Origin of the sequence: Azohydromonas aeria (assembly GCF_009760915.1) — a bacterium.
In the GTDB taxonomy this organism is placed as follows: Bacteria; Pseudomonadota; Gammaproteobacteria; order Burkholderiales; family Burkholderiaceae_C; genus Azohydromonas; species Azohydromonas aeria.
The window spans coordinates 1-42,379 of the sequence record NZ_VIDQ01000066.1 but is presented as its reverse complement, the minus strand read 5'-3'; the positions used below and the strand labels follow the sequence as shown (position 1 = coordinate 42,379).

The window sequence follows — 42,379 nt, the reverse complement described above, 5'->3', positions numbered from 1 at the left end:
CGGACGAGGCGCTGTACCTGAGCAGCGCCGACTGGATGAGCCGCAACATGCTGCGCCGCGTGGAGGTGGCCTGGCCGGTGGACGAGCCGGCGCAGCGCCAGCGCGTCATCGACGAGTGCCTGGTGCCCTACCTGCACGACGCGCGCGATGCCTGGGCGCTGCAGGGCGACGGCAGCTGGCGCAGCCTGGCCGTGGCCGGCGGCGCGGGCGCGCAGCCGGCGCTGATGAATCTGTACCAGGAGTGAAACGACACATGGACCTGATCTTGTGGCGCCACGCCGAGGCGCACGACCTGCGCGAGGGCGAGACCGACGACCTGGCGCGCACGCTCACGCCCAAGGGCGAGCGCAACGCCGCGCGCGTGGCGCAGTGGCTCAACCACGTGCTGCCCGCAGGCACGCGCGTGCTGGTAAGCCCGGCGGTGCGCACGCAACAGACCGCGGCGGCGCTGGAGCGCAAGTTCAAGACCGTGGCGGCGCTGGCGCCCGACGGCAGCGTGGAGGCGCTGCTGGACGTGGCGCGCTGGCCCGAGGCGCGCGAGCCGGTATTGATCGTCGGCCACCAGCCCACGCTGGGGCTGGCTGCGGCGTACCTTCTGTCGGGCACCGCACAGTCCTGGAGCATCCGCAAGGGCGCGGCGTGGTGGCTGCGCTGCCGCGAGAAGGAAGGCCGGCAACAGGTTTCGCTGCTGGCGGTCAGGTCGCCGTCGCTGCTCTGAATCCGTGCCGGTGGCAGGTCGCACACGGATGCGAACGCAACCAGATGGTCAGTGCCATGCGGTTTGCAGTGCCGGCATGGACCTTGCACATGCACGATGATCAACCACCAGGCCAAGGCCATGCTGTACACACACGCCCCGGCTCGCGCTCCCCGATCCTGCACCTATGCCGAACTGTGCCGCCGCCTCGACGGCTTGCGGCACGAGCAGCTGCCGCAGTCATCGGCGGCTGAAGCCATCTGCATCGGACTCGCGGACGCGCGTGGCGAAATCGTGCACAGGGTGCGCACGCTGCGGCTGGTGGAGGCGCTGAAGGTGGTGGAACTGCTGGTCAATGCCGGCTGGGTGCCGGTGCAGGACCGCAGCGCCGTGGGCGACGAGGACGGCCTCATGCGTGTGTACCGGCGGCCGGCGCGGGATACGGTGTGAAGGCTTGGCGGCGTGACCGATTGATGGCTTGAACCTGAAAGACGCAGGCCCCGCGGCTGGAAGCCGCGGGGCCTTTCGTGAGGCCTCTTGCGCTGCCTAGGCCTGCGCGGCGCTTGCAGCGTGTCGGGAAGCGTCCGTCAGTACGCGCTGGTCCTGCTGCCCGGTGAGGACTGCTTGGCGGCCGGCATTGCGGGCGGCCAGCTGCTGGGGCTCGGGCTGCGGCCGAAGAGTCCCAGGCGCTGCGCCTCCAGCGCGGCCTCGGCGCGGGAGCTCACGTTGAGCTTGCGGTAGATCTGCTTGACGTAGTCGGCGATGGTGTGGCGCGACAGGTGCAGCTGCACGCCGATCTCGGGCAACGTGAAACCCTTGGCCACGCGCAGCAGCACTTCGCGCTCGCGCTCGGTGAGCTTGACTTCGGGCATCAGGTGCGTGTCTGGCTTGGGCAGCGCGGTGAAGTAGGCCATGACGCGCCGCGCGATCGAGGGCGACAGCGGCGGCTCGCCCTGGCTGATGCGCTGCAGCTGCTCGCTGATGAGCTCGCGTGGCTGTTCCTTGAGGATGTAGCCGTAGGCGCCGGCCTGCAGCGCGGGGAAGAGGTGCTCGTCGTCGTCGTGGATCGTCACCACCACCGACTGCGCCTCGGGCTGCTGTTCGCGCAGCGCCGTCACCACGTCCACGCCCGAGCCGTCGGGCAGGCCCAGGTCGATGAGCGCCAGGTCGAAGCGGATGACGGATACCAGGCCCAGTGCGTCGTGCACGCGGGCGCTCTCGGAGATGCTGGCCTGGGGAAACAGCTCCGACACGAGGCACTTGAGCCAGTTGCGGATTTGCGGCAAGTCTTCCAGGATCAGGATGTTCTGCATGCGACCTCCCAGTGAGTGATGTGGCGCGCGTGTCCTGCGGACCGGCACGCGTGCGGGAGCCAAAGCAAGAAAGCGGCCAGTCGGCCGCCAGGGCACCAGGCCGCTGCACCACGACGGCCGAAGGTTGCAGGAGAAACCATCCCCGTCGAGCGGGCTGCAGGGTTGTTTCGCGTTGTGGGCCTGCCAGCCTGCGGTGAGTGCGGAAGTCAGCCTTGCTTCGGCGCCACGCCCGCCGGCGCGGCTTGCAGCATCCGGCAGCACGGTGCCGTGCCGCCAACGCGTGCAGCCCGGCGCGCGCAACTCATGCTTCCCGGTCGCATGCCTGAAGCCCGGCATCCGCTCCTTGAGAGCGGTTTGAAGTCGGCATGCGGTAAGGCGAAACGATCGTGCACGGTTTGGCCCTTGGCCGACGACTTGCCGTCCTTGCCCTTGTCGGCCAATGCTGCATCGACAGGCCAGGGCCGGGTGGGGTGCAGGCCCAGCGCGGCGCGAATGTATCTGAATGCAAGTGAAAGTACGGCTGTGACGGCTCCCCCACGGGCTCATGATTTGCAATGCCGTCACCGTCGTGACAGGAGAGGGCGACACCATGGTTTCGTATCGGTGCAAACCCTTGCCGTTGCAGTGCCGATACGGCCGCGGTGTACTGGCTTGATGTACAGCCTGTACGCGCATACAGTATCGGACAGGAGGTTATCTATGAGCACGCCCGTTCCCAGCAACAGCCTCAGCCACCTGCGCCAGCACTACCGTCCGAGCCGCAACCGTGTACCGGCCTGGCTACGCCGCGTGTGGCTCTGGTTCTGACGAAAATCGCAGCTCTTCCGACTTGGACTGCCCCTGCGTCATGAGTACACCGCTGCGTGAAGAAGTCCTGAAGCTGCGCGAACCCACCCCGCAAGCCAGCCTGCCGCTGGCTGCCGAGGGCGTGCAGCGCTATGTCTGGGAACACCGCTACGGCTCGATGCTGATCGAGGTCATCGGCGACGAGGTACGGGTGGACGGGCAGGTGGTACGGCCGCTGCAGTCCAAGGGCCCGGAGCAGCCGCCCGGCTGAAATTTGCGTCCGGTAGGCCACGCCACATGCTCCCGGCGTGCGGGTGCCGGTGCCGGTGCCGGTGTAAGGCCCCTGCGGCTGCTGTGGGTTCGAGGACGGGATGCCGCGCCAGCTCTGCATCGGCGCGGGCATCGGCATCACGCGCTGTTCCGGATGCGCTGACGCCCGGTGCTGAGCCGGCGCCCGTGCCAGGGCGAGCGCGGCACGTAGACTTCGCCGCTTCTGCATTTCCCGCGAGGCTGCGCGCGCCGGCCTTTGGTGTCGTTCCGATGAATCTGCTGCAAGCCGGCCGGGCCTGGGCCCGACGCATCAAGCGCGACGTGATGACGCTGTGGTTTGCCCGGAAGCATCCGCGCACGCCCTGGCATGCCAAGGCGCTGGGCGTGCTGGTGGTGGCCTATGCGCTTAGCCCGATCGACCTGATCCCGGACTTCATCCCGGTGCTGGGCTACCTGGACGACGTGATCCTGCTGCCCGCGCTGATCTGGCTGGCCGTGCGCCTGCTGCCCACCGACGTGCTGGCGCAATGCCGCGCACAGGCCGAACAGTGGCTGCTGGAAGCCCGCGCCCGCCCTCGCAGCCGCGCCGGCGCCGTGGCGATCGTGGCGCTGTGGATCGTGCTGGGCCTGCTGCTTGGCGCGTGGCTGTACGGCCGCGGCTGGACGGCGCGCCACGGCTGAGCGGCGCGGCGCGTCACGGGGCCTGGAACGTCACCGTCACCGAGGCTGCGCTGCGCTCGGCCGCGCCGTGGAACACGGCTTCGATGTTGTTGCCGTCCGGATCCAGCACGAACGCCGCGTAGTAGCCCGGGTGGTAGGGGCGTTCCCCGGGCGCGCCATGGTCCCGGCCGCCGTGCGCCAGCGCGGCGGCATGGAAGGCATCGACCATCGCCCGGTCCGCGGCCTGGAAGGCCAGGTGATGACGCCCCGTGAGCTGACCCTGCGCCGCCGGGCTGTCGGCCGTGGACACGAAAAGCTCGTCGGCCCAGAAGTAACCTTCGCCGCTGCCGCCCATCGGTATCCCGAGCACCTCGAACACCGCCGCATAGAAATCGCGGCTCGCGTCCAGGTCGCGCACGACGAGCTGCAGGTGATCGATCAGGCGGCCGCGGTGCAGTTGCTGCGCTTGCATCGCTCACGCTTTCCGTGCGCGGATCAGGACTGGCGCTGCCGCGCCGCGCTCCCGGGCGGCTGTTCCTGTTTGCCCGGTTGCGCCTGCTGCCAGCCCTCCTGCTGGTTGCCGACACGGGCCGGATCGGCCTGATCCGCACTGGCACTGCCGCCCACCGTGCCCTGCATCTGCTGCCCGTGGCGGCCCACGTTGCTGCCGTCGAGCTTGTCCTGCCCCTGGCGCGAGCCGGACTGGGTGTTGAGCTCACCCGTTTCACGTGCGGCCGGCTGGCCCAGGTCCTGGTTGCCGCGATCGCGGTCGGGATGGTTCATGTCGGTGCCTTTCGCAAAGCCTCGGCCGGCGGGATGCCGGTTCGCCCGCATGCCGTCGGGCAACCGGGATGCCGCGAACAGAGCTCCGATCCACCATTCAACAACATACCTGTTGTATGGCCGATGGTTGCCAGCCCTTCCTGACGCTTTGGCACCGGCCCGCGCCGCTGGCTTGGTCTGCCATCTTCGCAGGGCGATCAAGGACGGCGCTGCAGGCCGGAAAGGTCAACGCCAGTCACGGCATAGTCAAGCGGATTTCTAAGCAACTGGTATGTTGTAACTGGGTTCGGGTCCGGTACAGCTCGCGCTTCGCGCGAGCTGGCGCGGCACCTTGCCGGGCCTGCCCGACATCGCCGCACCGATCAAGCCGGCGTGGTTGCAGGCACACAGCCGGCGCAGGACGCCGGGGCGCTGTGGAAAAATTTCCGCGCACGACCAGGGGAGGACATTCGTGAAGGGCATCGTGGCGTTTCTGCTGTTCACGCAACTGATGGCAGCGCTGGCGGTGCTGGCCGCCGCGAAGCTGCGCAAGCTCTTGAACGCGCCCGGCGTGGCGCCGGTGCGCTGCCTGGTGATCGCGCTGCAACTGTGGCTACCCACCGCGGGCGCCTTCGTGCTGATCATGAACGTGGCGCTGGAACGCTGGACGCTGCACCCGCTGCTGGCCGTGCCCCTGCTGGTGCTGGCGCTGCTGCTGCCCGGCGTTGCGCTGGCCTGGCTGCTGCTGCACCGGGCCAGCCGGCGCGCCGACCGGTCCTTACCCATGCCGGTTTGAACCTGGATCAAGAATCATCGTTTCATTTTTGCCCCACGCATCAGGCAGGCACCGAAACTGGGCCACAATTGCTGCGCCGCAACAAACCGTCAGGAGATTGCAATGAACACTTTCATCGCCCAAGCCCAGGAAGCTGCCAAGCAGTGGAGCGAGCTGAGCACCGCCTTCTTCCAGGAGCAGGCCAAGCTGTTCCAGGCGCCGTTCTCGGGCGCGGCCACGACGCCGGATGCCAGCGCCGCCATGGCCGGCATGGTCAAGGCCGCAGAACAGGCCGACGAGTTCATGGTCAAGGCCGTGAAGCTGCTCGACGCCCAGAGCGCCCAGCTGATGGACGCGGCGCTGCAGGACAACGCCGCCAAGGACCAGCTCGCCCCGGTCGTGGCCGGCTACAAGCAGGCTTCCCAGGCCGTGGTGGCCGCGGTGGAGCAGCTGGCCCAGGCCCGCAAGGCGCTGCTCGACAAGACCCGCGCCGGCGCCTGAACACGGCCGCCGCCGTCCGCTTTGCGCAGGGGCCCCAATCGGGGCCCCTTTTCTTTGCCCTGAGCGCAGCCCCGCCCGGGAGGCAGCCGGGCCAGCCTGTCAGGATCTTCCCGGCCGTCGCGGCACGGGGCGACGGCGCCCCGCGCCGCCAGGGACGGACCCGGCCCGGCCCATGACGCCTTTCCCGGCCTGGCCAGTGCCAGGCATGGAGAATCCGCCGCGTAGATGGCGCAGGCCCGGGCTGCCAGCCCCGCGGCGCCCGCAGTGACCCCCACGCCGGCCGGCCTGCTCGGCGCGCGGCTGCCGCGGCTCCGGGAGCGGGACAATCACTTCGGCCTCAGCGCGCGCCGCGGCCGTCGGCGGGCAGGCCGGTCCGTAACGCGGCTCGGGCCCCGCGCGCGACGCCCGCGCGTCTACCTCTGAATGAATTTCCAAATCCCGATCCGGGTTTGCATCGCCATGAAAAACTTATTCATTGGCGACGCCAGCCCAATCTCGTCGCCAAGTTTCAAAACGGAATGGATTGGGATTTACATCAGAGAGCCGCCATGAATGCGCAACAACTGAGCGACCGTTTCCAGGAACTTTCCCAAACCCCGAGCACCCGCCACAATTCTCCCCACCAGGAACTGCTGAACTTCACCGTCCGGGTCGTGGACAATGAATATGACCTCGCGCGCGTGCGCCAGCTTCGTTCACTGGCCTACGGGCATCATTTGCCACTGCTGGCCGCCCAGTTCGGCGCGGCCGACGCCCTGGACCGTGACCCGGACGTCGTCATTTTCTGCGCGGAGGACAAATCCAGCGGCGACCTCGTCGGCTCATGCCGGATCCAGGTCAACCGCCGCCGCGCGCTGCAAATTCACGCCAGCATTGAGGAGCCGCCACACCTGCGCGGCCGGCTGGTTTCTGAAATTACCCGCCTGGTGGTCCGCCCCGGCTATGGCGACCGCCTGGTGCGCATGGCGCTGGTCAAGGCCTGTCACCTGCACAACATCGCCCTGCAGGTTTCCGGCATTTACGCCGGCTCGCGGCCTGCGCTCATGCGCCAATATCGCGCGCTGGGCTTCTCGGACCTGTACGCCGACCAGCGCGAAGTGCCCCTGAAACATGCCGGCGGCATACCGCACCGCATTCTCTGGCTGGATTCCGTCAGCGCCGAAGCCGAATGGTCCGCCATGAAACATCCCTACCACGCCTTCGTCTTCCGGACCTGGCATCCCGATATCATGATATTCAGCAAATGCTTTGCGGGGCTGCTGGCCGAGCCGCCCCGCCAGGATGTGGAGACGGCATCCGCCTGATTCCCTTCAGGGCCGTGGGCCTGGCGGCCACGGCCTTGCAGCGGCTGCTCAGGAAAACCGCCCACGCCTGGCGCCGTCGCCGGATTGCAATTGCGCCAGCACCACGCGGACCAGGTCGGTGCCGGTATAGGGCTTGCACAAGTGCGCATCCGCGCCCGCCTGGTGCGCCAGTTCGACGTCGTCGGTGCCGCACCGTCCCGAAACCACGACGACGGGCAGGCGCGGCAAATTCATGCGTGCCTCGAATTCCCGGATCTTGCGAACGGCCGTGGTGCCGTCGAGTCCCGGCATGTCGCTGTCCATCAGCACGATGTCCGGCCGTTGCCGTTGCAGCGTCGCTTGGTAGAGGGCCATGTCGCCCTGTCCCACCACGCTGACCGCCATGCCGTGCATTTCCAGCGTCGAGCGGGTCAATTCGGCCGTCATGGGGTCGTCCTCGGCCACCAGGGCATGGCCCTGCAGCAATACCGGCAACGCCGCCTTCTGCTCGCCGCCTTTCGGGTGCAGCGATACGACCACCTTTTCCAGCCGGACCTTCAGGGTGAAAGTGGAGCCCACCCCGATTTCACTGGCCACTTCCAGCGAGCCCTTCATGGCCGAGGCCAAGCGCCGGCTGATGCTCAGCCCCAGGCCGGTGCTGCCCAATCCCGCGCCATCCGGATGCCGGGCATGCCTTGAAAACGGCTCGAATATCGTCGCCAGGTTCTCAGCGGCAATGCCCTCGCCGGTATCCGTGACCTGCAGCACCATGTGGCCCTTGCCGTCGTCGTCTTCGACGCGCAGGGTGACGCGGCCGCCCCGCGGCGTGAACTTGATGCCGTTGCTGATCAGATTGAGCGCCACCTGCCGCAGCCGCCCCGGATCGGCATGCACGTGGCAAGGCGCTGGAAGCGCATTCTTCACGTCGAATCCCACGCCCTTTTCGCGCCCGATCATGGACCCGATGCTGCCCAGTTCTTCCACCAGGTCGTGCAAATCGAACACCTCCGGGCGCAATTCCACGCCGGCCGCCTCCAGCCGGCCGAAATCCAGCACGTCATTGACCAGCCCCACCAGATGCTCGCCGGATTTGACGATCATCGCCGCCGCCTTGGCATTGGAAGGGTTGCTCGGGTCCTTGGCGATCTGGTGGCTCATGGCCAGGATGCCGTGGATCGGCGTGCGCAATTCATGCGTGATGCTCGACATCAGGTCGGCACGCATGCGCGACTCGTTCCTGGCCATTTCCAGCGCAATTTCATTCTGATTCTGATACTTGCGGATGGCGCGGCTCTGGATGATGCGCTGCTCTTCGTCCTTGGCCGCCTGCCGGGCATTGAGCAGCAGCACCGAGCCGAAAATGGCCACGCCGAGCGCCGTGCTGTGGCCAAAACCCGAGCCCAGCAGCATCAGGTACAGGCCGGTTTGCGCAACGATCGGTCCGCCATAGAGCAGGCCCGCGATCCAGTCCGATTCCAGGGTATGCATGGCCACCGCCGTGATGCCGCACAGCACGGCGGCCGTCCACAGCAGGGTTTCTTCCGGCGCGCCGGCATGCAATGCAAGCAAAACGATGCTGCCCAGTACCAGCCCGTCCAGGAAAAGCGTCAGCCGAACCCAGGCCACCCATTTTTCAGGCGCGGGCCGGCGTGCCTTGCGGTTTTTCCATTGAAATACCAGGGCCAGCCGCCACAGCGTGACCAGCGCCTTCACACCCAGCCAGGCCAGCACGGCCACACCCAGTTGCCGGTGCAAATATGCAGCCATGACGATGGAGAAAAACAGCGCGCCAATGGCGCCGCTGCGCACCCTGACGGCAATACTCTCGATCTGGTCATGATGGACCAGCGCCATCAATTCATGATCCTGGCGTGAAAGGCGCAGGATTTCGGCGTTGCGGTCCTGGCGGTTGTCCTGCGTCATCGAAGCGGTCTCCATGCTGCGGCCGAGACGGCGCCCTGCCGCGCGTCGCCAGGAGCCTGACCCATGCCGGCCCCGCGGGCCCGGCCGCCGCGGGGGTGCGACGGCGCGATTGTCCTCCTTCACCCGGGATGTGGAAGAACGTCACGCCGTGCCGGCGTGGGCGGATCCGCGGCACGGCGCGGCACCACGGGCGACGAGGCCGTCGCGCAAGCCCGGGCATCGGCGCTACAGTGCCCATGCGCATCACGCGGCGGCGCGGGAAGCGTACCCCCGGAAAAGCGGTCGGAGCCGGGGGACGATTTCAGGCGCCTTTTTATTGAAACTGTTTATTGACGGCGGAGTTTTCTCCTTGCATGCCAAACCGTTTTGACCTGAACATGTCAACGCCCACCAACACACCTTATCCCCTGGGCGCGCAACTGGCCGTTTCGCTGCTCAAGCGGCATGGCATTCCACAGCACAAGCATTCCACGACCATCCGGGACGTCCTGGGACTTTCCTACAGCCAGGCGCATCGCAAGATCAACGGTGATTCACCCTGGAATCCGGAAGAACTGGAATTGCTGGGACGCCATTTCGGTGATTCCTTCACCGCCGTGGTGCTGGCTGCCGCCGAGGCGGAGCAGCGCGTCACGGCCCAATTGGTGCTGGGAAAAACCATGGTCAACGCCTACCTCTGGCCCGGGAAGCGGGTTGCCAACGTGCCCGACGGCACCCTGGTGGCCGTACCGGTGAATTCGGAATGGCTGATTTGCCCCGTCAATGATGCCGTGCGCGACAACTGCCACCTGATCAAGCGCATCCTGATCGAGCAACCGCCCGCGCAAACGACCCGGGTGGCCGTGCTCGACGACACCGAGGAACTGGCCACGACGCTGTCCACCTCGTTTTCGGAAACCGGCGTTCAATCCCAGCCGTTTTTCACGGTCGAATCCCTGCGGCCGAAAATCCTAGACTATGACGCCTTCGTGCTCGACTGGCTCGTGGGCGAGGTCACCGCCAAGGACCTGATCGCCGACATCCGCCGCGCCAAGCCCGATGCGCCCATTGCCGTGCTGACCGGCCAGATCGGTTCGGGCGTCGCCAGCGAAGCGGAGGTCGCGGCGCTGATGGCCACGCACAAGATATTGTTCTTCGAGAAGCCGGTGCGTTTTTCCATCATCAATGCGGCGATTTCGCAGGCAGTGGCGAGGAAATAGCGGCCAGCAGCTCCCGGCGCGACGGCACACCGGCCATCACCGCATCGAACGGCCACGGCTGGCCGGGTTTTTCATCGTCGGTGCGGGCATTGAAGGCCAGTATTCGAAGACTGTTTCCCGGCCCATGGCCACCCTTGAGCGCCGCGGCCAGGCGCAGCGCGCCGCGCCGGGGCAGATTCATGTCGATCAGCAGCAGGGCAAAAGTCCGCGCCGCCAGGCGGTTGGCGGCCACCGGCCAGGAGGCGACATGCTCCACGCCGTCCGGAAAATACGTCGCCAGTGCCGAGAGCAGGTTTTGAGAGGGCGGCTGCGGTGCCAGCACCAGGGCGCGAAGCCCGGCGTCCCGGGCGGCCTGCCCACTCTCCTCGGTGGCAATTTCGCAGGGCAGGCTGACGTGGAATTCCTGCGACAAGGCGGGCTGGCTGCTGGTTTCCAGGCGCCCGCCCATGAGTTCCACCAGGGTGCGGATCAGCGTGAGGCCGAGATGGTCGTTGAGATCGCGCTGCTTCGCGCTGCCTGACAATTTCGAGGCGTGAAGCGCCGCTGCCGCGACAGCGTCGCCCTGCGGGGTTTCGCGCTCGCCCCTGACCAGGAAGGAAACCATGCCCGACTCGTCTTTGCGGGCCTTCATGACCAGGGTCAGCGCGTCCGGCCGCAGCGTGGCGAGCACGTGCCGGGAGATGCTGGTCAGTATCTGCACGATCTTGTCCGAATCCGCGATGAGAAAGGCGGGTTCCTGCGGCACGATCTTGATGATTTGCTGTCCCCGGTAATCCGGGTGCGCCATGATTTCCGAAGCCACCGAATCGAGCAGCATGCCGGCCTCGAAAGCCGAGGGTTCGAGTTGCAGTTGCCAGGCCTCGGCCTGGGCCAGCGTCAGCAGGTCGCGCAATTCCTGTGACAGCTTGGCCGCGGAGGCCGATATGTTTTCGATGAGCCTTTGCCGCATGGCCTGGTCTGCCTGCGAATCCATCAGTTCCAGCGCCGAGACGATGGCCTGCAGGGGAGAGCGCAATTGGTGGCTGGCCCGTGCCAGAAATGCGCTCCTGGCCACCATGGCCGTTTCCAGCGCCTGCGCCTTGGCGGCCACGACGTCCTGCCGGCGCCGGTGCTCCAGCCCGCGATACCAGGGCATGAAAAAGGCGGCTGCCAGCACTGCCATGAACAGCAATGCCAGCGCCAACTGGGGCTGAAATCGCCAGAAGGGATGGCCGAAATACAGCAGCGGCGGCAGCGCCAGCATCATGCCGGCCCAAGCCAGGCGGAATGCGGCCAGGCCATGGTGCAGCCCGGCAGCCACGCACAGGAACACGGGATAAGGCGCGAGAAATGCCGTGACCGAGGGCGCGTCGCACAGGAATACGGCAAATACCACCGGATCCGCCAGCAAGGTGAAATACTGGGTCCTGACCAGCCCGTCGGGGAAGTGCTTGAGTGCCAGGTATTGCACCAGGCCCAGCACACCGTAGGCCGTGACCAGCAGCGGCGCCAGCCACAGGTATCCGAAGGCCCCGTCGCGCCACGGTCCGGTCAGGGCCATGGCGGCCAGGCCGAGCACGGCGTGCCCCACCCGTCCCAGGGCGCGCCGGCGCTCGCGATAAAAGCGCCCCGGCGCCGGATGCGCTCCCGAAAACAATTTCATCAAGGGGTGGCGCATCGATTTGCCGGGCAGTGCGGCGCAGCCCCGTTGCCGTTATCGACAGGCCGCGCCCGTGCAATCCCGTGGGCGCCCGCCGGTTCGTGGCGTCGGTGAAATGCGTCCATGGCGGCACCTGTTCCACACTGGATTCACATTCCCGGCCAGCGAATTCGCGCGAGCCGGGTGCCTTCATTTACTGCTGCGGGCCAGTGTACCAACGGCTAATTTCGGCGCGGCCGCACGGCAGGCTGCGCCGCGGCGCGGCGCGGCCGGGGCCGGGGCCGGCTGCCCGCGGCGTCGGCCCCAACGGCATGCCGCCCCGTTCCGGGCATCGCGCCTGCGCGGCCGGCCTGGATTGCCACTTGGCGCCGGCCCGGTGGCCGCGACCTGCCACGCGGGACGGGACCCGACTTCAGGCGCCGGTGCCCGGGCTGGTGATGGCGTTGCAAACATTCCATCCGTTGCGATGAGGGGAGGGAATGCTTCCATCTGACGGTTATGATTCCCTCTAATCTTTCATCAGAGAAAAGAATCGGTTGTGCAGTACGGCGCCGTCATGTCGCTGACGCTGGAGCTTCGGCATGCAGGCGGTCCAGTGTTCGATCCACCACGAAAGGGTTCCCCGTGTCTCTGGACCCTGTTGCAGGGCCGGCTGCTTCAAGCCCGGCCGTTGTGGTTCGCGGCGATCACGCGGGTGAACCCGTCGCCGCCCGGCCCTGGCCGGACGATCCCGCGGCGCAGCTTCTGCGTCAGGGGCGGCGTGCCGGGAGGTCCCGCGTGATGGCGAGCCGGTTCCAGGCTCCCGCACCGGATACCGCCGTGCCCGCTGCTACGGCGGGCGGCCGCGCCTGGCTGCTCATGGCCGACGACGGCCATGCCGAGCAGGTCGGCGCCGAGCTCACGGCCGCGGGCTGGCAGGTCGAGCTGCAGCTGGGCAGCCTGCAACTGCTGCTGCTGCACTTGTACTGCGAAGCGGCGCCGCCGGACGTGCTGCTGTGCGGGCTGCGCCTTGACGACGGCGATGCCTTCCGCCTGATGCGGCTGCTCAGCGGCGATCCGCGCGCGCCGGCGCTGTTCTTCACTACGCGGCAGCCGCGCGGCGTGCTCGACAACGCACTGGCCATGGGCGAGGCCTGCGGCCTGGAGGTGGCGGGCGGCGTGACGTGGCCGGCGGCACCGGGCCGCATCGCACAGGCGCTGCGCACCTACCGGCAGACACCCGGGGCGCGGACGGCGGCCGCTGACGCGGGCGAGCTCACGGCGCCGGAGCTGCGCGCGCTGCTGCAGGACGACGGACTGCATGCCTGGCTGCAGCCGCGCGTGCGCCTGCCGGGCCTGGAAGCGGTGGGCGTCGAGGCGTTCATGCGCGGCGTGGCCGGGGACGGCTCGCTGCTGGGCCCGCAGCGCCTGGTGCCGGCGCTGCAGCGCCACGGCCTGCTGGAGTCGGCGACGCTGGTGCTGGCACACCAGGTGGTCGCCTTCCTGGCCGGGTGCCGGTCCGAGGGCATGGCGCTGACGGGCTCGATCAACGTGTCGCTGCACTCGCTCTCGGATGCCGCCTTCTGCGCCGAGCTGTCCGAGCTGGCGCAGCGCCACGGCATCGACCCGGGCTGGATCACGCTGGAGATTTCCGAGAAGGACACCGCGGCCGACCTGCCCACGGTGATCGAGAACACCGCGCGCTGCAGGCTGCTGGGCTTCAACCTGTGCATCGACGACTTCGGCACGGGCTACTCCAACCTGCTGCAGCTGTCGCGGCTGCCGTTCTCGGCGCTCAAGATCGACCAGAGCTTCATTGCCGGCATCGATTCCGACGCCACGCGCCAGGTCATCGTGAAGGCCTGCGCCGACTTGGCGCACGGGCTGGGCCTGCGCGTGGTGGCCGAGGGCGTGGAGACGGCGGCGCAGCTGCAGGCGGTGGGCGCGGCGGGCTGCACCGAGGCCCAGGGCAGCGCGCTGTCGCCACCGATGCCCCTGGACGAGGCCCGGCAGTGGCTGCGGTCGCTCGAACCGGGCCGGCGGCCCCGCGCGACGCCGCGCTGAGGTCCGGCGCCACGGCCGCGACGATGATGCGGCCATGAACACCACCCTCGTCCTCTACCACGGCCGCTGCGCCGACGGCTTCGGCGCGGCCTTCGCCGCCTGGTTGCGCCTGGGCGACACGGCCGACTACCGGGCCTGCGTCTACGGCGAGGACGCGCCCGACGTGAGCGGGCGCGACGTCTACATCCTGGATTACTCCTTCAGCCCCGAGGTGCTGCGCGACATGGGCGCGCGCGCGCGCAGCATCACGCTGCTCGACCACCACGTCTCGGCGCAACGGCAGCTGCAGGGGCTGCGGCTGGCCTGCCGCTGCCGGCTGCATTTCGACCTGGCGCGCAGCGGCGCGGCGCTGGCCTGGGAGCATTTCCACCCGGGCCGGCCGCTGCCCTACCTGCTGCAGTCGGTGCAGGCGCGCGACCTGTGGACCTGGGACGTGCCCGACGCGCGTGCCTTCCTGGCCGCGCTGGACCTGCTGCCCGCCCAGTTCCCGGCCTGGAAGGCGGTGCTCGACATGGACCCGCAGGCGCTGGCGCGCATGGTCGAGCGCGGGCAGGCCATGGAAGACAAGTTCCAGGCGCTGTGCGCCGCCATCGCCGAGCAGCCGTCACCGCTGCGCATCGACGGCGAGTCCGGGCTGATGGTCAACGCGCCGGCCGAGTTCGCCAGCGCCGTGGGCAGCCTGCTGGCACGGCGCAGCGGCACCTTTTGCCTGGTCTGGCGCATCGACGAGGCCGCCCGGCTCAAGTGCAGCCTGCGCTCGGTGCCGGCCTTCGACGTGGAGCGGCTGGCCACGCGCTTCGGCGGCGGCGGCCACGCCCAGGCCGCCGCCTTCATCCTGCCGGGGGCGCGCGTGCTGGAGCTGCTGCAGGGTTCGCTGCGCTCGCAACCCGGCGGCTGAGAGTCGCGTCCGCCCGGCCTGCCCGGGCGGGCCGCTTTCGGGACATTCCTGGGGCCCCGTCGCGGCCCGGCGTGCGCGCGGGCCACAGGTTTGTCACGGCTTGTCACCATCTCCTCCCGGGACTCTTTGATCAGGCGCGGCCGGCGCAAAGCCGGCATCGTTGGCGCACTTTCCGAAGACGGCTCGACCACAGGGCCACCGGGCCGGACGCGAAGTCCGGCGACGCCACCCAAGCTCCAGGAGCGAACGCCATGACCATTGCCGCGCTGCTGTGCCGTCTCGTTGCCCCGACCCGCCTTGCCGGCGTGGCGCTGTCGGCCGCCGCGGGCTGCAGCGCCGCCCTCGCCTACCCCAGTTTCCAGGTCAACGAATCCGCCATCCCCGGCACCGGCACGAACGTGATCAGCGTGGACCGGATGGGCGTGAGCTATGCGTCGCAGATCTTCCAGCAGGTCGCCGGCGGCCTGGGCGGCGGCGACGATCCGTTCCGCGAGGTCGGCTACCTGCAGATCACCGGCTACGGCAACGGCGCCGCCATCCTGCCGGCTTACCTCAACGGCATGGGCAGCACGGGCTACGGGCTGTATGCGACCTTCAGCATCGACGGCGAGACCGATCCTGGCGCGAGTTCCGGCTCGGTCCATGCCCGGTTCCTGTCGGGCCATCTGACGCTGTGGGCCGACGTCAACAGCAACACCGTGCTGGGCCTGGCGGGCACCGGCAGCGGCATCAGCGTCCAGGGCAGCAGCGTCAGCGACGACGTCGCGCTCGGCACTGCGCTGCTGACCGCGGGCGAGGCGAGGCTGTTCACCAGCATGGTCGGCGGCAGCTTCAGCGCCGACCTGCGCCTGACGCTCAACGGCACCGGCCAGCAGCTGTTCCAGCTTGGCGGCGGCAACTTCTACGAGTACCTGCACCTCAGCGGCAACAAGACCTGGGCCGCCAACCCGGCCGGCGTGCTCGGCAGTGGCGGCACGGTGTGCTCCAGCGGCGCGGGCACGCTCAGCGCCTCGCCCTTCGCCGACGTGAACGCGGTGCCCGAGCCATCGTCGGCGCTGCTGCTGGCCACGGCGCTGATGTGCCTGGCCCTGACCTGGCGCCGCGGCCAGGACTGAGCCGGGGCCCGGGATGCGGGCGGCGCGTCAGCACCGCGCACTGCCGACGTCGCGGCGCACCAGCCGGTGCACGGTCACCTCGGGGCGGCAGTTCAGCCGCACGTCCAGCAGCGAGGACCCGCAGCCCACCGAGGTGTAGCCGCGCATGGCGCCGTGGCGCCAGGGTCCGCGCGCCAGGGCCCGCGGCGCGCTGGAACAGGTCATGACCGGGATGCCCCCGGGCAGGCACAGCTGCCCGCCATGGGTGTGGCCGCACAGCATGAGGTCGAAGCCGCAGTGCGCCGCCTCCAGGTAGGGCTCGGGCGCATGTGACAGCAGCAGCGCGCAGGCGCCGTCCGGGATGGCATCGGCCGCCTTGTGCAACGCATGCGCGCGGAAGTAGTGCGGGTCGTCGATGCCGGCGATCCACAGCGCCTGGCCGCCGCGCCCGACGCACGCCGCCTCGTTCATCAGCACCCGCACGCCCAGCGCCTCGATCGAGGGCAGCATGCGGATGCTGTCGTGGTTGCCCAGCACCGCGAAGGTGTCCGGTGCCAGGTGCGGACGCAACGAGGCCAGCGCCTCCATCGCCGGCTGCCAGGGCCCGTGCGTGCGGAAGCGGAAGTCGCCCGTGATGACGCACAGGTCGTGCGCCACGCCGCGCACGCGCTCGACCAGCGCGGCCATGAAGCCGCCGCCCACGTCCAGGTGCAGGTCGCTCAGGTGCAGCAGGCGAACGCCCTCGAAGGCCGGCGGCAGCCGTTGCAGCGCCACGTCGTGCTCGCGCAGCTCGATGCGCAGCGTGTTGCGCCGGGCCCGCTCGCGCAGCCCCACCAGCCTCAGCAGCGCGTGCAGCAGCGCCGGGCGCGCCACGCGGTGCTCCAGGAACTGCAGCAGCGGCCCCTTGCGCAGCACCTGCGTCTCGTCCGCGCTTTCGAGCGCCAGGCGGTGGCGCAGGTGCGCGGGCCCCAGCCGCGCGGCCAGCGCCTGCAGCGCCGCGGCCTGCGCGTCGGCCGGCGGCGGCGTCCTCATGGCCGCGCCGGCCCGCGGCCAGGCGCCCTGCCCGGGCCCGGCACGCGCGTCATGCCGCGAAGCAGCGCTGCAGCTGCGCGCGCGGCGTGGCCTGCAGCCGCCGCAGCAGCGCATGGCCGGGCGGCGCGACGCCGAAGCGCGAGGCCACGTCCGCGCCGATGCGGCTCCACAGGTGGCCGGCCATCTCGGCGTCGGCCATGGCGCGGTGCGCGCGGCCGCACGGCGGCAGCTGCAGCGCCTGCGCCAGCGCGCCCAGGCGGTGGCTGCCGCACTCCGGATACAGGCGCCGCGCCAGCAGCATCGTGCAGGCGAAGGGCGAGGACGCCGGCAGCCCCAGGCGCTGCAGCTCGTGCACCCAGAACTTGCGGTCGAAGGCGGCGTTGTGCGCCACCACCGGCAGCGTGCCGACGAAGCGCGCCGCCTCGGCCATGACCTCGCCCACCGGCGGCGCCGCGGCCACCATGGCGTCGGTGATGCCGGTGAGCCGCGTGACGAAGGCCGGGATGCGGCGTTGCGGGTTCATCAGGCTCTGGAAACGGTCCACGATGCGGCCGTCCTCCACCAGCGTGACGGCCAGCTCCGTGGGGCGGTCGCCCTGCTGCGGGCTCAGCCCGGTGGTCTCGAAGTCGAGGACGGCCACGCGTTCCATGGCTGTGTCGAGTGCCGGCATGGGACTGCTTCAGGCCGTGGCGGTGGCCGGCCCTACGCAGCCGCGGGCGCGACGGAGGCGGTGATGCGGACCCGGGCCGCGGGCGCCGGCCGGCGCCGGCAGGGCCCGGCCCGGAGACAGGGACGGATTCATGGCGGGATTCATGGCGGGAAAGGGACGCAGGCCCGTGGCGTTGATGCAAGGCACGATTATTCCCGTCGCCAGGGCCCGCGGCGACCGCTGCCGGCCACCGCCCGCGGCGCAGCCCCGGCGCCGGCGGCAGCGATGGCGGGCTCGTGCACTTTGTCACGGCGGCGTAGTGGTTATCCCGCACAGTTCGATACGTGGCGCCAGCGGGCCAATGCCGGCCCATTCGAAAGGCAGGCATTCCGGGCCGGCCGGCTTTCAAGATTCCGCAATCGGCGCGGCACCATTTTCAAAACAAGAGCCGATATTCATCGTGCAGCCCTGCCCATTCATCATTTGCCATATCGGCATGGCCACCGCCTGTTTGGCACGATGCCGTCCAACGCCGGTTGTCAGCGGCAAACAATTTGACGCTGAGAGCCCGGCCGGTGCCGGTAACTTTCGCTGCGCCGGTGCCTGCAAGCAGCTTCAGTAAAGGGCGCGAAGCAGGCCGGCAGGCCGGACGCGGCCAGGAAGCCCCTTTTCAGGCCCCTCCCAGCAGGCTGCCGCGCCGGCGGCCGTTCTTCCCGCGCGTCTGGCATCGGCGCACTGCAAAGGTGCGGTGGCGCACATCGGTGCACTGAAGGCTGATCCCTCTTTTGGAGGTGGAGCTGTCGGATATCTTTACACTCGATCGAGGTAACCTTTAATTACGTTTCAAAAGATTAGGAAAATCAAGCATTTAATGGCCCATTTTGAGGCTGGCATAAGCAGTGCTTTCGTATCCGCAGGTAGCTGCATGCTACCGATTGCAATAAACAGAAACTGAACCATGTTGAGACCAGCGCCCATGACCATTCCTGTGCAGGCCGTCCGCGGCGGTTTCGGCGCGCACCTGCGCGAGGCAGAAATGTCGGCCAACCGGCATGCCGGTGTTTTGCATGCCCGGTCTCATCAGCATTTCAGGATTCATATTGCCCATTCCGCGGTGCACCGTTGCATGGCTCACCAGCTGGTGCAACGCATGTTTTCCTGGCGCGGATATCAACCGGGCAGCGCCCTGCCGGCCATGGAGAATCACTGCGGGACACTCGTGATTTGCGCCCCCGACACCGTGATGGGCACGCTGTCCATCAGCGCCGACCGGCCGGGGCAATTGCTGTCGGTGGAGAAAACCTTCGGCGAGGAGGTGCGAGCCCTGCGCGAGGCCGGCCATCGCCTGTGCGAGTTCACCCGGCTGGCCGTCGAGGCGGTGGCGCACCCCAAGGAACTGCTGGGCTCGCTGTTCCATGGGGCCTACCGCTTCGCGGAACGCGTGCATGGCGCCGGCACGGTGCTGGTCGAGGTCAACCCGCGGCACGTGCGCTTCTACGAGCGGCTGCTGGGCTTCAAGGTGCTGTCGGACGTGCGCCTGAACGAGCGGGTGCAGGCGCCGGCGGTGCTGCTGGCGCTGGACTTGGCCTGGGGGCTGCGCGAGATGGAGCGCCTGGGCGGCCAGCCCGATGCGGCCACCCGGGAGCGTTCGTTCTACCCCTACTTCCTGTCCGCCGCGCAGGAGGTGAAGGTGCTGCACGGCGCCTGGGACGCGGCCTGAGCGTGCCGCGGCGCAGGGACGGCCTCAGTTCCAGGGCGCGTCCGAGGCCGGCCAGCCGTCGCCATCCGGCGCCGCGGGCGGCACCGCCGGGGCGCGGTAGTCCTCCTGGCGGGGCGCCGTGCGGGGCTGCCGCGCAGCAGGCGCGGGTGCCGGCGCCGGTTCCGCGGAGTTCTGGGCATCGCGCTTGCGCTTGACCTGGTAGGCCGTGAGCACCTGGCTGGCCACCATGTCCAGCGACGGACGGGCCTGCCCTTCGCGGTCGGTCCAGACCTTGGGTGTGAGGGTGCCGGCCAGCGACACCGCGTCCCCGTCGCCCAGCGCCAGCAGCGCGGCCTGCGCGCCGGCGTCAAAGGCCAGAACGTTGACGAACAGCGTCTCGCCCCCGGCCGTGGCGGCGCGCACCTTCGCCGTCACGAAAGGCTTGCCGCTGTTGTTCCCCACCCGCTGCTCGGGCCGGCCGTACACCTTGCCGGCAATCAGTCCTTCGATCACGGCCCACTCCTTTTGCTTGCCACCATCCGGACGACGGTGCCGCACGGCGCACCGGCAGTGAACCGGCAATTGCCCTGCCAGTTCATGCTGCATTGCAGCAGAAATGCCGCGCCCGCGGCCGGCTTTCCGCGCCGCGGCCCGTCAGCCCGCAGGCGTGTCCCGGCGCCGCGGCGCGAGCTCGTCGTAGCCCGTGGCCGGGTCGGGCGCCCGGGCGAAATGCCAGTCGGGCAACAGCGCCAGCAGCACCTCGGCCGTGGTGCGCACCCGGCAGCCATAGCCCAGGTGCCCGCCCAGCACGCGCCCCCGGGCATCGGCCAGGCTGGCATGCAGGTGCGAGCCGTTGACGGCCAGGCTGCCGGACAGCGTCAGCAGCTCCAGCGCGCCGCCGAGCTCCAGCGCCTCGGCCGCTGCGGCCAGGCGCAGCCGGGCCGGGCCCAGGCTGCCGATGCCGCTGACGACGAATCCGGCCTCGCAGCCCTGCTGCGCCAGCGCGGCCTCCAGCGCCTGGCGCAGGTCCGCGCCGGGCGGCAGTCGCAAGGGAAGGAAGATCGGGGCAGTCATGCCGACAGCGTAGCGCCGGCGGCAGGGCGATGGCGCTGTCAGCGCTGGCCCTGGAGCGCGTTGACACGGGCCTGCGCGTCGCTGACGTCGCGCTGCAGTTCGGCCAGGTAGCGGTGGCGCTCCTCGCCTTGCCACTCGGCCGCCGAGAACCCGGCCAGCGCATGGCGTGCGCTCACATGGACCGTGCCCGCCCGGCGCTCCATCACGGCGCGGTCGGGGAACCGGTCGGGCCGCAGCAGGAAAGCCTCGACGTCGCGCAGCGTCAGCGGAAAGGCCGGCCGGGCGTCGCGCACCAGCTTGCCGAACAGGGGCAGCCGGAACGCCTGGGCGCCGGCGCCGACTTCGTCGTTGAAGCTCACCAGCGCCAGGGGCCGGCCCAGGGCGTCGTCCACCCGCCCGGTCACGACGTAGCGGCCCGGCTCCCGGACCTGCGCGCCGAGGTAGAAATTGAGCGACCCGTCTTCCATCGCCTCGCGCACCGGGCCGCTCCAGACCGCCGGCGCCGCGCCGGTGAGGGTCAGGTCGAACCAGACCGGCGCCTCGCGCCCGGCGTACGCCAGCACCGCCTCGACGCGCAGCGCGCCGGCCAGCCCGGCAAAGCCCTGCCGCGCGGGCTGCAGCCGCACGCCCTGCACGCCGTCGCCCGCCACCATGTCGCCCTCGATGCCGTCGTCGTTGAAGTTCACGCCGACCACCGGGAAGAGCGAGCCGGTGGCGGTGGCCGGCAGCTCGCGCGCCGTGGCGCGCAGCACGCGCAGCGGCTGCACCACACCGTCGTCCCGGACCAGGCTCACCGACAGGTGCACGCTCTCGTCGCCCTTGAGGAACACCCGCTCCTGCGTCGTGCGCACGTGCACGCCGCGCGCGACGCTGCCGTCGGCCAGGCGCAGCGGCGCGTCCTCCACGATGGGCAGGAACGGGCGCACCTGGTCGCTCTGCGACGACAGCGGGCGCGACTCGTGCGGATAGCGGGTGCTCTCCTCGTAGGCCTGCAGCGACTGCCGGGCCAGCTCCAGGCGCTGCTGCCAGGCCGCGAGCTCGCGCTGCCGCGCCACCAGCGCGGCCTGCGCCGCTGGCGAGGCGGACGCCGGCGCGCCGGGCGCAGCCGCTGCAACGGCTTCCCTGGACGGCAGCACAGCGGCCGAGGCGGACGGCGGCATGGGCTGTGCCGGGCCGGCGGCGCCGCCGCGCCACCAGGCCAGCAGCCCCACGGCCACCCCGGCGGCCAGCAGGCCCCATGAACGCAGCTTCATGCCGCGCTACCGGGCGTTGAGCTGCATGTGCGCGCGCAACGGCGCGACGATGCCAGCCCAGTTGTTGCCGGGTCCATGGTTGTAGATCTCGCCGTCGTCGCGCAGCAGCACCGAATGGTTGGTCCACTTGGCACGGCCATTCTGCGTGGGCAGCTTGCCCAGGGTCAGGTCATCGCAGAACCAGTCGGCCGGGTTGCAGAAGGAGCCGCCACTGGAGCCGGCTACGCCGCCGCTGGAGTGGTAGGACACCCACATGTCGTCCTGGCCGGGCAGGAGCCAGGACAGCAGGCCGCCGCTGGCACCAGCGAACATGTAGAACATTGCGCCGCGCGTGTTGTTGTGGTTGTAGAGCGAGCGGGCAGTGACGGTCTTCAGGTCGTGATCGAGCGGAAACTCCGAGCCCATGTCGGCAACTTCCGACCCCCCGGCCGCGCCGGCCGCGACACCGACCCACTTGATGTTCCAGCCCGCCTGCGTGCGCCCGTCGCTGTTGGCGCACTGGCCGTCGGCGCGGGGCACGGGCGTCTTCCTGTAGCGCGCGCTGCCGCCGTAGAGGTCGAGCACGTAGCCGATCATGAGGTTGCCCGCGCTGTGGGCCGCGACGTAGCACCAGTTGGGTCCGGTGCAAAAGCAGTCCAGGGCATCGCGCAGCCGCGACGCCTGCGTCGCAATGCGGCTGCGACCGTCCCAGTTGACGGCCTTCTTGTTGACGCCGCCATTCGCCGACGCCGGGCCCCAGTACGCGAAGTCCTTGTAGTTGCCGGGCGCGCCACCACCCTTGCGTCCGTGAATCCACAGGGTGTAGTTGGTTGCGCTGGCACTCAGGCCGGTTAGCAGCAGCGCGGCCAGCACCACGTGCCGCTGCCAGCCGGCCGCAGGTTGCACCACATGGCGGTTCGCAGCCCAGCCGGATGCCTGGCGCAATCCTGCAGCCTGGGTAGAGGGGGCGTCGAAGGGGCGGTGTTGGAGCATCGCGGCGGCTTCCGGGCGAATGGGTGATGGAAAGCCGGCCGCGATCACGACCTTGCAAGACCGGCTGAAACAACTGCACCTGCCGGCCGAATGTAAATTAATGTTGCTTCCGCTGGGTGGCGGACTGGTGTCGGGAGCGTCCTTTCATGAAACGGGAGCGGCCCGCCGAAGCGGGCCGGCGGGCCCGTCAGGCCTGCAGCGGCGAGGCCGGGGCGCCGTCGGCGGCGGCCTGGCGCCGCAGGGCCGCTGCCGCAGTGGCCGAGGGCTGCACCTGCAGGCCGTCGTCACGCACCTGGCTCACGCCGCGCACGGAGGCCGCGCACTCGAACAGCCGCGCGAGCTCGTCGGCGGGCACCGGGCCGCCCAGGCTGACGCAACCCGCGTCGGCCGTGATGCGCAGGGCCTGCGCGTCCGAGAGCACCCGCTGCAACGCGCCGCGCACGCGCTGCTCGAGCACGGCATCGTCCGGCGGCGTGCCCTGCAGCAGGCCGGCGGCGCGCGCCGCCAGGCCGCGGGCGCGCTCGCCCAGGTCCTGCGGATCCACCCCGACGAGGTCGGCACCGGAGCGGCCCAGGCGCAGCGCCTGGTCGCGCACCAGGGCCAGGCGCCGGCTGCGGTGTTGCGGCTCCAGCAGGTACATGGCCGCGACGCCGATGGCGATGCCGCCAAGCATCGGCAGCCACGGCCGGCCGCCGCCGGAAGGCGCCGCCTGCACCGGCCAGTGCTCGCTGCCGTGCCGGGCCGGGACAGGGTCGCGGGCTTCGCGCGCCAGCGCCTCGGCCCGGTGCCAAGCCCTGCGCCCGGCCTGCCGGCCCTCGTCGGCCAGCCGCTGCAGCCGGTGCGCGGCCTGGTCGCCGGCCTGCCGGCCCTGGTGGTCGAGCTGCTGCAGGCGGTCCAGCGCCTCGCGGCCGGTGTCTTCCAGCGTGTCGGCCGCTTCCCGAGCAGCCCGGGTGAGGGTGCGGCGCAGCGCCGAGCGGCGGCGCGCGCCCTGCTCGGCGTCGGTCAGGTACAACGCCGCCGCGCCGGCGGCAAGCGTCCCCAGGACAGTCCATGTACGGTTCATCGGGCACCTCCTTGCGTGAGCTGTGGCCGCCGGGGCGGCTCCAAGCGAGGTGCAAGCCCCGTTCCCGAACCGGTGTTTTCCCGGGCGGCGACCCGGGCCGGGGCGTCAGAGGACATCGGCCAGGGCCGCCGAGCTGACGCCGCCCAGCCGCAGCGCGAACTCCGCCTCGGCGTCGGCATCGGTGCTGGCGTAGGGCACGCCGGCCTCGAAGCGGCCCCTGCTGCGGGCCATGGCGCTGGACAAGCAGCGGGCTGGAGACGACCTGCCCGATGCCTGGATCGCTACAGCCGAGCAGTCACAAGGCGAACGGCCGTGCACCTTCGGCCATGATCTCCGGCGCCTGCTGCCTGCGAGCGACCTGTCGTTGCTCGATTCGTGACGACTGCTCCGTGCCGGCGTGGAGAAACCGGCCATGCCAGGCCGGGACGCGGCCTCCTGTCAGGGAAAAGGCGCAGGAGACCGTCCCTAGTGACGGCGAGGCGTCGTCTTCATCCGGCCTTCCGTCGAGTCACCCGCTGCCGCCTCACGATCACGCTGATCAGGCCGGTCCCGGCCAGCATCAGTGCGTAGGTCGAAGGCTCGGGAATACCCGGCACGGCGGACATGGCGACCACGCCCCACCTGCCCCACAGCGTGGCCTGGTGGTCCAGGTCGTTGCGCAGCAGCACGGAGATCTCCCCGCTCTCTTGCACCTGGTCGGGCGCGGACTGCCAATCGGACCTGGCCGTGATGGAGCGTGCCAGGCTGTCGCCGTCAAGGAAGCGGGAGATGAAGAACACGCCGGCGGTGCCGGACTCCGGGCGGCGCAGCAGGGGCGGAGGGTTACGGAAGGGATCGACCCTGGCCGCCAGCGTGTACTGGCCGGTGATGCGCAGCCCGGTGTGGGCGGACAGCTGGAACAGCGGCATGCCGGGCACGCCCTCGTAGCGCGCCACGGCCTTGTTCACGTAGCGCCGGGGGCTCAAGTCAGGGAAGTCTGCCGCCGCCAGGCTGGCACTGCCGGAGCCGCTGAAGGCGAACAGGCCCTCCTGCGACACCGCGGCCGAGCCGTCGGAGAAGGTGACACTGGCCGGCGCCGTGAAGCTGCCAATGGCCTTGCAACCAATGCAGTACCCCGCATTCTTGACGCGGGCCAGGGACTGGCCGGTGAACTTCACGGCGGGCGTGATGCCGTCGTTGAGATCGAGGTCCACCAGCTCGTAGCGCAGCCCGGTGAGGCTGGCGCTGGCACCGACGCTGGCCAGCACGGGCGCGGACAAGCAGGTCAGCAAGGCGGGAAGGAACGACTTCATGGCAGCACCTCCGTCAACAGCGAGGGACAGGGTCCCGGGTCGCAGCGCGGCCGGGCAAGAAGCTGCCGCAGCGCGACGAGGGGCTGCCACCTTGGGCCTACCGCTCCGGAATCGACAGCGGCGCCGTGTTACGGCGGTAACCGGACGGTGTTCACGGCTAGGGGGGTGCGATGAAGTTGGGTGATAACAGCAATTATCAACAATTTAAAAAGAACATGAAAAGGCGACGGTGTATTGAGCGCTGCAAGGCTAAAGCTTTATGCGACAAGGGCTTGGAAGCAGGCGATCACCCACGGTGATTCAGCACGAAAGCTGCTTGATAGCATTGCTATCATCCTGCCTCAAGGAGGTGACCATGGCTCAGTTCTTGGTTCGAGACGTCGAGGAAGCCGTTGCCGCGGAACTCAAGCGCCGCGCCGCCGAGCACGGCCGCAGCACGGAGGCCGAGCACCGCGAGATCCTGCGCGAGGCGCTGCTCAAGGGCCGCAAGCCGGCCAAGCGATCGTTCACGCAGGTGCTGGCGTCGATGCCCTACTTCCCCGAAGACGACGACCTCTTCGACCTGCGCTGAAAGACTGGTTTTCGCGTGTACCTGCTCGATACCAACGTCGTGAGCGAGTTGCGCAAGCGCACCAATGCCAATTGGGGCGTGCGGCGCTTCTTCGAGGCCGTCGATCCCGACGCGTTGTTCCTGCCGGCCCAGGTCATCGGTGAGATACGTGCCGGCATTGCCAAGCTGCGCCGACGCGGCGCGGCCGACGACCTGAAGCGGGCCACGGTCTACGACGCCTGGCTCACCGAGGACCTGCTGCGCAACTACGGCGAGCGGATCATCGAGTTCGACGCTGATTGCGCAATGGTCTGGGGTGAACTGCTGTCGGGTGAAAAGAAGGACCCTCACACCATCGACAAGCAGATCGCCGCCATGGCGCTCATCCGCGACATGACGGTGGTCACGCGGGATCAGGGAGCTTCGTTTTGCACGATTCCCGGCTTGAAGCTGCTCAACCCGTTTGCCGATCGGCCGTCTGGTCTCGCGGCTGGAAGTACGGAGCCGCTGCAGTAACCAGCGGATTGCGCCGTCCATACCGCACGCCTGTTGCGGCGCTTCGTCGGCGACACCAATCTCTCGGTCCGCCGACGCCTGGGCGGTATTGGGCAACCCAACCGGCGCCCCTGTTGTCCAAGTTGGACATAAGGCCGGTTGCGCTGTGCCACTTCACATAACGCCGCTTGTACCACTCTGACAAACTTTGAATTAATACCTCGCCCCCCCACCTCCCCCAGCGCGCGGCCCAGCCCATGCCCTACGGCATCCGCACCGCCAGCGGCGTGACCCGCTGTCTCAGTTCGTGTGCCAACTCGTGTGCGAAGGGATGCTCCTCTCCCGACAAGCCGTCACGGTTGGCGATCAGGAACACTGTGCGCCCGCCCCGGCGTGACTCCTGGAACTCGGCGCCGTGGCCCTGCAGCAGCGTGCGGGTTGCGTCGGCATCGCTGGAGCGCACCACGATGCGGATGGGCCGGCCCAGGTCGGGCAGCGCCTGCGCGGCGCGTTGCGCGCTCTGCACGGCGGCCTGGCGCGCGGCGTCCGGCGTCGTCGCGGCGGCCACGGAGGCCAGCGCCGGGTTGGAACCCAGCACCGCGTTCCAGAGGATGCGCTGCGTGCCCTCGGCCCAGCCACGGAAGTTGGGATCGAAGGAGAACACCACGCAACGCCCGTTGCCCACCGCCTCGTCCGCGATGGCGGCCGAGCCGGCCAGCTCCTCCACGCCGGTCTTCAATCCGGACACGTGGAAGTCCGCCGTGTCCGGGGCGGGAAAGGTGGCGGCCGCGGTGCCCAGGCCCGGCGTCATCTCGGGGTCGTCGTCGTACATGATCCAGGCGGTGGCCGCGCTCGACCCCGCCGTTGCCACGCCGGCGGCCAGCGGGCTGCTGCCGTCCAGCCGGATGCGCACCAGCGCGCCGGACGTGGCGGTGCCCGATGCCTTGAGCACCGCGGTGGAGACGCCCACGCCCACGGCGAGCTCCGCGCCGCGCTGGTAGCCGACGTAGCGCCCTCCTGCCCTGACCCAGTCCGCCAGCGCCCGCTGCCCACGCGAGCCCAGCTTCTGCAAGGTTTCCTTGGCGCTGCCATCGGGCACCACCAGCACGTCGATGCCGTCGAGGCCGGCCAGCAGCGTGTCGGGCGTGAGGAAGGTGTAGGGAAGGCTCCAGGCCTTCTCGAACAGGTAGCGCATGGCGCCGGCGGACTCGAAGCCCGCCGTGCCGGGCAGCTCCAGCAGCCCGATGCGCGGCGGGGCGGCCGGCGCCGCCCAGGCGGGCGCCGCCTGCGCGCTCGCCAGGCTGGCCTGCGGGCTGAGCACGGCACCGGACGACCCGCCGGAGACGTTGAGCAGCAGCGGGTTGCTCCAGGCCGAGACGTCGTAGCTGTAGGAGGTCGGGATGTATGGGTCTTCGTGCAGCATGGCCTGGATCCAGTGCTTCTGGCGCTGCGCCATCGGCACCCAGTAGCTGCCGGCGGGCAGCGTGACGCCGCGGGGAGCGGCGCCGTAGGGCCGGTAGTCCGGCACCTGCAGTGGCGCGCTCAGCCGCCAGACTTGCACGTCCATGCGCTGCAGCCGCCGCACGAGCTGGGCCAGCTCGCGCCGGCGCAGGGGATCGTCGGGGAAGAAGTAGTGCCGCACCGCCAGCGCCGGCACCACCTGATGGAGCGACTTGGCGTCGTCCTGGACGATGTTGGGGTCCAGCAGCCCGGCCTGCCCCTGGTCCCGCGCCTGCAGCTGCGACAGCCGCCATTCGCCCAGCAGGCGCTGGCGCTGCGCGGCCGCCGCGGACAGCGAGGACCACATCGCCACGTACTGCTCGCGCAGCCGCGTGGCGATGGCGTCGCCGTTGTGCTTCTCGAAGGTCATGCCCGCGGCATGAAAGCCGATGGTGGGCACGGAGTCGCCGTACTCGGCGGCATACAGGTCGTAGGTCGCACCGGTGAAAAAGGCGATCTTCTGGCGCCTGAACTCTGCGGCCAGCGCCGGGGCGTACAGGCCGTTGATCCAGGCCAGCGCCCGGTCGGGCACCTCGTGGTAGACCGGGTCGGCATTGGGCGGGAAGAAGTACTTCTTCTGGCCCATCTCGTGCGCGTCGATGAACAGCAGCGGCGGGTATTGGCGCAGCAGCTCCAGCTTGCCGTCGGTTTCCGGCTGCGTGCGCGCGAACCAGTCGCGGTTCATGTCGAAGCCGTAGGCGTTGCGCCGGGTGTCGGCCTCGCGGCCGTCCGGGTTCTGGATGGGCAGGATGACGACGACGCTGTTGTCCAGGATGCGCGCCGCGTCGCAGTCCTGGCGGTCGGCCAACTCGTGCAGCACCCGCAGCGCCGCGTCGGTGCCGCTTTCCTCGTTGCCGTGCACGTTGGCGCTGATCCAGAGGATGGCCGGCGTGCTGGCCGCCAGCGCGGCCGCTTCCGCCGCCGAAGTCGCCGGATCGCGCAGCTTGCGCACCGCGTCCTGCAGCCGCTGCAATCCCATGGCCGACACGTTGGCCTCGCGGCCCACGATGGCGTAGCGCAGGGGCCGGCCCTCGACCGACGTGGCCGCGACACCGGTGACCACGCGCGCGCTGGACCCGTCCACCGCCTGCAGGAAGCGGTCGGATTCGGCGCTGCTCACTTCCCGGCTGCCCAGGGCGAAACCCAGCACGCTTTCGGGCTTGGGCACGGCGCCCTGGAACACGGGCGTGGCCTGCAGCGGCGGGCAGTTCGAGGTCACGGCGGCTGCTTGCTCGCGGCTGCCGGCCGCGGCCTGGCCGGACACGGGACCGGGGCCCTCGCCGCCTCCACAGCCGCCCAGCAGCCCGGTGGACAGCGAGATCAGACCGGCCAAGGCCATGCCGGGACTGGAGTGACGGCGCGCGCAGCGGTGCATGGACGTTCCCTTCCTCACGAGGTGCAGGACGCGGCGGGCGGATGAAGGGCAATGCCCGCACGGTCGGGCCCTTGGTGGGCTGCCGTTCCGCGCGGGGCACGTTCATGGCCGGGACCGCGTTGCAGGCACTGTAGTCCCGGACCAGGAGGCCGCCCGCAATGGCGCAGCACGCCACGCGGCCGGCTTGACGGCGGCCCCACCGGAGGACAGTCAGGGTGCCTGGGAACAACAGCCGTCGCTTCGCCGCCATTGCAGGAATTAGAGCTTCACAAACAAAATCGCGCTTCAAGCACGAATCGGGGAGGCCATGCCACAAATCGAGATGCAGGCGTTCGACCTGCAGTCACTGCACGCGCTTAACTCCAGCGCGCGCCATTTCCTGGGCGACCTGCGCCAGCGCATGTTCGAGCCGCAGCCGCGCAAGGTGCCGCCGGTGTTCAACGGCGGCCAGGTGGCCGCGCTGTGCGGCATCGACGCCAAGCACCAGAACTACCTGCGCACGCGGCCCGAACGCGGGCTGCCCCAGGGCGTGCCGGCCGCGGGCGGGCGGCGCGCCTACACGCTGGCCGAGACCCGCGCCTGGATCCAGGCGCTGGCCACGCGCCCCGGCCGCCCCGAGGGCATGGCCGCGGCCACCATCGCCACCGTCAACTTCAAGGGCGGCAGCGGCAAGACCACCACCACCATGCACCTGGCGCAGGCGCTCACGCTCATGGGCCGGCGCGTGCTCGTGGTGGACCTGGACCCGCAAGGCTCGGCCACGACGCTGGCGGGCTGGCTGCCCGGTGCCGACGTCGAGGAGAAGGACACGGCGCTGTCGATCTTCGCCGGCGGCGAGGACGCGCCGCGCGACCTCACGCCCATGGTGCGGCCGAGCTACTGGGACGGCCTGGACATCGTGCCCGCCACGCCCGACCTGTTCGCCGCGGAAGCGGCGCTGCCGCAGCTCGCGGCGCGGGCCGATTCGGCCTGGTGGGCGCTGCTGCACACGGCGTTGCAGCCGCTGTCCCGGGCCTACGACTACATCCTCATCGACACCGCGCCGTCGCTGTCGTACATGGCCGTCAACGCGGCCATGGCCGCGGACGGGCTGCTCATGCCGCTGCCGCCGGAGAACCTGGACTACGCCTCCTCGGTGGCGTACTGGGGCCTGCTGCAGGACCTGCTCATGACGCTGCGCGAGGGCTTCGGCGTGGACAAGCGCTTTGCCTGGATGCGCGTGCTGCTCAACCGCACCGACGCCACCAACGTCGCCAGCTCGCTGGTGCGCGACCGCATCATCCAGACCTACGGGCCCTACATCCTGCCGGTGGAGATCCCGCGCAGCCCGGTGGCCAGCCTGGGCGGGCTGCAGTTCGGCACGCTCTACGACATGACCAAGTACGAGGGCAGCGCCCGCACCTACGCCAAGCTGCGCGATGCCAGCGACGAGGTCGCGCGCATCATCGACAACCTGACCCAGGCGACGGTCTGGAAACCAGCATGAGCTTCAAGCACCTCAAGGCCAGCCTGGCCTCCGCCGCCGCCACGGCGCCCACGCCGGCTCCGGCCAGCGGCACGCCCGAATTCATCGGCGGCACGGCGCCGAGCAAGGCGCTGCTCTCCGGCGCGGTCAAGCGCGTGGAGGATGCCGAGGCCCGCGCCGCCGCGCTGCAGGCCGAGCTCGACCGCAGGGCGCCGGTGGAGGTGGCGCTGTCGCTGATCGACAGCGTGCCCGGGCGCCGGCGCCGGCTCACGGCCGAGGCGTACGCCGAGCTGCGCGAGAACCTGCGCGCCAACCCGCTGGTGCACCCGATCGCCGTGCGGCGCAAGCCCGACGGCCGCTTCGAGGTCGTCAGCGGCGAGAACCGGCTGCAGGCCTACCGCGACATGGGCCGCCCCGCCATTGCCGTGACGGTGCTGGAGCTGCCCGAGGAGCAGGTGAACCGCGCGGCCTTCTTCGCCAACCTGATCACGCAGGAGCTGTCGGACTACGAGCGCTGGCAGGGCTTCCAGCGTGAGCAGGAACTCACCGGCTTGTCCCAGGCCGAGCTCGCGCGCCTGGCCGGCATCTCGGACCAGCTGGTGAGCGACCTGTTCGCCTTTGCCCGGCTGCCGAAGGCGGCGCTGGAGGAGATCCGCGCCCATCCCCAGCGCATCGGCGTCAAGCTCGTCAAGGAGCTGGCCCGGCTCTCGGGCGGCGAGCTCGATGGCCAGGTGACCGAGGCAGTGCGCCAGGTGATCCGCGGCGAGCTCAAGCAACAGCAGGCCGTGGCATTCGTCCGTGCCCGGCCGCGCGCCCCGAAGCCCGCGGCCAGCGCCAAGCGCATCCTGGCCGGGCGCTTCAAGTTTGCCGAGCGCCGCGTCGTGGGCAGCTCCGTGCGGGTGGACTTCGCCACCGATGGCGTGGACATGGCCAAGGTCGTGGAGCGCATCGACGCGCTGCTGCAGGAGATGGCCGCCGAGGCCCTGAAGGACGCGGCGCGCTCCTGAATACCCGGCTTAGGAAAGTACGAGTCCTTGCGTGACAAGGACTTAGCGAAAAACGGAACGCTCGGCGCCCGCCGCCGGCGCTGCTGCGGACGCGGAGGATGCCGGCCGGACTTGCCGATTCACTGACGGCCTACTGGCCGGTGGCAAGATCCGGAGGAGGCGCACAAGAAGAGGGCCGAAGCCTTCCTGACCGCAGTCTCCGGGCGACTTTCTCCAGCCGGCGAGAAATTTTTCCGATCCGGCATCCAGCCCGCGCCGTCACGGCAGGCCTGCGCGGTGCCGTTCCGGCGCTGATGCGCGCATCGGTGGGGTTTGTTGTGCGCGGTGGCGTGCACGGCGTAGGCGCACACAGCCAGAGTGGTTCCAGGCCAGGCGTCGGACCGCACAAAAATCCCTACCTTTAGGCATTGCGGGAAGCTGCGTGCCCTGGCCATGCCGCGCAGCAGCCGCGTGCCGATCACAAAAAACCCCACCTTGGCACCGCTTCGATACCACCGCGCCGCGTCCGTGACGCAGGCCACGGCCCTGGGCTGTCCCGGGTCACATCCGGAACCCTATCGGGACGACCGTCCGCAGCAGGCCAGGCGGCACGAAGGTGCTCGCGAGCCCGTGGTGCGAGCCATGGCACTTGCGCTTCGCGGCTCCGGTGCGATCGAAGGTGAGGTTTTTTGTGCTCCCGTGGCCGTTTCCGCGAGACGCTCCGCGCTTGCACAAGAAACCCCACCTTGGCACCGGCGGGAGGGGCTGGGATGCCGGACGGACGGTCCAGCCCGGCACGGCCCGATGGTCCTTGCCACCCGGTCCGCACAAATTTCCGCACCTTGCCACTCCACTGTCCGCGGCGCTACCGGTGCAAGAACTCCCGGCCATGGTCGCGCCTGCCCGGCCTGACGGAAAGGGTGATTGCCGGGCTTCTTGGTACGACTCGGCGTAGCAAGCAGGCTCTTTAAGGCAAGCAAGCAATTCGGCTGCCATTTTTCCTTTTGCCGACAATGACTTGCGTGAAGCAAGGTGGGGGTTTTTGTGATCAAGGTGGGGATTTTTGTGCCCAAGGTGAGGTTTCTTGTGCAGCCAAGGCGGGGTTTTTTGTGCGCGATGGTGGGGGTTCTTGTGCGCAAAGGTGGGGATTCTTGTGATGAGGCCAGAGCCGTGCATTTGCCATGGGCGGCGCAGTTGTCCACAGGCCGCTGGCGTCCCGCCGCCGGGCGCCGGTGTTGCGCGCAACCGGCAAAAGTAGGGTTCCGCGTTGACTGACCTCACCATGGCAACCTACGCTCGCGCACCCGCATGCCTGGAGAGCGCGTCCGTGTCCAACCTTCCCGTGCCGGCCAACGCCGGCGAGCAGCTCGCCCTGGCCGTGTTCGAGGAGACGGTGAACCGCGAGGGCCCGAAGGCAACGCTGGCGCGATCGCGCACCGACATCACCTACCGCAAGTCCAACGTGCTCATCGACGTGGGCGAGCTCAGCCTGACGGCGCGCAAGGGCCTCAACGTGATGCACTTCCTGGCCTCGCAGGCGCCGGCGGAGGTGCAGCGCTTCGACGTCGAGGTCGGGCTGTTCAAGTTCCTCATGAACTACGAGAGCCGCAACCACCAGCACCTGGAGAAGGCGCTGCGCGAGGCGCAGAAGTCGAGCATCCGCATCGAGCGCTACCGAGCCGGCGGCACCGCGCCGGACTGGATCTCGGTGCCGCTGGTGGGCGCGGTGGGCGTGGCCGGCGGGCGGGTCTATTTCGACTTCCACCCGGCCATCCGCAAGCTGCACCTGGACCCGAACAGCTACACGTACCTGTCGCTGCGCACGACCTGCGTGTTCACCTCCATCTACGCCCACGGGCTGTACGAGCACCTCAAGGCCATTGCCTACAAGGGCTCGCCCACGGAGTGGCTGCCGGTGGAGGAGGTCAAGCGCTGGCTGGGCGTGGCCGAGACGAAGTGGCTGGCCGAGTTCAAGACCTTCCGCAAGGAAGCGCTGCAGAAGGCCGTGGACCAGCTCTGCGAGGTGTCGGACCTGCACGTGGACTACGAGACGCGGGCCATGCCCGGCTCCAAGAAGATCGCCAGCATCCGCTTCGTGTTCCGGCCGCAGTCCGGAGCCCTGGCCGCCTCGATGGAGCACGCGCTGGAGCTGCGCAGCCTCTACGAGACGCTGGTGGCGGAGTTCGGGCTCGGCCACGCCGACATCGAACGCGTCACGCAGGCCGGCGGCGGGGTGTCGACGGAGCGCATCAAGGCCGCCATCGAGTTCGTGCGCCACCGCATGGCGACGCAGACGAAGAAGGTCAGCGCCCCGGGGCGGCTGCTGGTGAAGGCCATCGAGGAGGGCTGGAGCATCCCGACGGCTGAGGTCGAGGCGGACGCCGCGGCCCCGCGGTCCGCGGCGGCCCTGCCGGCGCCGGTCCGGCCGCGGCGGGCCGTGGGCGCCACGCCGCGCGCGCCCGAGCCGCATGTGGAACAGATGCAGGACGCGCTCAAGCGCGAGTACGAGAGCGAGGGCGAGCGCGGCTTCGCGCTGTACCTGGCCGCATCCGAAGGCCAGCGTGCCGAGCTGCGCAGCTCCTTCGTGCGCACGCTGCTGTTCCGCGCCGTGCGGGCGCAGCTGCAGCGCGAGAAGGGGCCCGTGACCGACGCCGAGCTGCAGTCCACGCCGCGGCTGCGCCACGCCTTCGGCCAGCACGTGCTGAAGGCGGCCGGCAAGGCCGCGCGCAGCAGCACCCAGCGCGGCGCGGGCCAGGCCGTGCTGTTCTCGGGTGGCGCCGGCGGCTAGCACCCGCGGCCGCGGCGTGCCGCCAGGGTGGGGCGTATGCTGCCGCGCACGGGGCGCATTGCGGCGCCGCTGACTGGAGAGAGATGTCATGAACCAGGGGAAGACGGCCGAGTTCTGGGCCACCGTCCTGTCGCACGCCGACGTGCTGCGCGCACCGCTGGCGGTGGAGCCCGAGACGACGCAGTGGGTCGAGGCCGTCGAGCAGGCCACCGGCGCGGTGCCCGTGCTCGACGCCGCGGCCAAGGCGGTCGACGAGACGCTGTCGGTGGAGATCGAGCAAGTGCCCGTCGAGGGCGAGGCGGGCAGCGCCATCGTGCTGGCCATCAGTTGCGGGTGCAACCCTGAAGGCATCGATGCCGTGCTGGCGCTGGTGGACGCGGCGCCGGCCTTGCCGGCCGGATTGAGCACGGTGGCGTTCAAGCCGCCGGTGCCGCGGCACGCGGCCGAGGCGCTGGGCGCGGTGGAGATAGCCGGCAAGCCGGTGGCGCTGGACGCGCTGCGCTTCCTGCCCAAGCCCAGCACGAGCCAGCCCGGCGCCTACGACATCGCCTGCTTCGTGCCGCCCTCGGCGGTGACGGACATGGACCAGGGCATCCCCGGCGCGCTGGCCTCGCAGCTGGTGCTGGGCATGGGCATCGGCGAGCTCAAGCTGATGACGCGCATCGCCTCGATCGGCGTGGCCGTGACGGCCGAGCCGCCCGACGGCGCGCTCACGTCCTGGGAGCTCAACGAGCTGCTCGACCGGGCCGCGGCGCTGCATTGAGCGCCAATGGGAAAGGCCGTCGCGAGGACGGCCTTTCGGGAAAACTTGGTTGCGGGGGCTGGATTTGAACCAACGACCTTTGGGTTATGAGCCCAACGAGCTACCAGACTGCTCCACCCCGCGACTGAAGAATGCAGTGTACCACAGGCCGCCAGGGCGGCTTGTGCACCCCGCCCGGCGGCCGTCCGGGAAGGGCGCATGGGATGGTTGCATACGAATCCAATAGGCAAGAAGGAGCCTGATTTGAGCCATAGCCATGACCTGATCGTGATCGGCGCGGGCTCCGGCGGCGTGGCCGCGGCACGGCGCGCCGCGGCGCATGGCGCGCGCGTGCTCGTGGCCGAGTCCGGCCGCGTGGGCGGTACCTGCGTGGTCCGCGGCTGCGTGCCCAAGAAGCTCATGATGTACGCCGCCAGCTATGCGCAGTCGCTGGCCGAGGCGCCGGGCTACGGCTGGGTGGACGTGTCCGGCCGATTCGAGATGGCACGCTGGGCCGACGCCAAGGCGCGCGAGATCGCCCGTCTCGAAGGCCACTACCGCAAGCTGCTGGACGACTCCGGCGTGGAGCTCGCGGCCGGCCATGCGCGGCTGGCGGGTGCCGGCGTGGTGGAGGTGGGAGGGCGTGTGCTGCGCGCCGGGCGCGTGCTCGTGGCCAGCGGCAGCGCGCCCGCGCGCGATGCGATTCCGGGGCTGGAGCTGGCCATGACCTCCGACGACGTGCTCGAGCTGCGCGAGGTGCCCGCGTCGCTGCTGGTCATCGGCGGCGGCTACATCGCGGTGGAATTCGCCAGCATCCTGGCCGGGCTGGGCGCGAAGGTGACGCTGGCCTACCGCGACGCGCTGCTGCTGCGCGGCTTCGACCAATCCTTGCGCGAGCGGCTGTCGCCGGCGCTGGCCGCGCGCGGCGTCGAGCTGGCCTGCGGCGTGGCGCTGCAGTCGCTGTCGCGCACCGCCGCGGGCTTCGAGCTGCTGCGCGGCGACGGCTCGGTGCTGCGCGCCGCGGCCGCGCTCAATGCCACCGGCCGGCGCCCGAACACGGCCGGCATGGGGCTGGAGGAGGCCGGCGTGCGGCTGGACGCGCGCGGCGCCATCGCCGTGGACGTGGACAGCCGCAGCAGCGCCGACGCCGTCTGGGCCATCGGCGACGTCACCAACCGCGTCAACCTCACGCCCGTGGCCATCGCCGAGGGCCGGGCCTTCGCCGACAGCGAGTTCGGCGCGCGGCGCGTGCGCGTGGACCACCGCACCGTGGCCAGCGCGGTGTTCACCGACCCGCCCATCGGCACCGTAGGCCTGGGCGAGGCCGCCGCGGCGCGGCTGGGGCCGGTGGACGTGTACGAGTCCGACTTCAGGCCCATGCGCACCGCCTTCACCGGCAGCCCGGCGCGCAGCTACATGAAGCTGGTGGTGGACGGCTTGAGCGGCCGGGTGCTGGGCATCCACATGATCGGCGCGGACGCGCCGGAGATCGTGCAGGGCCTGGCCGTGGCGCTGAGCTGCGGCGCGACCAAGGCCGACTTCGACCGCACGCTGGCCGTGCACCCGACCGCCGCCGAGGAGTTCGTGCTGATGCGCGAGCCCGCGCGCCGCCACGGCGCGCCGACCATCGCCAGCGCCGGCGTGGCGCCGCCCGCGCTCACTTGAACATGGCGCGCAGCGCGCGCAGCTTCTCCAGCGGCGGGTCCACCAGCATCTCGCCCGGGCGCAGCGCCGCGCGCACCGCGTGGTTCGCCTGCGTGGTGTGGCGCAGCCGCGGCTCCACCATCGCCATGCCTTCGGCGTTCGTCAGCGCCGCGACCACCGGCTGGTTGGCGCGCTCGCCGCGCGACAGCACGATGCCGCGCTCGCTGCTGGCGAGCTGCACGAAGCTGCCCGGCGGGTACAGGCCCATGGCCTTGAGCATGAGCGAGCCGATCGGGTCCGGGCGCCCGTCGGCGCCCAGGCAGGTCTGCTGCGCCGCCTGCGTCGCCGACAGCGGCTCGCGCCCGGCGCGGCGGCTGAGCATGGCGCTGTAGCGGTCCACCCGTCGCAGCAGCGAGGCGACCTGCTGCCCCGGCGTGAGCGTGGCCAGCGGCTGGGCGGCCAGGGCATCGTCGTGGTGCAGCCGCACGGCGTCGAGCCAGTCGGCGTCGTCCACGCCGCTGTCGCGCAGCAGTTGCGCGCCCTCGGCCGGATGGCGCGCGATCTGCGCGCGCTCCTCCGGGTCCTCGATGGCGCCGGCGTGGCGCGCGAGCCGGTCCTGCAGCCGCCAGGAAGCCACGTTCATCGTCAGCGCCGCCTTGTCCAGCAGCGCGATGCGCGCGTCGTCCCACTGCAGCTCGCGCGCGGCCTCGCCGGCGACGAGCATGCAGCGCAGCGCCTGGCGGCTGCTGTAGAACGCGGTGCGGCAGCCGCCGGTGTAGATGAAGTGGAACAGCGCCTCGTCGATGCGGCGCCCGGCGGCCAGGCGGCGCACCTCGGCGTGAATGCGCAGCACGCGCTCGACCCAGGGCTTGTCGGGCGCGGGCGCATTGAGCGTCTTGTCCAGCATCAGCACCAGCGCTTCCCACTCCTCGCCGGGCTGGGACGGGATCTCCTCCCACACCATGTCCGTGCGCGCCTTGGCCAGCTGGCCCAGCGTGGCGTTGCTGTGCAGCGCGCCGCTGACGGCCTGCGCCACGCCGCGGCGCCAGGCGGCGTAGTCGGCCGGCTGCACGTACAGCGAGCCCTGCTGGCGCAGCCGCTGCAGCGTGCGCGGGTCGCGCAGCCGCGAGTTGGCGGGCAGCAGCAGCCGCCCGTCCGACGCGTACACGTGGAAGGGCAGGCTGGCTTGTTCCTGGAGGTGGTCGGCGGACAGGGGAACCAGTTTCACGGCGGGACAGGGCAATGCGGCAGGCGCCGCGGTACTGCGGATGCCGTGCTCTTCGGACGTTCCACCCCGTCAATTGAGCGCTTATTTCACGCTTCGGGCGCCGCGCGTGGTGTTGATGGCCGGACTTGACGGCGGCGGCCCGCAGGCGACCATGGGCCGTGAAGCCGCGGCCCTGCCGGGCCGCTTCCGGGAGAAGCTCATGAGCCACCGCGTCGCCAGCCTGTTGCGCACCATCTTCCACGACCCGCCCAGCGGCAACGTGCACTGGCGCGATGTCGAGTCGCTGCTCAGGCACGTCGGCGCCACGCTGGAGCCGCTGTCGGGGGCGCGGATCCGGGCCCGCATCGGGACCATGGAAGGCATCCTGCACCGCCCGCACCACAGCAACACGCTCGACGCCAGCGGGCTGCTGCACGTGCGCCAGTTCCTGGCGCGCTCCGGCGTCACGCCCTCGCAGTACGAGAACCGGCCGTAAGCGGCGTGGCGCCGGCGGCGCTTGGCAGCTGCCCGACGCCAGGGCAGTCCCGCGCCATGCCGGGCACAAGCGGAGAAAGCCCGCAAACCCCGGGGAAGGCCCGGGCGATGGCATGCGGGGGCGCCAGGATGTGCCGGCGTGGGCCGCCGTCACCGGCTTGTCACGCGGCGCGGCTACACCCGGGGCTGGGCCGGTCGCGCCGGCGCATGGCTCGCCGGCACGGTCCGTGCCCCGTAACCCCACCGGCCCTCGCGGCCGAGACGCCTGGCCCACCGACTCGACACTGCCTTTCGACCATGAGCGCATTGCCTTCCAACGACCAGCTGTGGCAAATGCTGTCGCAGGACCTGATCGACGACTACGACGAGGAGCTGGAGCTCGAATGGGAGGATGACCGCGGCACGCCGCCGGAGGCGCGCCCGGCGGGCGAGCTGCCGCGCAAGCGCTACTTCATCGAGCTGTTCCGGCTGCAGCGCGAGCTCATCAAGCTGCAGGACTGGGTGGTGGCGAATCGCCACAAGATGGTCATCGTGTTCGAGGGCCGCGACGCCGCCGGCAAGGGCGGCGTGATCAAGCGCATCACCCAGCGCCTGAATCCGCGCGTGGTGCGCACCGTGGCGCTGCCCGCGCCCAACGACCGCGAGCGCACCCAGTGGTATTTCCAGCGCTACGTGACGCACCTGCCGGCCTGCGGCGAGATCGTGCTGCTCGACCGCAGCTGGTACAACCGCGCCGGCGTGGAGCGGGTGATGGGCTTCTGCACCGAGGACGAGGTCGAGGAGTTCTTCCGCACCGTGCCGGAGTTCGAGCGCATGCTCGTGCGCTCGGGCATCCAGGTGGTGAAGTACTGGTTCAGCATCACCGACGACGAGCAGCACCGGCGCTTTCTCGCGCGCATCCACGACCCGCTCAAGCAGTGGAAGCTCTCGCCCATGGACCTGGAGTCGCGCCGGCGCTGGGAGGACTACACCAAGGCCAAGGAGGAAATGCTGGAGCGCACCCACATTGCCGAGGCGCCGTGGTGGGTGGTGCAGGCGGTGGACAAGAAGCGCGCGCGGCTGAACTGCATCCACCACCTGCTGGGCCTCGTGCCCTACGAGGAAGTGCCGCGCGGCCCGATCGAGCTGCCCGAGCGCGAACGGCACGAAGACTATTTCCGGGTACCGGTGCCGAAGGAAATGGTCGTGCCGGAGGTGTACTGAGCCGCGTGCCTGCTTGCCTCAGCAAGCCGGGACGACCTGCGGCAGCCCGTAGTCGCGGCCCACGCCGCTGAGCGCGCGCTGCAGGTTGCCGCGCGCGGGCTCGCTCAGCGCCTGCAGGTCCACCGTGCCGCTGGCATCGCAGGGAAAGCTCATGCCGCGCCCGGTGAACAGGCAGTTGAAGCGCAGCAGGAAGCCGCTGGCGGCCGGTGTGGCCGTGCCCGGGATGCGAGACGTGATGCTGGTGTCCGCCGTGTGCATGTCGCCCTCCGTTGCAAGGGCAGGGCCCGTGTCGTCGCTCCACTCGGGGATGGCCCTGCTTTGGATACAGGCTAACCGCGGCGGGCGCGGTGCCGGCCGGCCGGCACCGAGAACTGGATCACGCCTCGAGCCTGAAGTCGCGCTTGCCGGGACTTCCGTCACGTTGCCCGTCGGCCCCTGCCGCAAGCCTGCGTCGGGGGAGGGCGGGCGACCTACCACAGGATGGGTATTTCGTGCCGGAACTGCTTCGCGAAGCCATGGCCTCCCCCGACCCCGGGATTTCCCGGGTGGGGCTTCCATAGAATGCGCCGACCGTTTCGCGACGCCTGCAAGGAGTATTCAAGGTGGAACCCGGCAATGTCACCGTTTACAGCTTCGACGTCTTCGAGGCGCAGGGCCGCAGCTTCGTGCCCTTCAAGGCCACGCGCGAGGCGATCGAGTCCCGCTACCAGGGCACGGTCATCGAGGGCACGGCCGAGGTCGTGCCCGTGACGGCGCTGGACGGGGAGGGCGCCTACCGCCGCCGCAGCGGCTGGACCGAGCAGCACTTGGCGCTCATCGACTGATACGCGGCACCGGCCGTCTTCCCGCGCCGGAACGCTATCCGGTGCGACTGCACGACGTCGATCTGGACACCTGCCTGGCGCCCAAGCGGCCGCTGCAGGACGAGGGCATGCTGCCGGCCGCGTCGGCTTCGCAATGGGCGCCGCGTCGGCCCCGAGCTTGCTACCGCCCTGCCGACACCGAACCCGCACGAGGCCTTCATGCACGAACTCGAGTTGAAGCTGCAGGTTCCCGCCGAGCGGCGCGCCGCGCTGGAAGCGGCGCTGGACGTGGCGCACTGGGATCGCACCGAGCTCGAAGCCCATTACTTCGACACGGCCGGCGGCCAGCTCGCGGCGCACGGCTTCTCCTGGCGGCTGCGCCGCGAGAACGGGCAGTGGGTGCAGACGCTCAAGGGCGCGGGGCCGCACCTGCTGCGGCGCCTGGAGGACGAGGTGCGCGTCGAGCCCGGAGCCGGCCGCGCCCTGCCGCGGCCCGACCTGGCGCGGCACCGCGACAGCCCGGCCGGGCGTGCCCTGGCCGAGGCGCTGGGCGGCTCGCTCGACGACGTCTCGACGCTGGTGGTGGAGCAGTTCCACACCCGCATCGAGCGCCGCACCTGCGTCATGAGCCAGGACGCCTCGCAGGTCGAGGTGGCCTACGACCGCGGCAGCATCCACGCCAAGGGGCAGGACATCGAGGTGTGCGAGCTGGAGCTGGAGCTCAAGGAGGGCGTGCCCGGCGGCGTGTTCGCGCTGGCGCGGCCGTGGTTGACGGCGCACCGGCTGTGGCTGTCCACGGCGTCCAAGGGCCAGCGAGGCCGGCTGCTGGCCGAGGGGAGGCCGTTCGCGCCGGCGGTCAAGGCCGGCGTGCCGGCACTGGATTGGTCGATGTCGCAGGGCGCGCTGCTGCGCGCGGTGGTGGCGAACTGCCTGGAGCAGGTGCTGCCCAACGCCAGCCAGATTGCCGCGGGCAGCACGGAAGCCGAACACGTGCACCAGGCGCGCGTGGGCCTGCGGCGGCTGCGCACCGCGCTGCGCGAGCTGGGCGGCTTCGGCAAGGCGCTCGATGCTGGCCAGGAGCAGGTGCTGGCCACGGCCTTCAGCCGCCTGGGCGAGGTGCGCGACACGGAGTCGGTCTCGCGCGCCGTACTCTCCCGGCTGGCCGCTGCCGGCGCGCCTGAAGGCCTGCGCTGGCCGCAGGGCAGCGAGGTGCACCCGCCCGGGGCGGTGGTGCGCGACATGGCCTTCCAGGCCGTGCTGCTGGAGCTGCTGGCGTTCTCGCTGGGCGATGACGAGGCCGGGCAGCCCGGCTGCAAGGCCGACGGCGCCTGCCGCAAGGGCCTGCGCGAGCGCCTGGCGCGGCTGCACAACCAGGTGGTGCGCGACGGCGAGCGTTTCACGGAACTGCCGGTGGAGCGCCAGCATCGCGTGCGCAAGCGCCTGAAGCGGCTGCGCTACCTCGGCGAATTCCTAGCACCGCTGTACGGTGCGCATGCGGTGGAGCGTTACGTCGAGGCGCTGCGCCCGGCGCAGGATGCCCTGGGCGAGCACAACGACGACGCGGTGGGACTGGAAGCGTTCACGCGTGCGAAGGACAGTCAGCCCGAGGCCTGGTTCGCCGTGGGCTGGCTCAGTGCACAGCAGCAGGAAAGCGCGCGCCAGTGCCGCCGCGCGCTGCGCAAGGTGGCGGAGGCGCCGCGGTTCTGGAAGAAGAAGGGCAAGCACTGAACGTTGCCGCGGGAGGCGACACCCGCGTGGCCGGGCCGCCGCCCGGGCGAGTGCGAGGTCCGCGCGGCGGGTGGTTTCCAGCGCAACGTTGCGAAGGTGCCGCCGCGCCGGCGCATGACCGCGCGGGAAAGCGCCGGCCGCGGCTGCCCGGCGACGATGTCCTGTCCGGCATGGTCCGGGATGCGGCGCACGCCGCCGCGCGGGCCGGCCTTTCGGCACCGGCATGGGCGTGTTGTCATATTGCTGTCGCAATCGGTTCATAAAGTCGGTATCCATGAACGACTTCTCTGTACCCGGTGCGGAAACTGTGGTTGCGATGCCTTCGACCGATGTGCCGCCCCCGCTGGTGCTGCTGGACCGGGAGAAGGCGATCCTGGCCTTCAACCGCCGGGTGCTGGCGCAGGCGCGGCGCGACGACGTGCCGCTGCTGGAGCGGCTGCGCTACGTCACGATCGTGTCGTCGAACCTCGACGAGTTCTTCGAGGTGCGCTTTGCCGACGTGATGGAAGCGGCCCGGCTGC

At 70.2% G+C, this 42,379-nt stretch carries 43 protein-coding genes, 1 tRNA gene and 1 pseudogene; 26 read left to right on the top strand and 19 right to left on the bottom strand.

The window, feature by feature from the left end:
- From FJ694_RS27650 to FJ694_RS27640, 3 genes and pseudogenes are all read left to right on the top strand, one after another.
- Positions 1-245, top strand: a pseudogene (locus tag FJ694_RS27650) (polyphosphate kinase 1); the annotation flags it as partial.
- Between the two features lie 8 nt (positions 246-253).
- On the top strand, positions 254-718 hold the full coding sequence (sixA, locus tag FJ694_RS27645) for a phosphohistidine phosphatase SixA (protein ID WP_157270766.1): 465 nt from the start codon (positions 254-256) through the stop codon (positions 716-718).
- Between the two features lie 96 nt (positions 719-814).
- On the top strand, positions 815-1,147 hold the full coding sequence (locus FJ694_RS27640; protein WP_157270765.1) for a hypothetical protein: 333 nt from the start codon (positions 815-817) through the stop codon (positions 1,145-1,147).
- 137 nt (positions 1,148-1,284) lie between these two features.
- Here FJ694_RS27640 and FJ694_RS27635 read toward each other — a convergent pair whose 3' ends face one another.
- The gene (locus FJ694_RS27635; RefSeq protein WP_157270764.1) at positions 1,285-2,010 is read right to left on the bottom strand and encodes a response regulator; all 726 of its coding nucleotides are present in this window, start codon (positions 2,008-2,010) and stop codon (positions 1,285-1,287) included.
- Positions 2,011-2,857: 847 nt separating this feature from the next.
- Here FJ694_RS27635 and FJ694_RS27630 point away from each other — a divergent pair.
- Positions 2,858-3,067: a hypothetical protein gene (locus FJ694_RS27630; protein ID WP_157270763.1), complete on the top strand. Its 210-nt coding sequence runs from the start codon at positions 2,858-2,860 to the stop codon at positions 3,065-3,067.
- Between the two features lie 269 nt (positions 3,068-3,336).
- Positions 3,337-3,747, top strand: coding sequence for a YkvA family protein (locus FJ694_RS27625; RefSeq protein WP_157270762.1), 411 nt, complete (start codon positions 3,337-3,339; stop codon positions 3,745-3,747).
- 13 nt (positions 3,748-3,760) lie between these two features.
- On the opposite strand, the gene FJ694_RS27620 is transcribed toward FJ694_RS27625, so the two are convergent.
- Together FJ694_RS27620 and FJ694_RS27615 are read right to left on the bottom strand one after the other, a co-directional pair.
- Positions 3,761-4,198 carry a VOC family protein gene (locus FJ694_RS27620; protein WP_157270761.1) on the bottom strand — a complete coding sequence of 146 codons (438 nt, stop codon included), beginning with the start codon at positions 4,196-4,198 and terminating at the stop codon, positions 3,761-3,763.
- Positions 4,199-4,221: 23 nt separating this feature from the next.
- On the bottom strand, positions 4,222-4,509 hold the full coding sequence (locus FJ694_RS27615; RefSeq protein ID WP_157270760.1) for a hypothetical protein: 288 nt from the start codon (positions 4,507-4,509) through the stop codon (positions 4,222-4,224).
- 451 nt (positions 4,510-4,960) lie between these two features.
- Here FJ694_RS27615 and FJ694_RS27610 point away from each other — a divergent pair, with 451 nt between their 5' ends.
- The 3 genes from FJ694_RS27610 to FJ694_RS27600 all read left to right on the top strand — a co-directional run bounded on the left by FJ694_RS27610 (position 4,961) and on the right by FJ694_RS27600 (position 7,068).
- Positions 4,961-5,284 carry a hypothetical protein gene (locus tag FJ694_RS27610; RefSeq protein ID WP_157270759.1) on the top strand — a complete coding sequence of 108 codons (324 nt, stop codon included), beginning with the start codon at positions 4,961-4,963 and terminating at the stop codon, positions 5,282-5,284.
- Between the two features lie 102 nt (positions 5,285-5,386).
- Positions 5,387-5,764: a hypothetical protein gene (locus FJ694_RS27605; RefSeq protein WP_157270758.1), complete on the top strand. Its 378-nt coding sequence runs from the start codon at positions 5,387-5,389 to the stop codon at positions 5,762-5,764.
- Between the two features lie 548 nt (positions 5,765-6,312).
- Entirely contained in the window at positions 6,313-7,068 is a 756-nt protein-coding gene (locus tag FJ694_RS27600; protein ID WP_157270757.1) for an N-acyl amino acid synthase FeeM domain-containing protein, read from the top strand.
- Between the two features lie 48 nt (positions 7,069-7,116).
- On the opposite strand, the gene FJ694_RS27595 is transcribed toward FJ694_RS27600, so the two are convergent.
- A complete protein-coding gene (locus FJ694_RS27595) occupies positions 7,117-8,970 on the bottom strand; it encodes an ATP-binding response regulator (protein WP_198321028.1) in 1,854 nt (617 codons plus the stop codon).
- 377 nt (positions 8,971-9,347) lie between these two features.
- Here FJ694_RS27595 and FJ694_RS27590 point away from each other — a divergent pair, with 377 nt between their 5' ends.
- Positions 9,348-10,169 (top strand): helix-turn-helix domain-containing protein, encoded by an 822-nt coding sequence (locus FJ694_RS27590; protein ID WP_157270755.1) that lies wholly within the window; start codon positions 9,348-9,350, stop codon positions 10,167-10,169.
- Here the strand turns inward: FJ694_RS27590 and FJ694_RS27585 are convergent.
- Positions 10,132-11,826 carry a sensor histidine kinase gene (locus tag FJ694_RS27585; RefSeq protein ID WP_198321027.1) on the bottom strand — a complete coding sequence of 565 codons (1,695 nt, stop codon included), beginning with the start codon at positions 11,824-11,826 and terminating at the stop codon, positions 10,132-10,134. The two genes, FJ694_RS27590 and FJ694_RS27585, sit on opposite strands and share 38 nt — an antisense overlap.
- 801 nt (positions 11,827-12,627) lie before the next feature.
- Between FJ694_RS27585 and FJ694_RS27580 the strand changes: the two genes are divergently transcribed.
- The 3 genes from FJ694_RS27580 (at position 12,628) to pepA (ending at position 15,864) form a co-directional block, all read left to right on the top strand.
- A complete protein-coding gene (locus FJ694_RS27580) occupies positions 12,628-13,851 on the top strand; it encodes an EAL domain-containing protein (RefSeq protein WP_157270753.1) in 1,224 nt (407 codons plus the stop codon).
- A gap of 34 nt (positions 13,852-13,885) precedes the next feature.
- Positions 13,886-14,749: a DHHA1 domain-containing protein gene (locus tag FJ694_RS27575; protein WP_157270752.1), complete on the top strand. Its 864-nt coding sequence runs from the start codon at positions 13,886-13,888 to the stop codon at positions 14,747-14,749.
- A 251-nt stretch (positions 14,750-15,000) separates the two neighbouring features.
- Positions 15,001-15,864, top strand: coding sequence for a flocculation-associated PEP-CTERM protein PepA (pepA, locus tag FJ694_RS27570; protein WP_157270751.1), 864 nt, complete (start codon positions 15,001-15,003; stop codon positions 15,862-15,864).
- A 27-nt stretch (positions 15,865-15,891) separates the two neighbouring features.
- On the opposite strand, the gene FJ694_RS27565 is transcribed toward pepA, so the two are convergent.
- The 3 genes from FJ694_RS27565 to FJ694_RS27555 all read right to left on the bottom strand — a co-directional run bounded on the left by FJ694_RS27565 (position 15,892) and on the right by FJ694_RS27555 (position 18,671).
- A complete protein-coding gene (locus FJ694_RS27565) occupies positions 15,892-16,875 on the bottom strand; it encodes a metallophosphoesterase (protein WP_157270750.1) in 984 nt (327 codons plus the stop codon).
- 49 nt (positions 16,876-16,924) lie between these two features.
- The gene (locus FJ694_RS27560; RefSeq protein ID WP_157270769.1) at positions 16,925-17,524 is read right to left on the bottom strand and encodes a 3'-5' exonuclease; all 600 of its coding nucleotides are present in this window, start codon (positions 17,522-17,524) and stop codon (positions 16,925-16,927) included.
- Between the two features lie 928 nt (positions 17,525-18,452).
- The gene (locus FJ694_RS27555) at positions 18,453-18,671 is read right to left on the bottom strand and encodes a hypothetical protein (RefSeq protein ID WP_157270749.1); all 219 of its coding nucleotides are present in this window, start codon (positions 18,669-18,671) and stop codon (positions 18,453-18,455) included.
- Here FJ694_RS27555 and FJ694_RS27550 point away from each other — a divergent pair.
- Positions 18,651-19,244: an N-acyl amino acid synthase FeeM domain-containing protein gene (locus FJ694_RS27550; protein WP_375140259.1), complete on the top strand. Its 594-nt coding sequence runs from the start codon at positions 18,651-18,653 to the stop codon at positions 19,242-19,244. The genes FJ694_RS27555 and FJ694_RS27550 overlap by 21 nt on opposite strands.
- Positions 19,245-19,268: 24 nt before the next feature.
- Here FJ694_RS27550 and FJ694_RS27545 read toward each other — a convergent pair whose 3' ends face one another.
- The 6 genes from FJ694_RS27545 to FJ694_RS37675 all read right to left on the bottom strand — a co-directional run bounded on the left by FJ694_RS27545 (position 19,269) and on the right by FJ694_RS37675 (position 23,816).
- Positions 19,269-19,736, bottom strand: a complete 468-nt coding sequence (locus tag FJ694_RS27545) for a single-stranded DNA-binding protein (RefSeq protein ID WP_157270747.1) — start codon at positions 19,734-19,736, stop codon at positions 19,269-19,271.
- 141 nt (positions 19,737-19,877) lie between these two features.
- Positions 19,878-20,297 (bottom strand): PPC domain-containing DNA-binding protein, encoded by a 420-nt coding sequence (locus tag FJ694_RS27540; RefSeq protein ID WP_157270746.1) that lies wholly within the window; start codon positions 20,295-20,297, stop codon positions 19,878-19,880.
- A gap of 38 nt (positions 20,298-20,335) precedes the next feature.
- Positions 20,336-21,550, bottom strand: coding sequence for a hypothetical protein (locus FJ694_RS27535; protein WP_157270745.1), 1,215 nt, complete (start codon positions 21,548-21,550; stop codon positions 20,336-20,338).
- 6 nt (positions 21,551-21,556) lie between these two features.
- On the bottom strand, positions 21,557-22,522 hold the full coding sequence (locus FJ694_RS27530; RefSeq protein ID WP_232540247.1) for a hypothetical protein: 966 nt from the start codon (positions 22,520-22,522) through the stop codon (positions 21,557-21,559).
- Positions 22,523-22,709: 187 nt separating this feature from the next.
- Positions 22,710-23,585, bottom strand: coding sequence for a BON domain-containing protein (locus tag FJ694_RS27525; protein WP_157270744.1), 876 nt, complete (start codon positions 23,583-23,585; stop codon positions 22,710-22,712).
- A gap of 105 nt (positions 23,586-23,690) precedes the next feature.
- A complete protein-coding gene (locus tag FJ694_RS37675) occupies positions 23,691-23,816 on the bottom strand; it encodes a hypothetical protein (protein ID WP_259373184.1) in 126 nt (41 codons plus the stop codon).
- On the opposite strand from FJ694_RS37675, the gene FJ694_RS27520 reads away from it, so the two are divergent.
- Positions 23,815-23,964, top strand: a complete 150-nt coding sequence (locus tag FJ694_RS27520) for a hypothetical protein (protein ID WP_157270743.1) — start codon at positions 23,815-23,817, stop codon at positions 23,962-23,964. The two genes, FJ694_RS37675 and FJ694_RS27520, sit on opposite strands and share 2 nt — an antisense overlap.
- 109 nt (positions 23,965-24,073) lie before the next feature.
- Here FJ694_RS27520 and FJ694_RS27515 read toward each other — a convergent pair whose 3' ends face one another.
- Positions 24,074-24,877: a PEP-CTERM sorting domain-containing protein gene (locus FJ694_RS27515; protein ID WP_157270742.1), complete on the bottom strand. Its 804-nt coding sequence runs from the start codon at positions 24,875-24,877 to the stop codon at positions 24,074-24,076.
- A 355-nt stretch (positions 24,878-25,232) separates the two neighbouring features.
- Here FJ694_RS27515 and FJ694_RS27510 point away from each other — a divergent pair, with 355 nt between their 5' ends.
- Together FJ694_RS27510 and FJ694_RS27505 are read left to right on the top strand one after the other, a co-directional pair.
- Positions 25,233-25,448, top strand: a complete 216-nt coding sequence (locus FJ694_RS27510; protein WP_157270741.1) for a FitA-like ribbon-helix-helix domain-containing protein — start codon at positions 25,233-25,235, stop codon at positions 25,446-25,448.
- 15 nt (positions 25,449-25,463) lie between these two features.
- Positions 25,464-25,943: a type II toxin-antitoxin system VapC family toxin gene (locus FJ694_RS27505; protein WP_157270740.1), complete on the top strand. Its 480-nt coding sequence runs from the start codon at positions 25,464-25,466 to the stop codon at positions 25,941-25,943.
- 241 nt (positions 25,944-26,184) lie between these two features.
- On the opposite strand, the gene FJ694_RS27500 is transcribed toward FJ694_RS27505, so the two are convergent.
- On the bottom strand, positions 26,185-28,761 hold the full coding sequence (locus FJ694_RS27500; protein WP_157270739.1) for a M14 family zinc carboxypeptidase: 2,577 nt from the start codon (positions 28,759-28,761) through the stop codon (positions 26,185-26,187).
- 343 nt (positions 28,762-29,104) lie between these two features.
- On the opposite strand from FJ694_RS27500, the gene FJ694_RS27495 reads away from it, so the two are divergent.
- The 4 genes from FJ694_RS27495 (at position 29,105) to FJ694_RS27480 (ending at position 34,799) form a co-directional block, all read left to right on the top strand.
- The gene (locus FJ694_RS27495) at positions 29,105-30,283 is read left to right on the top strand and encodes a ParA family protein (RefSeq protein ID WP_157270738.1); all 1,179 of its coding nucleotides are present in this window, start codon (positions 29,105-29,107) and stop codon (positions 30,281-30,283) included.
- Positions 30,280-31,269, top strand: a complete 990-nt coding sequence (locus FJ694_RS27490; RefSeq protein WP_157270737.1) for a ParB/RepB/Spo0J family partition protein — start codon at positions 30,280-30,282, stop codon at positions 31,267-31,269. Before FJ694_RS27495 ends, FJ694_RS27490 begins: the two co-directional genes overlap by 4 nt.
- Before the next feature lie 1,306 nt (positions 31,270-32,575).
- The gene (locus tag FJ694_RS27485; protein WP_198321026.1) at positions 32,576-34,036 is read left to right on the top strand and encodes a replication initiation protein; all 1,461 of its coding nucleotides are present in this window, start codon (positions 32,576-32,578) and stop codon (positions 34,034-34,036) included.
- An 88-nt stretch (positions 34,037-34,124) separates the two neighbouring features.
- Positions 34,125-34,799 carry a hypothetical protein gene (locus FJ694_RS27480; protein ID WP_157270735.1) on the top strand — a complete coding sequence of 225 codons (675 nt, stop codon included), beginning with the start codon at positions 34,125-34,127 and terminating at the stop codon, positions 34,797-34,799.
- A 46-nt stretch (positions 34,800-34,845) separates the two neighbouring features.
- Here the strand turns inward: FJ694_RS27480 and FJ694_RS27475 are convergent.
- A tRNA-Met gene (locus FJ694_RS27475) sits at positions 34,846-34,922 on the bottom strand.
- 120 nt (positions 34,923-35,042) lie between these two features.
- Here FJ694_RS27475 and gorA point away from each other — a divergent pair.
- Positions 35,043-36,443, top strand: coding sequence for a glutathione-disulfide reductase (gene gorA / locus FJ694_RS27470; RefSeq protein WP_232540246.1), 1,401 nt, complete (start codon positions 35,043-35,045; stop codon positions 36,441-36,443).
- Here the strand turns inward: gorA and FJ694_RS27465 are convergent.
- Complete coding sequence (locus FJ694_RS27465; protein WP_157270733.1) at positions 36,436-37,650, bottom strand: HD-GYP domain-containing protein; 1,215 nt, start codon at positions 37,648-37,650, stop codon at positions 36,436-36,438. The two genes, gorA and FJ694_RS27465, sit on opposite strands and share 8 nt — an antisense overlap.
- A gap of 115 nt (positions 37,651-37,765) precedes the next feature.
- Here FJ694_RS27465 and FJ694_RS27460 point away from each other — a divergent pair, with 115 nt between their 5' ends.
- Together FJ694_RS27460 and ppk2 are read left to right on the top strand one after the other, a co-directional pair.
- Positions 37,766-38,125 carry a type II toxin-antitoxin system HicA family toxin gene (locus tag FJ694_RS27460; protein ID WP_232540245.1) on the top strand — a complete coding sequence of 120 codons (360 nt, stop codon included), beginning with the start codon at positions 37,766-37,768 and terminating at the stop codon, positions 38,123-38,125.
- 296 nt (positions 38,126-38,421) lie between these two features.
- Complete coding sequence (ppk2, locus tag FJ694_RS27455) at positions 38,422-39,327, top strand: polyphosphate kinase 2 (protein ID WP_157270732.1); 906 nt, start codon at positions 38,422-38,424, stop codon at positions 39,325-39,327.
- An 18-nt stretch (positions 39,328-39,345) separates the two neighbouring features.
- Here ppk2 and FJ694_RS27450 read toward each other — a convergent pair whose 3' ends face one another.
- On the bottom strand, positions 39,346-39,585 hold the full coding sequence (locus FJ694_RS27450; RefSeq protein ID WP_157270731.1) for a hypothetical protein: 240 nt from the start codon (positions 39,583-39,585) through the stop codon (positions 39,346-39,348).
- Between the two features lie 344 nt (positions 39,586-39,929).
- Between FJ694_RS27450 and FJ694_RS27445 the strand changes: the two genes are divergently transcribed.
- From FJ694_RS27445 to FJ694_RS27435, 3 genes are all read left to right on the top strand, one after another.
- Positions 39,930-40,151 carry a hypothetical protein gene (locus tag FJ694_RS27445; protein ID WP_157270730.1) on the top strand — a complete coding sequence of 74 codons (222 nt, stop codon included), beginning with the start codon at positions 39,930-39,932 and terminating at the stop codon, positions 40,149-40,151.
- A gap of 198 nt (positions 40,152-40,349) precedes the next feature.
- A complete protein-coding gene (locus FJ694_RS27440) occupies positions 40,350-41,858 on the top strand; it encodes a CYTH and CHAD domain-containing protein (protein ID WP_157270729.1) in 1,509 nt (502 codons plus the stop codon).
- 316 nt (positions 41,859-42,174) lie between these two features.
- Positions 42,175-42,379, top strand: a 205-nt coding sequence (locus FJ694_RS27435) for a hypothetical protein (protein ID WP_198321025.1), incomplete at its 3' end; no start/stop codon positions are given.

What these genes read in the sequence shown, in the direction of transcription:
- FJ694_RS27575 (WP_157270752.1), top strand. Translation starts at nt 13,886, where the DNA reads ATGAACACCACCCTCGTCCTCTACCACGGCCGCTGCGCCGACGGCTTC.
- FJ694_RS37675 (WP_259373184.1), bottom strand. Translation starts at nt 23,816, where the DNA reads ATGGCCCGCAGCAGGGGCCGCTTCGAGGCCGGCGTGCCCTACGCCAGC.
- FJ694_RS27585 (WP_198321027.1), bottom strand. Translation starts at nt 11,826, where the DNA reads ATGCGCCACCCCTTGATGAAATTGTTTTCGGGAGCGCATCCGGCGCCG.
- pepA (WP_157270751.1), top strand. Translation starts at nt 15,001, where the DNA reads ATGACCATTGCCGCGCTGCTGTGCCGTCTCGTTGCCCCGACCCGCCTT.
- sixA (WP_157270766.1), top strand. Translation starts at nt 254, where the DNA reads ATGGACCTGATCTTGTGGCGCCACGCCGAGGCGCACGACCTGCGCGAG.
- FJ694_RS27550 (WP_375140259.1), top strand. Translation starts at nt 18,651, where the DNA reads ATGGCTCACCAGCTGGTGCAACGCATGTTTTCCTGGCGCGGATATCAA.
- FJ694_RS27515 (WP_157270742.1), bottom strand. Translation starts at nt 24,877, where the DNA reads ATGAAGTCGTTCCTTCCCGCCTTGCTGACCTGCTTGTCCGCGCCCGTG.
- FJ694_RS27600 (WP_157270757.1), top strand. Translation starts at nt 6,313, where the DNA reads ATGAATGCGCAACAACTGAGCGACCGTTTCCAGGAACTTTCCCAAACC.
- FJ694_RS27560 (WP_157270769.1), bottom strand. Translation starts at nt 17,524, where the DNA reads ATGGAACGCGTGGCCGTCCTCGACTTCGAGACCACCGGGCTGAGCCCG.
- FJ694_RS27640 (WP_157270765.1), top strand. Translation starts at nt 815, where the DNA reads ATGATCAACCACCAGGCCAAGGCCATGCTGTACACACACGCCCCGGCT.
- FJ694_RS27620 (WP_157270761.1), bottom strand. Translation starts at nt 4,198, where the DNA reads ATGCAAGCGCAGCAACTGCACCGCGGCCGCCTGATCGATCACCTGCAG.
- FJ694_RS27500 (WP_157270739.1), bottom strand. Translation starts at nt 28,761, where the DNA reads ATGGCCTTGGCCGGTCTGATCTCGCTGTCCACCGGGCTGCTGGGCGGC.
- FJ694_RS27630 (WP_157270763.1), top strand. Translation starts at nt 2,858, where the DNA reads ATGAGTACACCGCTGCGTGAAGAAGTCCTGAAGCTGCGCGAACCCACC.
- FJ694_RS27490 (WP_157270737.1), top strand. Translation starts at nt 30,280, where the DNA reads ATGAGCTTCAAGCACCTCAAGGCCAGCCTGGCCTCCGCCGCCGCCACG.
- FJ694_RS27595 (WP_198321028.1), bottom strand. Translation starts at nt 8,970, where the DNA reads ATGACGCAGGACAACCGCCAGGACCGCAACGCCGAAATCCTGCGCCTT.
- FJ694_RS27625 (WP_157270762.1), top strand. Translation starts at nt 3,337, where the DNA reads ATGAATCTGCTGCAAGCCGGCCGGGCCTGGGCCCGACGCATCAAGCGC.
- FJ694_RS27590 (WP_157270755.1), top strand. Translation starts at nt 9,348, where the DNA reads ATGTCAACGCCCACCAACACACCTTATCCCCTGGGCGCGCAACTGGCC.
- FJ694_RS27540 (WP_157270746.1), bottom strand. Translation starts at nt 20,297, where the DNA reads ATGACTGCCCCGATCTTCCTTCCCTTGCGACTGCCGCCCGGCGCGGAC.
- FJ694_RS27460 (WP_232540245.1), top strand. Translation starts at nt 37,766, where the DNA reads ATGGCCGGACTTGACGGCGGCGGCCCGCAGGCGACCATGGGCCGTGAA.
- FJ694_RS27450 (WP_157270731.1), bottom strand. Translation starts at nt 39,585, where the DNA reads ATGCACACGGCGGACACCAGCATCACGTCTCGCATCCCGGGCACGGCC.
- FJ694_RS27530 (WP_232540247.1), bottom strand. Translation starts at nt 22,522, where the DNA reads ATGCTCCAACACCGCCCCTTCGACGCCCCCTCTACCCAGGCTGCAGGA.
- FJ694_RS27440 (WP_157270729.1), top strand. Translation starts at nt 40,350, where the DNA reads ATGCACGAACTCGAGTTGAAGCTGCAGGTTCCCGCCGAGCGGCGCGCC.
- FJ694_RS27495 (WP_157270738.1), top strand. Translation starts at nt 29,105, where the DNA reads ATGCCACAAATCGAGATGCAGGCGTTCGACCTGCAGTCACTGCACGCG.
- FJ694_RS27565 (WP_157270750.1), bottom strand. Translation starts at nt 16,875, where the DNA reads ATGAGGACGCCGCCGCCGGCCGACGCGCAGGCCGCGGCGCTGCAGGCG.
- FJ694_RS27525 (WP_157270744.1), bottom strand. Translation starts at nt 23,585, where the DNA reads ATGAACCGTACATGGACTGTCCTGGGGACGCTTGCCGCCGGCGCGGCG.
- FJ694_RS27520 (WP_157270743.1), top strand. Translation starts at nt 23,815, where the DNA reads ATGGCGCTGGACAAGCAGCGGGCTGGAGACGACCTGCCCGATGCCTGG.
- FJ694_RS27480 (WP_157270735.1), top strand. Translation starts at nt 34,125, where the DNA reads ATGAACCAGGGGAAGACGGCCGAGTTCTGGGCCACCGTCCTGTCGCAC.
- FJ694_RS27635 (WP_157270764.1), bottom strand. Translation starts at nt 2,010, where the DNA reads ATGCAGAACATCCTGATCCTGGAAGACTTGCCGCAAATCCGCAACTGG.
- ppk2 (WP_157270732.1), top strand. Translation starts at nt 38,422, where the DNA reads ATGAGCGCATTGCCTTCCAACGACCAGCTGTGGCAAATGCTGTCGCAG.
- FJ694_RS27510 (WP_157270741.1), top strand. Translation starts at nt 25,233, where the DNA reads ATGGCTCAGTTCTTGGTTCGAGACGTCGAGGAAGCCGTTGCCGCGGAA.
- FJ694_RS27535 (WP_157270745.1), bottom strand. Translation starts at nt 21,550, where the DNA reads ATGAAGCTGCGTTCATGGGGCCTGCTGGCCGCCGGGGTGGCCGTGGGG.
- FJ694_RS27615 (WP_157270760.1), bottom strand. Translation starts at nt 4,509, where the DNA reads ATGAACCATCCCGACCGCGATCGCGGCAACCAGGACCTGGGCCAGCCG.
- FJ694_RS27605 (WP_157270758.1), top strand. Translation starts at nt 5,387, where the DNA reads ATGAACACTTTCATCGCCCAAGCCCAGGAAGCTGCCAAGCAGTGGAGC.